Origin of the sequence: Faecalibacillus intestinalis (genome assembly GCF_003024685.1) — a bacterium.
Lineage (GTDB): Bacteria > Bacillota_I > Bacilli_A > Erysipelotrichales > Coprobacillaceae > Faecalibacillus > Faecalibacillus intestinalis.
Genome location: NZ_PYLQ01000009.1, coordinates 1 through 57,671 on the forward strand (window position 1 = coordinate 1; position 57,671 = coordinate 57,671).

Annotated in this window: 61 protein-coding genes, 8 tRNA genes, 2 pseudogenes and 1 CRISPR repeat array; of the genes and pseudogenes, 48 read left to right on the forward strand and 23 right to left on the reverse strand. The window is 28.1% G+C overall.

Features of this window, described 5'->3' with window-relative positions; all coding sequences use genetic code 11:
* Positions 1–200: pseudogene (locus tag C7U54_RS14460) on the reverse strand (ISL3 family transposase); the annotation flags it as partial.
* Positions 201–378: 178 nt separating this feature from the next.
* On the opposite strand from C7U54_RS14460, the gene C7U54_RS07495 reads away from it, so the two are divergent.
* The 14 genes from C7U54_RS07495 (at position 379) to C7U54_RS07555 (ending at position 12,214) form a co-directional block, all read left to right on the forward strand.
* A complete protein-coding gene (locus C7U54_RS07495; protein ID WP_107029869.1) occupies positions 379–834 on the forward strand; it encodes a type II secretion system protein in 456 nt (151 codons plus the stop codon).
* A 148-nt stretch (positions 835–982) separates the two neighbouring features.
* Positions 983–1,408 (forward strand): type II secretion system protein, encoded by a 426-nt coding sequence (locus C7U54_RS07500; RefSeq protein ID WP_107029870.1) that lies wholly within the window; start codon positions 983–985, stop codon positions 1,406–1,408.
* A gap of 10 nt (positions 1,409–1,418) precedes the next feature.
* Positions 1,419–1,865, forward strand: coding sequence for a type II secretion system protein (locus tag C7U54_RS07505; protein ID WP_107029871.1), 447 nt, complete (start codon positions 1,419–1,421; stop codon positions 1,863–1,865).
* Between the two features lie 11 nt (positions 1,866–1,876).
* Positions 1,877–2,638, forward strand: a complete 762-nt coding sequence (locus C7U54_RS07510) for a prepilin peptidase (protein WP_107029872.1) — start codon at positions 1,877–1,879, stop codon at positions 2,636–2,638.
* Positions 2,639–2,650: 12 nt separating this feature from the next.
* Complete coding sequence (locus tag C7U54_RS07515; protein WP_107029873.1) at positions 2,651–3,844, forward strand: type II secretion system F family protein; 1,194 nt, start codon at positions 2,651–2,653, stop codon at positions 3,842–3,844.
* Positions 3,845–3,852: 8 nt separating this feature from the next.
* Entirely contained in the window at positions 3,853–4,737 is an 885-nt protein-coding gene (gene pilM / locus C7U54_RS07520) for a type IV pilus biogenesis protein PilM (protein ID WP_107029874.1), read from the forward strand.
* 1 nt (position 4,738) lies between these two features.
* Positions 4,739–5,404: a hypothetical protein gene (locus tag C7U54_RS07525; protein ID WP_022001775.1), complete on the forward strand. Its 666-nt coding sequence runs from the start codon at positions 4,739–4,741 to the stop codon at positions 5,402–5,404.
* The gene (gene gspM, locus C7U54_RS07530) at positions 5,391–6,023 is read left to right on the forward strand and encodes a type II secretion system protein GspM (RefSeq protein WP_022001774.1); all 633 of its coding nucleotides are present in this window, start codon (positions 5,391–5,393) and stop codon (positions 6,021–6,023) included. The genes C7U54_RS07525 and gspM overlap by 14 nt, the downstream gene beginning before the upstream one ends.
* Before the next feature lie 17 nt (positions 6,024–6,040).
* Complete coding sequence (locus C7U54_RS07535) at positions 6,041–7,093, forward strand: hypothetical protein (RefSeq protein WP_107029875.1); 1,053 nt, start codon at positions 6,041–6,043, stop codon at positions 7,091–7,093.
* 11 nt (positions 7,094–7,104) lie between these two features.
* Positions 7,105–7,830 carry a type IV pilus modification PilV family protein gene (locus tag C7U54_RS07540; RefSeq protein WP_107029876.1) on the forward strand — a complete coding sequence of 242 codons (726 nt, stop codon included), beginning with the start codon at positions 7,105–7,107 and terminating at the stop codon, positions 7,828–7,830.
* A 47-nt stretch (positions 7,831–7,877) separates the two neighbouring features.
* Positions 7,878–8,030, forward strand: coding sequence for a hypothetical protein (locus tag C7U54_RS14705; RefSeq protein ID WP_158563457.1), 153 nt, complete (start codon positions 7,878–7,880; stop codon positions 8,028–8,030).
* Positions 8,031–8,047: 17 nt separating this feature from the next.
* Positions 8,048–9,466: a PilW family protein gene (locus C7U54_RS07545; protein WP_158563456.1), complete on the forward strand. Its 1,419-nt coding sequence runs from the start codon at positions 8,048–8,050 to the stop codon at positions 9,464–9,466.
* 13 nt (positions 9,467–9,479) lie between these two features.
* The gene (locus tag C7U54_RS07550; protein WP_107029878.1) at positions 9,480–11,153 is read left to right on the forward strand and encodes a GspE/PulE family protein; all 1,674 of its coding nucleotides are present in this window, start codon (positions 9,480–9,482) and stop codon (positions 11,151–11,153) included.
* A gap of 11 nt (positions 11,154–11,164) precedes the next feature.
* Entirely contained in the window at positions 11,165–12,214 is a 1,050-nt protein-coding gene (locus tag C7U54_RS07555; protein WP_107029879.1) for a type IV pilus twitching motility protein PilT, read from the forward strand.
* 204 nt (positions 12,215–12,418) lie between these two features.
* On the opposite strand, the gene C7U54_RS07560 is transcribed toward C7U54_RS07555, so the two are convergent.
* Complete coding sequence (locus C7U54_RS07560; RefSeq protein WP_107029880.1) at positions 12,419–13,444, reverse strand: PD-(D/E)XK nuclease family transposase; 1,026 nt, start codon at positions 13,442–13,444, stop codon at positions 12,419–12,421.
* Positions 13,445–13,498: 54 nt separating this feature from the next.
* On the reverse strand, positions 13,499–13,795 hold the full coding sequence (locus C7U54_RS07565; protein WP_107029881.1) for a hypothetical protein: 297 nt from the start codon (positions 13,793–13,795) through the stop codon (positions 13,499–13,501).
* A 150-nt stretch (positions 13,796–13,945) separates the two neighbouring features.
* Between C7U54_RS07565 and C7U54_RS07570 the strand changes: the two genes are divergently transcribed.
* The 7 genes from C7U54_RS07570 to C7U54_RS07600 all read left to right on the forward strand — a co-directional run bounded on the left by C7U54_RS07570 (position 13,946) and on the right by C7U54_RS07600 (position 22,598).
* Entirely contained in the window at positions 13,946–14,359 is a 414-nt protein-coding gene (locus C7U54_RS07570) for a GNAT family N-acetyltransferase (RefSeq protein WP_107029882.1), read from the forward strand.
* Entirely contained in the window at positions 14,356–15,483 is a 1,128-nt protein-coding gene (locus C7U54_RS07575; RefSeq protein ID WP_107029883.1) for an exonuclease SbcCD subunit D, read from the forward strand. The genes C7U54_RS07570 and C7U54_RS07575 overlap by 4 nt, the downstream gene beginning before the upstream one ends.
* Entirely contained in the window at positions 15,470–18,481 is a 3,012-nt protein-coding gene (locus C7U54_RS07580) for an AAA family ATPase (RefSeq protein WP_107029884.1), read from the forward strand. Before C7U54_RS07575 ends, C7U54_RS07580 begins: the two co-directional genes overlap by 14 nt.
* Positions 18,482–18,540: 59 nt before the next feature.
* On the forward strand, positions 18,541–19,980 hold the full coding sequence (gene proS, locus C7U54_RS07585; protein WP_022000864.1) for a proline--tRNA ligase: 1,440 nt from the start codon (positions 18,541–18,543) through the stop codon (positions 19,978–19,980).
* Positions 19,981–20,407: 427 nt separating this feature from the next.
* On the forward strand, positions 20,408–20,749 hold the full coding sequence (locus tag C7U54_RS07590) for a response regulator (RefSeq protein WP_107029885.1): 342 nt from the start codon (positions 20,408–20,410) through the stop codon (positions 20,747–20,749).
* A gap of 99 nt (positions 20,750–20,848) precedes the next feature.
* Entirely contained in the window at positions 20,849–21,271 is a 423-nt protein-coding gene (locus C7U54_RS07595) for a MarR family winged helix-turn-helix transcriptional regulator (protein WP_107029886.1), read from the forward strand.
* Positions 21,261–22,598, forward strand: coding sequence for an MATE family efflux transporter (locus C7U54_RS07600; protein ID WP_241522590.1), 1,338 nt, complete (start codon positions 21,261–21,263; stop codon positions 22,596–22,598). Before C7U54_RS07595 ends, C7U54_RS07600 begins: the two co-directional genes overlap by 11 nt.
* Before the next feature lie 12 nt (positions 22,599–22,610).
* Here the strand turns inward: C7U54_RS07600 and C7U54_RS07605 are convergent, their stop codons facing one another.
* Entirely contained in the window at positions 22,611–23,219 is a 609-nt protein-coding gene (locus C7U54_RS07605) for a peptidylprolyl isomerase (protein ID WP_107029887.1), read from the reverse strand.
* Positions 23,220–23,318: 99 nt separating this feature from the next.
* Between C7U54_RS07605 and C7U54_RS07610 the strand changes: the two genes are divergently transcribed.
* Genes C7U54_RS07610 through C7U54_RS07625 form a run of 4 tightly spaced genes read left to right on the forward strand, consistent with a single transcriptional unit; the run spans position 23,319 to position 25,973 of the window.
* The gene (locus tag C7U54_RS07610) at positions 23,319–24,137 is read left to right on the forward strand and encodes a pyridoxamine kinase (RefSeq protein WP_022000858.1); all 819 of its coding nucleotides are present in this window, start codon (positions 23,319–23,321) and stop codon (positions 24,135–24,137) included.
* 1 nt (position 24,138) lies between these two features.
* Positions 24,139–24,783, forward strand: a complete 645-nt coding sequence (locus C7U54_RS07615) for a TatD family nuclease-associated radical SAM protein (protein ID WP_107029888.1) — start codon at positions 24,139–24,141, stop codon at positions 24,781–24,783.
* A 14-nt stretch (positions 24,784–24,797) separates the two neighbouring features.
* Positions 24,798–25,532 (forward strand): tyrosine-protein phosphatase, encoded by a 735-nt coding sequence (locus tag C7U54_RS07620; RefSeq protein ID WP_022000856.1) that lies wholly within the window; start codon positions 24,798–24,800, stop codon positions 25,530–25,532.
* Between the two features lie 48 nt (positions 25,533–25,580).
* Positions 25,581–25,973 (forward strand): MG284/MPN403 family protein, encoded by a 393-nt coding sequence (locus C7U54_RS07625; protein WP_107029889.1) that lies wholly within the window; start codon positions 25,581–25,583, stop codon positions 25,971–25,973.
* Here the strand turns inward: C7U54_RS07625 and C7U54_RS07630 are convergent.
* Positions 25,960–26,418, reverse strand: a complete 459-nt coding sequence (locus tag C7U54_RS07630) for a TspO/MBR family protein (protein WP_022000854.1) — start codon at positions 26,416–26,418, stop codon at positions 25,960–25,962. The genes C7U54_RS07625 and C7U54_RS07630 overlap by 14 nt on opposite strands.
* Before the next feature lie 101 nt (positions 26,419–26,519).
* Here C7U54_RS07630 and C7U54_RS07635 point away from each other — a divergent pair, with 101 nt between their 5' ends.
* A complete protein-coding gene (locus C7U54_RS07635; protein ID WP_032091635.1) occupies positions 26,520–27,269 on the forward strand; it encodes an exodeoxyribonuclease III in 750 nt (249 codons plus the stop codon).
* A 155-nt stretch (positions 27,270–27,424) separates the two neighbouring features.
* On the opposite strand, the gene C7U54_RS07640 is transcribed toward C7U54_RS07635, so the two are convergent.
* Positions 27,425–28,660 (reverse strand): 6-phosphofructokinase, encoded by a 1,236-nt coding sequence (locus C7U54_RS07640; protein WP_022000852.1) that lies wholly within the window; start codon positions 28,658–28,660, stop codon positions 27,425–27,427.
* 64 nt (positions 28,661–28,724) lie between these two features.
* Entirely contained in the window at positions 28,725–29,363 is a 639-nt protein-coding gene (locus tag C7U54_RS07645) for a hypothetical protein (protein WP_022000851.1), read from the reverse strand.
* A gap of 98 nt (positions 29,364–29,461) precedes the next feature.
* Between C7U54_RS07645 and C7U54_RS07650 the strand changes: the two genes are divergently transcribed.
* The 5 genes and pseudogenes from C7U54_RS07650 to C7U54_RS07670 all read left to right on the forward strand — a co-directional run bounded on the left by C7U54_RS07650 (position 29,462) and on the right by C7U54_RS07670 (position 32,981).
* A complete protein-coding gene (locus tag C7U54_RS07650) occupies positions 29,462–29,884 on the forward strand; it encodes a hypothetical protein (protein ID WP_107029890.1) in 423 nt (140 codons plus the stop codon).
* Between the two features lie 144 nt (positions 29,885–30,028).
* Positions 30,029–30,367 (forward strand): P-II family nitrogen regulator, encoded by a 339-nt coding sequence (locus tag C7U54_RS07655; protein ID WP_022000849.1) that lies wholly within the window; start codon positions 30,029–30,031, stop codon positions 30,365–30,367.
* A 19-nt stretch (positions 30,368–30,386) separates the two neighbouring features.
* Positions 30,387–31,595 (forward strand): annotated as a pseudogene (locus C7U54_RS07660) (ammonium transporter); the annotation flags it as partial.
* A 107-nt stretch (positions 31,596–31,702) separates the two neighbouring features.
* Positions 31,703–32,560 carry a YitT family protein gene (locus C7U54_RS07665; protein WP_107029891.1) on the forward strand — a complete coding sequence of 286 codons (858 nt, stop codon included), beginning with the start codon at positions 31,703–31,705 and terminating at the stop codon, positions 32,558–32,560.
* Between the two features lie 217 nt (positions 32,561–32,777).
* The gene (locus tag C7U54_RS07670) at positions 32,778–32,981 is read left to right on the forward strand and encodes a hypothetical protein (protein WP_107029892.1); all 204 of its coding nucleotides are present in this window, start codon (positions 32,778–32,780) and stop codon (positions 32,979–32,981) included.
* A 66-nt stretch (positions 32,982–33,047) separates the two neighbouring features.
* Here C7U54_RS07670 and C7U54_RS07675 read toward each other — a convergent pair.
* The 7 genes from C7U54_RS07675 to C7U54_RS07705 form a co-directional block, all read right to left on the reverse strand.
* A tRNA-Phe gene (locus C7U54_RS07675) sits at positions 33,048–33,123 on the reverse strand.
* A 6-nt stretch (positions 33,124–33,129) separates the two neighbouring features.
* Positions 33,130–33,206: transfer RNA gene (locus C7U54_RS07680), tRNA-Asp, on the reverse strand.
* 4 nt (positions 33,207–33,210) lie between these two features.
* Positions 33,211–33,287 (reverse strand) — tRNA-Met (locus C7U54_RS07685).
* 21 nt (positions 33,288–33,308) lie between these two features.
* Positions 33,309–33,401: transfer RNA gene (locus tag C7U54_RS07690), tRNA-Ser, on the reverse strand.
* A 10-nt stretch (positions 33,402–33,411) separates the two neighbouring features.
* Positions 33,412–33,488, reverse strand: a tRNA-Met gene (locus C7U54_RS07695).
* 26 nt (positions 33,489–33,514) lie between these two features.
* Positions 33,515–33,590: transfer RNA gene (locus tag C7U54_RS07700), tRNA-Ala, on the reverse strand.
* A 12-nt stretch (positions 33,591–33,602) separates the two neighbouring features.
* Positions 33,603–33,679, reverse strand: a tRNA-Pro gene (locus tag C7U54_RS07705).
* Positions 33,680–33,826: 147 nt separating this feature from the next.
* On the opposite strand from C7U54_RS07705, the gene C7U54_RS07710 reads away from it, so the two are divergent.
* Positions 33,827–34,810: an HD domain-containing protein gene (locus C7U54_RS07710; protein WP_107029893.1), complete on the forward strand. Its 984-nt coding sequence runs from the start codon at positions 33,827–33,829 to the stop codon at positions 34,808–34,810.
* A 34-nt stretch (positions 34,811–34,844) separates the two neighbouring features.
* On the opposite strand, the gene C7U54_RS07715 is transcribed toward C7U54_RS07710, so the two are convergent.
* Genes C7U54_RS07715 through C7U54_RS07725 form a run of 3 tightly spaced genes read right to left on the reverse strand, consistent with a single transcriptional unit; the run spans position 34,845 to position 35,834 of the window.
* Positions 34,845–35,465: a manganese catalase family protein gene (locus tag C7U54_RS07715; RefSeq protein ID WP_022001062.1), complete on the reverse strand. Its 621-nt coding sequence runs from the start codon at positions 35,463–35,465 to the stop codon at positions 34,845–34,847.
* Positions 35,423–35,704, reverse strand: coding sequence for a spore coat protein CotJB (locus C7U54_RS07720; RefSeq protein ID WP_107029894.1), 282 nt, complete (start codon positions 35,702–35,704; stop codon positions 35,423–35,425). Before C7U54_RS07720 ends, C7U54_RS07715 begins: the two co-directional genes overlap by 43 nt.
* Positions 35,697–35,834 (reverse strand): spore coat associated protein CotJA, encoded by a 138-nt coding sequence (locus C7U54_RS07725; protein ID WP_107029895.1) that lies wholly within the window; start codon positions 35,832–35,834, stop codon positions 35,697–35,699. The genes C7U54_RS07720 and C7U54_RS07725 overlap by 8 nt, the downstream gene beginning before the upstream one ends.
* Before the next feature lie 107 nt (positions 35,835–35,941).
* Between C7U54_RS07725 and C7U54_RS07730 the strand changes: the two genes are divergently transcribed.
* From C7U54_RS07730 to C7U54_RS07740, 3 genes are all read left to right on the forward strand, one after another.
* Positions 35,942–36,015 (forward strand) — tRNA-Trp (locus tag C7U54_RS07730).
* Between the two features lie 150 nt (positions 36,016–36,165).
* Positions 36,166–37,044, forward strand: a complete 879-nt coding sequence (locus tag C7U54_RS07735) for a LysR family transcriptional regulator (protein ID WP_022001065.1) — start codon at positions 36,166–36,168, stop codon at positions 37,042–37,044.
* 85 nt (positions 37,045–37,129) lie between these two features.
* Positions 37,130–38,068 carry an NAD(P)H-binding protein gene (locus C7U54_RS07740; RefSeq protein WP_107029896.1) on the forward strand — a complete coding sequence of 313 codons (939 nt, stop codon included), beginning with the start codon at positions 37,130–37,132 and terminating at the stop codon, positions 38,066–38,068.
* A gap of 63 nt (positions 38,069–38,131) precedes the next feature.
* On the opposite strand, the gene C7U54_RS07745 is transcribed toward C7U54_RS07740, so the two are convergent.
* From C7U54_RS07745 to C7U54_RS07765, 5 genes are all read right to left on the reverse strand, one after another.
* Positions 38,132–38,608 carry a VanZ family protein gene (locus C7U54_RS07745; RefSeq protein ID WP_107029897.1) on the reverse strand — a complete coding sequence of 159 codons (477 nt, stop codon included), beginning with the start codon at positions 38,606–38,608 and terminating at the stop codon, positions 38,132–38,134.
* Between the two features lie 41 nt (positions 38,609–38,649).
* Positions 38,650–40,041 (reverse strand): hypothetical protein, encoded by a 1,392-nt coding sequence (locus tag C7U54_RS07750; RefSeq protein WP_107029898.1) that lies wholly within the window; start codon positions 40,039–40,041, stop codon positions 38,650–38,652.
* Entirely contained in the window at positions 40,034–40,921 is an 888-nt protein-coding gene (locus tag C7U54_RS07755; RefSeq protein ID WP_107029899.1) for an ABC transporter ATP-binding protein, read from the reverse strand. The genes C7U54_RS07750 and C7U54_RS07755 overlap by 8 nt, the downstream gene beginning before the upstream one ends.
* On the reverse strand, positions 40,918–41,286 hold the full coding sequence (locus C7U54_RS07760; protein ID WP_107029900.1) for a GntR family transcriptional regulator: 369 nt from the start codon (positions 41,284–41,286) through the stop codon (positions 40,918–40,920). The genes C7U54_RS07755 and C7U54_RS07760 overlap by 4 nt, the downstream gene beginning before the upstream one ends.
* A gap of 90 nt (positions 41,287–41,376) precedes the next feature.
* Positions 41,377–42,192: an AAA family ATPase gene (locus tag C7U54_RS07765; protein WP_107029901.1), complete on the reverse strand. Its 816-nt coding sequence runs from the start codon at positions 42,190–42,192 to the stop codon at positions 41,377–41,379.
* Between the two features lie 150 nt (positions 42,193–42,342).
* Between C7U54_RS07765 and C7U54_RS07770 the strand changes: the two genes are divergently transcribed.
* Positions 42,343–43,173, forward strand: a complete 831-nt coding sequence (locus C7U54_RS07770) for an Abi family protein (RefSeq protein WP_107029902.1) — start codon at positions 42,343–42,345, stop codon at positions 43,171–43,173.
* 305 nt (positions 43,174–43,478) lie between these two features.
* Here the strand turns inward: C7U54_RS07770 and C7U54_RS07775 are convergent, their stop codons facing one another.
* Positions 43,479–44,396 carry a calcium/sodium antiporter gene (locus C7U54_RS07775; RefSeq protein WP_107029903.1) on the reverse strand — a complete coding sequence of 306 codons (918 nt, stop codon included), beginning with the start codon at positions 44,394–44,396 and terminating at the stop codon, positions 43,479–43,481.
* A 244-nt stretch (positions 44,397–44,640) separates the two neighbouring features.
* On the opposite strand from C7U54_RS07775, the gene C7U54_RS07780 reads away from it, so the two are divergent.
* The 12 genes from C7U54_RS07780 to C7U54_RS07835 all read left to right on the forward strand — a co-directional run bounded on the left by C7U54_RS07780 (position 44,641) and on the right by C7U54_RS07835 (position 56,583).
* Positions 44,641–45,150, forward strand: coding sequence for an AAA family ATPase (locus C7U54_RS07780; protein ID WP_107029904.1), 510 nt, complete (start codon positions 44,641–44,643; stop codon positions 45,148–45,150).
* On the forward strand, positions 45,143–45,439 hold the full coding sequence (locus C7U54_RS07785) for a Dabb family protein (RefSeq protein WP_107029905.1): 297 nt from the start codon (positions 45,143–45,145) through the stop codon (positions 45,437–45,439). Before C7U54_RS07780 ends, C7U54_RS07785 begins: the two co-directional genes overlap by 8 nt.
* 7 nt (positions 45,440–45,446) lie before the next feature.
* Positions 45,447–45,845, forward strand: coding sequence for a hypothetical protein (locus C7U54_RS07790; protein ID WP_022001075.1), 399 nt, complete (start codon positions 45,447–45,449; stop codon positions 45,843–45,845).
* A 10-nt stretch (positions 45,846–45,855) separates the two neighbouring features.
* Positions 45,856–46,392, forward strand: a complete 537-nt coding sequence (locus C7U54_RS07795) for a phosphohydrolase (RefSeq protein ID WP_107029906.1) — start codon at positions 45,856–45,858, stop codon at positions 46,390–46,392.
* A 74-nt stretch (positions 46,393–46,466) separates the two neighbouring features.
* Positions 46,467–47,378, forward strand: coding sequence for a hypothetical protein (locus tag C7U54_RS07800; RefSeq protein ID WP_107029907.1), 912 nt, complete (start codon positions 46,467–46,469; stop codon positions 47,376–47,378).
* Positions 47,379–47,639: 261 nt separating this feature from the next.
* Positions 47,640–47,942 (forward strand): helix-turn-helix domain-containing protein, encoded by a 303-nt coding sequence (locus C7U54_RS07805; protein WP_107029908.1) that lies wholly within the window; start codon positions 47,640–47,642, stop codon positions 47,940–47,942.
* 70 nt (positions 47,943–48,012) lie between these two features.
* Positions 48,013–50,499, forward strand: a complete 2,487-nt coding sequence (locus tag C7U54_RS07810; protein WP_107029909.1) for a heavy metal translocating P-type ATPase — start codon at positions 48,013–48,015, stop codon at positions 50,497–50,499.
* Between the two features lie 2 nt (positions 50,500–50,501).
* Positions 50,502–50,765: a metal-sensing transcriptional repressor gene (locus C7U54_RS07815; RefSeq protein ID WP_107029910.1), complete on the forward strand. Its 264-nt coding sequence runs from the start codon at positions 50,502–50,504 to the stop codon at positions 50,763–50,765.
* A gap of 363 nt (positions 50,766–51,128) precedes the next feature.
* Positions 51,129–54,443: a type II CRISPR RNA-guided endonuclease Cas9 gene (gene cas9 / locus C7U54_RS07820; RefSeq protein ID WP_107029911.1), complete on the forward strand. Its 3,315-nt coding sequence runs from the start codon at positions 51,129–51,131 to the stop codon at positions 54,441–54,443.
* A gap of 103 nt (positions 54,444–54,546) precedes the next feature.
* Positions 54,547–55,440, forward strand: coding sequence for a type II CRISPR-associated endonuclease Cas1 (gene cas1 / locus C7U54_RS07825; RefSeq protein ID WP_107029912.1), 894 nt, complete (start codon positions 54,547–54,549; stop codon positions 55,438–55,440).
* A gap of 4 nt (positions 55,441–55,444) precedes the next feature.
* Entirely contained in the window at positions 55,445–55,753 is a 309-nt protein-coding gene (cas2, locus tag C7U54_RS07830; protein WP_032091802.1) for a CRISPR-associated endonuclease Cas2, read from the forward strand.
* Positions 55,750–56,583 carry a hypothetical protein gene (locus tag C7U54_RS07835; protein WP_107029913.1) on the forward strand — a complete coding sequence of 278 codons (834 nt, stop codon included), beginning with the start codon at positions 55,750–55,752 and terminating at the stop codon, positions 56,581–56,583. The genes cas2 and C7U54_RS07835 overlap by 4 nt, the downstream gene beginning before the upstream one ends.
* A 49-nt stretch (positions 56,584–56,632) precedes the next feature.
* Positions 56,633–57,658: direct repeats of the CRISPR family, unit length 36 nt; unit sequence GTTTTGTTACCATATGATTTTTTGCTAGAATAAGAC.
* Positions 57,659–57,671 lie beyond the last annotated feature (13 nt).

Genomic DNA, 57,671 nt, shown 5'->3' on the forward strand with positions numbered 1-57,671 from the left:
TTATCATTAACAGGTACAGATACAAGAGATCTTTTCTTATTGCCTTTACTAATGAAATGAGTGCTGCCACATGTAGGACATGAAAATCTAGATGGCTTGAATCTAATATCGATTTCATAATTAGATTCTTTATGATCTACAGTAAATGTTTCAACAACATCATCCTTGATATCAAATAGTTTTAATAATTCGTTGTTCATAATAATAATTTAATCAGGACCAGACAGTAAAATTGTATCAAAAAAGGGGATGATTCACATCCCCGCGAGAATTTAGAGGGTACTCCGCCTAATAATTTAAAGTGAACCTCTAAGCACCGGATAATTTAATATACCCAAAAAAGTAGTGGTATTTCTATATGTATTCGAGGTGATTTAAATGATTAAAAGATTTAATAAAAAAGGATTTACATTAGTAGAAATTATTGTTGTATTAGTTATTCTTGCAATACTTGCAGCAATTGCTGTTCCTTCTGTTTTAGGATATGTCGAAGAAGCTAAAAAAGAAAAATATATTGCAGAAGCTAAAGCTATTTACACTGTTATTCAGGTAGAAGAAGCTAGATTAGAAAATGAAATAGATTACACAGATAAAGGTGATTCATACCATAATATGGAAGATATCTATAAGAAACTACGTAATAATACAGCTGATAATCCAGATGGTGAAAATATTATTTCTAATAAAGTAGGTATTAAAAGTATGGACTGGATATATTCTAATGAATCTAAAGATGGTTATGTTTATCTTTTACATTGGACAAGTGATGATGGTAAAAAAATACAAGCAGAACTTTATAAGAATAAACAAGTTAAGATTACATCAATTAAATAATTTAAATTATTATAATTTTATTCTAAGAAGTTTATGACCATTCCTTATAAGAATGGTTTTTTTATGTAATAATTAAGAGAAAAATGTTGGATTATTAGAAATTTTATATATATGTGTTATAATATAGCCAAAAAAGGGGAATGGGCATATGAAGGAAAGATTGAAGAATAACAAGGGTTTTACGTTGGTAGAAATTATTGTTGTGTTAGTGATTTTAGCTATTTTAGCTGCTATTGCTGTACCTGCTGTTCTTGGATATGTAGATGAATCTAAAAAGACACGCTATATTGAAGAAGCTCATTCTATTTATACAGTTATTCAAACAGAGGAAGCAAGGTATAAAGCTTTAGGCAATGAATTAAATGATGATACTTATAATAATAATACTGAGTATAAAAAAGAATTAACAGAAACAATAACCAAAAAAACTGCTATTCAAAAAGTGACGTTTGGTACTTGTAGTCATATTGGAAAAGATAATGCAGAGTACTATGTTAATTTTACAAGTGATGATGGAAAGAATGTTTATTCTGTAATTAAAAGAAATAAAGATATAACAGTAAGTGTTAATTAGGGTGAGGAAGATGAAAAATAAGAAAGGTTTTACGTTGGTAGAGATTATTGTTGTATTAGTAATCTTAGCTATTTTAGCTGCGATTTCTGTACCTTCTGTAATTGGTTATGTAAATGAAGCTAAAGAGTCTCGCTATATTCAAGAAGCGCATTCTATTTATACGGTTGTTGAAACAGAAGTGGCTAAGTATAAGGCAACAGATAATCCTAGTGAAGTTGATATAGATAATTATATTAAAGATATATTGAGTGGTAATACAATTGCTACTGCAGATAATAATCAATTAAAAGGCATTATTGCGAAAAAGACAGAGTTAGATGATGTTGATGTAGAAAGAAATGGTAATACTTATACAATGTATTGGATTAGTGATGATGATCATCATATTGAAGCTACACTCACAAAGAATAAGGATGTAAAGATTGTAAGTACTGATAGTAATCATAATTTTGATTAGATGAGGTTTTTATGGATTCAATTATTATTTTAATTTATGTATATATGTTTTTAATAGGAATGTGTGTAGCAAGTTTTATGAATGTTGTGATTGATCGTGTTCCTAGAAATGAGAGTTTTGTAAAGGGAAGGAGTCATTGTGATCATTGTGGTGAGACTTTAAAATGGTATGATTTGATTCCTATTGTAAGTTATATTTTTTTAAGGGGTAAGTGTCGTTATTGTCATACTTCGATTCCTATTAGAGGTTTTTTGATTGAAATTTTTGGTGGATTGATTGGTATGTTTTGTTTTTATCGTTTTGGTTTTAGTATTGAAACGATTTTAATGTTTGTGATTGCGATGATTTTACTTGCGATTACAATGATTGATTTTGATACAATGATTATTCCTGATGGTTTAAATATAGCCATGTTCATTGTTTCTATTGTTTTAATGTATGTAAGACATATGTCTTTGTTAGAAAGTATTATGGGTATGTTTTGTATTTCTGTACCAATGATTTTATTAAATGTTTTAATTGCTGAATCTTTTGGTGGTGGAGATATTAAATTAATGTTTGTCTCAGGAATAGCTTTAGGATGGAAGTATAGTTTACTTGCTGCTTTTATTGGTATTTTATTTGCAGGAAGTTATAGTATTTATTTATTGGTAAGTAAAAAGATTGATAAAAAAGGACATATTGCTTTTGGTCCTTATTTATCAATTGGTATTTTTATTGCTTTATCTTATGGTAGTGAAATTATAAGTTGGTATTTAAATTTAATGATGTAAAGAGGTGATAGAATGGCTACATTTAAATATATTTCGAAAGATATGTCAGCTAAAACAATAAGAGGAACGTTAGAAGCTGATGATCGAAATGATTTAGTGAGAAAGCTTAAAGAACAAAATTTGTTTTTAGTAAGTTGCCAAGATGTCACTAAAAAGACTGTTAATCAGTATAAAATGAAATTAAATGAATTATCAGCTTATTCTAGAGAAATAGGAACAATGCTTGCTTCTGGTTTATCTTTGATTCGTATTTTTTCTATTATGGTTCGAAGAGAAGATAATAAAAAAATAAAAAAAATTTATGAAAATATTTATGTAAAGTTACAACAAGGATATACTTTATCCGCTGCTATGGAAGCTCAAGGTGTTGCTTTTCCTAATTTAATGATTCAAATGTATCGTTCAGGTGAAGCAAGTGGGGATATGGATAAAACGGCTTTAACGATGTCTGATCAGTATTCTAAGGATCATCGTATTAAAGGTAAAACTAAATCAGCAATGATGTATCCTATTATTTTAATTATAGTTACAATTGCTGTTTTGTTGATTGTTTATTTAGCGGTGTTACCTTCTTTCTTTGATATTTTTCAAAATGTTGAGTTACCATTGATTACTAAAATCAATATTAGTATTTCTAAGTTTTTACAAGATTATTGGTATTTTGTCTTATTGATTGCTGCAGGTTTGGTTGTCACTTTTATTGCTTTACTTAGAGTAGAAAAGGTACGTTTTCAAGTAGATAAATTAAAAATAAAAATTCCTAAGTTTGGTAAATTGTTGATGACAATTTATACGAGCAGATTTGCAAGAACTTTATGTTCTTTATATACAAGTGGGATGTCTATTGTTAATGCTTTAAATATTGCTAAAACAACGATTGGTAATGTTTATATTGAATCACAGTTTGACGGAGCTATTAAGAAATTAAGAAACGGGGAAAGTTTATCTCAAGCAATCAAGGACATTGATGGTTTTGATATTAAATTAACAAGTAGTATTTTTGTAGGAGAAGAAAGTGGGCGTTTGGAATCAATGCTTACTACTCTTGCAGATGATTTTGATTTTGAAGCAGAACAAGCATCAGAGAGAATGATTACCCTTATTCAACCATTAATGATTATCTTTTTAGCGGTTGTGATTTGTTTAATTATTATATCTGTATTATTACCAATTTATACATTGTATAACAATGTAGGAAATATGTAGGAGGAATTATGAGTTATATTGTATTTTTATCAACAAAAGGATTACAAATGGTTCAAGGAAATCTTTCAAAAAATAATATTCATATTTCTTCTTGCAAAGAATTTGAATTTGTTGAAGGAACAATGCTTGATGGGAATATTCTTGATGATCAACCTGTTAGAGATGTTTTACTTGATTTAAAAAAAGAAAATGTTGATAGTGTGAGACTTGTTGTCGATAGTGGACAAATTTTAGTGAAGTGTGCTGTTTTACCAAAAGTTTCTCATAAACAAATTCTTCAATTTGTAAAGGATGAATTTATTGACGTTGAAAGTCAATATACGGATTTATTATATGATTATGCAATCATAAAAGATAAAGTTGAAGGTAAAGAAGGTCAACTCGTTTTATGTGCGGCAATGGAAAGAGAGTTTTTAAAGCCGTATATTGATTTGTTTGATGAAATGGGAATTTCATTAGAATCAATTGATATTATGACAAATTCAATTATTAAATTAACAGAATCTATTCCTAAATTAACAAATCTATCTTATGTTTTAACAGTAATCAATGGACAAGATGTTATTCATTATTTATTTATTAATGGACAATATGAAATAGCTAATAGAATACGTATTTTCTCTGATCGTGGAACAGTTGCTTTTATTACTGAATTGTCCAATTCACTTACTAAATTAATGCAGTTTACTAAAGGTACTTATAAAGATGCCCAGTTAGAAAAAATCTATTTTGCGGGGCTAGAAACTTATGAAGAAGATATGTTGATGTCAACTATTTCTTCTAATTTGAGTATTGAGACATCTCGTTTTAAACCAACAAACCATACTTGTAGTAAAGATAATAATTTTCCTATTCATAAATATTTATTTGTAGGAAGTTTATGGAGGAGATAAGATGGCAAGAAACAGTAACAAAGATATTGATTTTTTATCTGTCTATAAAACAAAGAAAAAAATAAATATAAATTCTAAAACACTCTTGCTTATAGCATTACCTGTTTTACTCATTCTTATTTTTGCGACAAGTACACTTTATTTAACAATCACTAATAGAAACTTGCAAAAGGATGTTGATACATTGCAAACACAAATAGAAGAGGCTCTTGCTGCAACAGCATCTAATACAAATTCTGATCAACAAAAAGAATTAAGTAAGCTCAATGAACAACTTACAAACTTACAAACAATTACACAAACATTATCAAAATACCCTCAAATTGATAAAGGTATTTTAGAAACAATTGATAAATCATGTAAGAACTTAACAATTGATTCAATATCATTTAATCAAGAAACAGGAGCTATATCACTTACTGTAACAGCTTCTAAAGTTAATGGTTGTGAAGAAACAGTAAGAACACTTAGAGAATCAGGTACTTTTAAAACAGTTGATTACAATGGGTATACTCAAGATGGTGGTGTTAGTGAAACAACGGAAACCGTAACAGATCCTATAACAGGTGCGACAACAACACAAACAGTAACGAATACGACACCAATTACTTATAAATCATCGATTACATGTACATTAGAAGGAGGTACGACAAGTGGACAAGATTAAAGATTCATTTAAAAAACTTTCTTCTAGAGAAAAGACATTGATTTATATATTAGTGATTTTATTGATTGTTTGTTTTGGATGGTTGATTTTATTACAACCACAATTAACATCACATACATCATTAAAGTCTTCAAAAGATAGTTTAGAATTACAACTTACTGAATTAAAAGTAACAAGTTCATCTTCTTCAACAGAAGATATCAAAACACAAATTATGAATATTAATCAAGAAATTAAAGCTTTAAATGATCAATTTTACAATCTTATGTCAAAAGAAGATATTGATCAATTGATTACAAATCTAACAATAGAACATAAAATCAGTCCTACTAATTTAACAATGTCTGAAATAACACAAACAGATTTATCAAGTAAAAAGAGTGATGATAATTCATCTGATAACGCAAATGATAATACAGATGAATCTAAATCATCCAATGCTTTAGTTTATTCATGTGTTGTTACACAAACATGTAAAGGAACAAAAGCTAATTTACTCAATTTAATTGAAGATGTTAAAAATATGAGTGGTTTACATATTAATTCTGTTGCTTATGAAAATTCAACAGGTAACTTGGATTTAACAATTACATATACAGTTTATATGGTAGAAAAATAGTAAAAGAGGTGCAAACAATGAAAAATAAAAAGGGATCAACAATTGTATGGGCAATTACATTGATTATGGTTCTTGTAGTCATTGTAGGTGCCTCTTTGTCTTTTGCATATATGTCTTATAATCAATCTATTAAAAATAGAAATAAGACACAAGTTGAATTGATTGCTAATTCGGCAATTAAATCTCTAGCTGGTGCTATTGAAAATGATGAAAATAGTTCGCAGCTAATTCCAGATACAGGTAAACAAATTAATGTATCAAAGATGGAATGTTCTGTTCCTTATGGAACAATTTCAAATATTAAAATTAATCGAAAAAAAGAAAATTTAATTATTGCATCACTAAAAGCTAATTACCATGATGAAGATTATACAATTTATGCTTATTTAACGCAGTCTGATAATCAATGGAAATGTGTTCAATATGATACAAATGGAAATCGAGATATTTCTACTGATAGTAGCTCAAATGGAAATGATTCAGGAAATAATGGTAGTACAGATAATGATAATGACAATAATATTGGTTTGCCAGAAGGAAGTAATATAGCAGATACACTTGATAAAAGACTTACGGTTATGTTGAATCAATACTATGGAGATTTTAAAAATATTTATACATTTATTGATTGGTATAAAGATCAATGTAAGTATATGAATAAAACTACGGATGCTAATTATAATTGCGATTGGTGGTTTAATAATAGTGAGGGCTCTGATTATCATATTAAACAAGCATATTTAACATGTATGACACAAAATAATCAGTTTGATAAGTTGGAAGATGATATTTATAAAAAAATAAAAGATCAAAATATTATTTTTAATGATAACAAATATTGGTATCCAGATTTATATGTTAATTTTCATGTATTTCCAAATAGTAATGGAAAGTATTTTATCTATGCATCTCCTTCAAGTGGTGCAAGTAATGGAGGAGTTTATCTTATTTATTATGATCAATCTTGGTATGTTACTAAAAATAAATCATTTAGAGAAAGTGATTTTTTAAATGTAGACAGTATAAAAAATGCTGTAAGCAATACAGATCAATGGTTAAAAATTGAGTAGGAGGGATGAATATGAAAAATACAAAAGGTATGACACTTATTGAAGTAATCATCTCTCTATTAATTATTAGTACAGCATCTTTAATTATTGTGGTTGGTTTTGTTACTGCACTTAATCTTTTTACAGATTCTAATCATTATAAAGATGTAACAAATAAACAACAAAAAGCTTTAGTTGATGAAGAAAATAAAGATACAGATATTGATGTGGATGATACTTTAGCTAATTATTCTATTACTGTTAATGAGAGTGGTAATCCAATTATCGTCAATGGTACTTATAAAAAGGCGACAAGTAAAACATATAAGGATGTTAATCTTTCAAATTTTATTCCATCTATCCAAATTAGTGAAACTGTAAAAGGAAGAAATATTTATAAAAATTATTGCAAAATGATGCAAGAATTTTCGAATTATTTAAAAGAGCAAGGAGTCACGTCGGATGATAAATTATTTGAAGGAAAGACTAAAGAATATATAAAAGAGTGGATGATGCAAAAAACAGGTGAAAACAAATCAGATTTTATTACAAATTTACCTAAATTATATGCAAGTATATACTCTGATATAGAACTAGATTCATTATTAGAGGTTATTGGAACTTATAACAAAGATTTTGATAAGGAAAAGTATAAATATATTACACCATGTATGTATATATCAGATAGTACTAGAGAAAATTTAACTTATAAAGATTTTTTGAAGATGGTGGCTATAAAAAGTATGTATACATTTTAGTTGGTGATAAGGCAAAAAAAGGAGATCGTCCAACAGATATATGGGCATTGCTTGATAATACAACTGTTGAAGATGATCAAGATACTTGGTTAATTCCAAAAAGTGAAATAAGTACAAAAATACTTGAAAATAAAACATATTCAGAGTTTTATAAAATAATAAGTGATAATGAATGGATTTATTATACAACATCAAAATAGAAAAGAGGGTGACTAAGATGATAAAAAAAGTAAATAATAAAGGTATGACGTTAGTTGAAATTGTTGTTGTACTTTTAATTGCTTCTATTATTATGACAATTACTGGTGGAATCTTAGTCAACTCATTAGGTTATTTTGATACAACAACCAAGAAATCTTTAGATAAACAAACATTAGATGGTGTTCTAGATTTTATTAGTAATGAAATCACCTATGCAACAGATGTAAGAGTATCAAATACTAAACCAGATGATAGAGATTGGCATTATCTTTATGTATTAAAAAATGATAAAAATAAAGGTAGACTTTATCGTGATGGTAAAGCAGTTTTTGATGATGATTATTATATTAATAATCGAGATTTACAAATGGATGTTAGAGGTTTTACTACTAATGGATATCGTTTGGATTTAACACTTAAGTATTTAAATGGGACAGAAGAAGTATATTCAACAAAGAATACATATGAGTTGGTCAATTTTAATATTAATACAACTGATAAAACGACTTTATTTAGTAATATTTCTAGTACGACACAGTTATCAGAAAATACAAAACTTTATTATATAAAAGATGATTCGTCTAATAATAGCGATGATAATGAGAAAGAGGGCAGTGAAATCACAGTTGCTAAACAGGTTGAATGTATTAATACGAAAAATAATCGTGGTGATTATGTAGAAGGAAGACATTATAGTAAAGGTGATTTTGTTTATTGTGATGGGTCATGGTGGCAGTTAATTCAAGATAAAAGTAATGCTACTTCACCTGATAAAAGTAAAGCAAGATGGTGGAAAAAGATAGATAAAAATTATAGTCCACTAAGTGCATATACTAAAGGTGATATTGTTTTTTTTGAAAAAGAACAATGTTATTATCAATGCTTACAGGATATGTATTCTATGGGAGTTGGCAGTGATAGTTCTGATGGATATGCGCCAGATGGATTTAATGGAAAGCAGACCTATTGGAAGTATATTGGTCCTAAAAATACGGTTACAAAAGATGTACATAATTGTGATGATATTTCAATAAGAAGAACTGATACAGTTTTAAATAAATTGGATCGACTCACGGAAAGCCAAATAAATAGCATTCCTAAATATGATGTTAATAAAACGGATTATAAAATAGGTGATTATATATATAATGAAGAAAAAAACGGTATTAAACAATATTATTTGAAAGTATTGGATGGATCTGGAGGTCCCGGATCAAGTGCATCTTCTGGATGGCAAATTTTATCTCGTGACTGGAATAAAAATAGTGCATACTTAAAGGGTGATATTGTTTTATATTCTGAAGCTCAAGATTTAGGATATCTTAAAGCCATGCAAAATATAAATAAAGATAATAATCCAACAACATGGCCACATATGTTAGAAATTGTTAATGGTAATCCAAATCCAAATTATTTTTGGAGTACAGTAAATTGATGGAGGTTGACACATGAAAAGTTTACCAATAGGTGAAGTATTAAAAGAATATGGGTATATTAATGAAGAACAGTTACAGATTGCATTAGATGCCCAAAAGAAAGATAGAAGTAAAAGATTAGGGGAACATTTAATAGATTTAGGTTTTGTAAGTGAACAACAAATGTTAGAAGCTTTATCTGATAAATTAGCTGAGCCTTTAGTTTCATTGGATAATATAGATTTTGATATTAATGCTGTTAAAAAGATTCCTGAAGCAATGGCACAAAAATATAATGTCATTGGGTATGCTTTTAATGACAATGTGTTAACAGTAGCAACAAGTGATCCTTTAAATTATTATGGATTAGAAGATGTAAGACTTGTTTCAGGTTGTCGTATTAGTGTTTCACTTGCAACAAAAGCAGATATTCAAATTGCTATTGAAAGATATTATTCAGATGTTGATACTTTGAATTTAGTAGATGATATTGATGAATCGACTTTACCTGAAGTAGAAGAGGATCTAAATTTATTTGATGTGAATGAAGATGATACACCTGTTGTTAAATTATTAAATTCATTGTTAATTAGAGGATATAATACAAGTGCTTCTGATATTCATATTGAACCATTTGAAGATAAATTACATGTAAGAATGCGTATTGATGGAATGCTTGTTGATTATTTAGATTTAAATAAAAATATACAAGCGGCTTTGATTGTTAGAATTAAAATTTTATCTAACATGGATATTGCTGAAAAAAGATTACCTCAAGATGGTCATTTTATGGGAGTAATTGATGGAGTTGAATTAAATATTCGTGTCTCTGTTATTCCTACTATCTTTGGTGAAAAGATTGTTATGCGTTATTTGAATTCTAATAGTACTATTGACCGCTTAAGTACTTTTGGAATGACAGAAGAAAACTTTAATAAAATGAATCATATGATGTCTATGCCACATGGAATTATCTATGTAACGGGTCCTACTGGAAGTGGGAAAACTACAACACTTTATATGATCCTTGAAAAATTAGCTCAAGGACAAATCAATATTTCAACGATTGAAGATCCTGTGGAAAGAAAATTAAATCGTATTAATCAAATGCAAGTCAATACAATGTCTGGTCTTACATTTGATAGAGGATTGCGTGCTTTAATGAGACAAGATCCAGATGTAATCATGGTTGGAGAAACTCGTGATAAAGAAACTGCTGAAATTTCTGTTCGTGCAGCTATTACAGGACATTTGGTTGTCAGTACATTACATACGAACGATGCTATTAGTACGATTGTTAGGCTTGAAGAAATGGGTGTTGAACCTTATATGGTTGCTAACAGTTTAGTAGGTGTTGTTGCTCAACGTTTAATGCGAAAGGTTTGTCCTTATTGTAAAAAGGAAGTAGCTACTTCATTATCTGATCGTTTAGCTTTACAAGAAGGAATCAAATATATATCTAAAGGAACAGGCTGTCCTCATTGTAATCAAACAGGTTATAAGGGGAGAATTGCTATTCATGAAGTTATTGAAATAGATAGTAAAGTACGTAAAATGATTTCTAATCAAGAAGAAATAGATGATATTATGAAATATCTTGTTGAAGAACAAGGAGTAGAAACTTTAAGAGATCAAGCTTTAAAACTTGTTAAAGAAGGTAAAACAACAGTAGATGAATTCAATAAGATTATTGCTTATATTGATTAAAGGGGAATGTTATGGCAAATATTAATGATATTTTAAATGATGCAAGAATTAAAGGATGTAGTGATGTCCATATTGGTGAAAATACAGGTATAACATTGAGACAAGATGGAAAACTTATTGAATTTGAACAAACTTTTAGTAATGAAGAAATAAAAGAAATGATTTTATCAATGTGTAAAGATCGAATTTTAAAGATTGTAGAAAAACATGAAGATGCTGACTTTGTCTATGTAAATGATTTAGGAAGACATCGTGTTAATATTTATTTTCAACAAGGTTATATGACAGCCGCAATTCGTATCATCAATGAACAAATCAAGACATTAGAAGAATTAAATTTACCTGATGTTTTACATAAATTGGCTTTACTTCCTCGAGGACTTGTTCTAGTAACCGGTCCTACAGGAAGTGGAAAATCAACAACTTTAGCAGCAATGATTGATTTTATTTCTTCAATGAGAAATTGTCATATTCTTACCATTGAAGATCCAATTGAATATGTATATCAACAAAAACAAGCTCTTATTCATCAAAGGGAAGTCTATGAAGACGTTGATTCTTTTGATACAGCTTTAAAAAGTGCCATGCGTGAAGATCCAGATGTTATTCTTGTTGGAGAAATGAGAGACTATGAAACGATTCAAGCAGTTATTACTTTAGCTGAAACAGGCCATCTTGTATTTAGTACGCTTCATACTATTGGTGCTCCTAAAACAATTGATCGTATTATTGATGTTTTCCCTCCTCATAAACAAGCTCAAATTCGTGCTCAATTAGCCTCTGTTTTACAAGCGGTTGTTACTCAACAACTTTTACCACTTGCAAGTGGTAAAGGAAGAGCAGCTGCTTTAGAAATCATGATTGCTAATGACGCTATTAAAAATTTAATTAGGGAAAATAAAGGTCATCAAATAGAGACAATGATTCAAACTGGAAGAAATGAAGGAATGACAACATTAAATGCATCACTTGCTACTTTAGTAAATACTGGAAAAGTAAATCGTATGGTAGCAGAAAGATATTCTCTTGATGTTGGAGAATTAAGACAATTAATAAGATAGTTAAAAAGAATAAGCGAGTCTGCTTATTCTTTTGATTTGAGAAGGATGCAATTATTCATATATTGCATAACCTTTTATATACTCAAAAAGCAGCAGTATTAAAGATAGGTTTTAACACTGCTGTTTATTAAATACAAGTTCTTTTAGTGACACTACAAGAAATAATTACAAACTTGAATAACCTATTTTTTAGTAAGTTTTAAATTACTTACACACTTTTCTTGACAAACCCTTTGGTTTTTGAAAATAATTTTTTAATTCTTCAAATTCTTCAAAATCATATAGATGTTTTTGAAGATTACGAATTTGTTGTTTAGAAAAAGTGCTTATAAAATCACTGATATCTTCATGAAATTGCATTTTAATATACTTAATAATACTTTCCTTTGTTTCATCAAGAATACTATCTATTTCGTTATTTGCTTTTTCAGCTCTTTGGTTTGCTTCCTCCGCTTTTTTCTTCTCTTTCTCGGCTTTTTGATTCGCTTCTTCAGCTTTTTGCTTTTCTTCCTCGACTTTTTGATTCGCTTCTTTAATTTTTCTATCACGAGAACGAAGCAATATTTCATTATCTAAACGATCAAGATATTCTAGGTATGATTCTTCAGAAGATATATATTTGTCATGCATTTGTATCGCTTCCTTTATTCTATAATCTATTTCAATTTTATCATATGGTTTTTCGTTTTTAAAGAGATACATCAACTGATTAAAACTTGTCATTTCATTAATTACTTGATTGATATATTCGAGTTGAATGATTGTTATTTCCATGCGATTAAATGGATAGACAATATGATGTTCATCATCAACCATTCTAAAGTGACATTTATAAAGAGGTTCGTTATCTAAAATATGCCCATAACTAATAATTAATGATCTTACTACATGAGCACTAGTATAATCTTCTCCCTGTTTTACCTGTTGTCTTAAAAGTTCAGCATTATAAAGTTCAAAACGAACAAGTATCTCTTCATTTAAACCATAAGTTTGTAATTCGATATTGTAGAGATCACCTACATCATCAATAGCTAAAATATCTAAAATAAGTTTTTTTTCATAGAAATTTTTACCATATTGTTGTGCGTTTTTTAATTTAGTAGAAACAATCTCTCTGTCTAAAATAAGCTCTTGACAAATAAGGGTTCTAATTCTTTCATTTTCAACAAGCAAATGATGAAAATATAAATCATTTGAATATTTTTTAAAATTCTCTCTATTTTTGTTCATAAAAAGTCCTCCATTATTTATATTGACTTTTTATGAGTGTTTTTCTTTTTTTTATCAAAAAATTAAAATTTTTAAGTTTTGAAGATGTTTTTTTAATTCTTCAAATTCTTTAAAATCATATAAATGATCTAAAAGATCAAAAATTTGATATTTAGAAAGAGTATTTATAGAACTGCTTATATCTTCATGAAATTTTAGTTGAGAGTATCTGATAATGCTTTCTTTTGTTTCATTGATTAGATTTTCATATTTTTTATTTGCTTCTTCAAGCTTTCTATCACGAGAACGTAAAAGTATTTGATTATCTAACAAGTCAAAGTATTCTAGATATTCTTTATATAAATTATACATATTTACCACTTTCTACTATCTATAATAGCATATTTTAAATAAACAAAGAATATGTAAAATAAATTTTTAAAGTGGAAATAAGTGGATTTAAAAGAGATTATTATATTAATTTGTTGATAGATACATGATACAATAGGGATAGGTGATTTTATGAAATTAGAACTTTTAACATATGAAAAAGAAAATCTTCCACGTGGTTGGAAACCTTATTATATATATTTAATCATGGTCGATCATATAGAAGTAGGAAGAATTGTCTTAAGAGAAGGTAGTAATGAAGAAAGATATTATGATGGACATATTGGTTATACGATAGAAAAGGAATACCGAGGGCATCATTATAGTAAAGATGCTTGTTTATTATTGTTTGATAAAGCAAAAGAAAAAGGATTTAAAAAATTAATGATTACATGTTCTCCTGATAATATAGCAAGTCGTAAGATTATTGAGTCATTGCCATTTAAGTATCTTGAAACAAAAGAAGTACCTGCATGTTTGAAGAAAGATTTTGATCAAGGTGATTATATAAAAAGAATATATTGTTTGGATTTGGAGGAGTTATGAAATTTATACATTTAGCGGATTTACATTTAGGTAAAATTATTTATCAAAATAATCTATTAGATATTCAAATTGATTTATTAAATCAAGTGATGAATTATATGGTTCAAAAAAAAATAGATACTTTAGTAATTGCTGGAGATGTTTATGATCGTGCGATTGCTTCTAAAGAAAGTATAGTTGCTTTAAATCATTTTTTAGAAGCAATGATTTTACATTATCATAAAAAAGTATTGATCATTTCAGGAAATCATGATAGCAGTGAAAGACTTGATTTTGCAAGTTCTTTACTTCAAAGTCAAGGTTTGTATATTGTTTCTTATCCTGAAAAAGAAATAAGACCAATTGAAATAGAAGGTGTTTATTTTTATTTGGTTCCTTTTTTTAAACCTTCTTATATACGTTATTTATATGAAAAAGATGATTTAAAAACGTATCAGGATGCTTTTGCATATTATTTAAGTCAACAAACATTTGTTGAAGACCATCCTAAAGTTCTTGTAACACATCAATTTATTGCGGGAAATAAAGAAGTGATTAGAAGTGAAAGTGAAGTAATTCTTTCCGTGGGTGGTAGTGAAATTATTGATGTTGATTTATGTAAAGATTTTGATTATGTAGCTTTAGGTCATATTCATGCAAGTCAAAAAATTAAATATGATTATGTAAGATATGCAGGAAGTTTAATGAAGTATTCATTTGATGAAGTTCATCAAAAAAAAGGAATGGTTGAAGTAACTATTGATGAAACTGGGGTTTCTACGCAAATTATTCCTTTAAAGCCACAAAAAGATCTAGTGAAGGTCGTTGGAAAATATGAAGATGTTTTACATTATCCAAATAACGAAAATGATTTTGTAGCGGTAGAATTATTAGATAAACAAGTCATAGGTCATGCATATGATTTTTTAAAAGAAAAATACCCTTATTTATTACAAATTACTTATCAATCACTAGAAAAACTTAAAACAAATCAAACAGCTTCTTCCTTAGATGTTGAAAAACAATCTCCAATAGAAATATTTAAAGAATTCTATGAAAAAATGAAAGGTGAAGCAATGAGTCAAGAAAGTGAAGAAATTATTCAACAATTACTAGAGGAGGTAAGTGAAGATGATGCCCATTAGCCTTACATTATCAGCGTTTGGACCTTATCCAGATACAATCACAATCGATTTTGAATCATTTCAAGAAGATGGTCTCTTTTTAATTACAGGGCCTACAGGTAGTGGAAAAACGATGATTTTTGATGCCATGATCTTTGCCTTATATGGTAAAACAAGTGGTCAAATTAGACAAACGGACAGTTTAAGGTGTGATCATGCCTTAAATGAAATTCCTACTTTTGTTGAATTTTCATTTTCTTTGCATCAACAAAATTATACAATTAAAAGAAATCCTAAATATTATCTAGAAGGGAAAAAAACACCTAAACAACCTTCAGCGTTACTTATTTTACCAGATGGCAAAATGGTCGAAGGTATTAAAGAAGTCAATCAAAAAATGATTTCTTTATTAGGGGTCGATGATCAACAATTTAAACAGATTTGTATGATTGCTCAAGGAGAATTTACAAAATTGATTATGGCTTCAAGTGATGAAAGAGAAAAAGTATTAAGAGAGTTATTTCATAGTGAGACGTATCAAAAGTTAGAAGAAAAACTTAAAGTTCATCTAAAAACGTATCAGGATAAATATGATTTATTATTGAATAAAAGGAAAGATTTGATGCAAGAATTACAAGTTGAAGATCATCAAGAATATTTATCTAAACAAACAAAACTTATCGCAAGTCAACAAAAAGAATATGATGATTTAAAAAAAGATTTAGATCAAAAGAAACAACAATTACAACTCTATCGCTTGCAAAATCAACGATTAATACAATTAAAAGATTTAAAACAACAATTTCAAGATTTAAAGAAACAAGAAAATGATTATCAAAAATTAAATAAAACTGTAGATACTTTAAAAAAAGCACAAGAAACAAATTATTTATATATTTCTTATATTAAACAACAAAAGAAACTTCAAACCTTAAAATTAAATCAAGAAGATTTTTTAAAACAATTAAAAAAACTTGAAAAAGATTATCAAGAAAAAAAGGTACAAGCAAATTCTCTTGACTACAAACAACAAACAAAAGAAAAATTACAAAACCAAATTCAAGAAACGAAACAATTAATCAATCAAATCTATCAATATCAAAATGATTATCAAAACTTACAAACTCTAAAACAACAATATAGAATGTTAGATGAAGAACATAAACTCTTTTTAAAAAAGAAAGAAAAATTTGAAAATGGGCTGCAAAGAGATCAAGAAAGAATCCAAAGTGAACAACAAGTACAATCTAAATATGAACTGATCAAACAACAATATGTTCGTTTAAACGAACAAAAAGTAAAAGTTCATCAATTGTCGGATTATTATGATCAAATACTCAAACTTAATGAAAATAAAAGTGATTTACAAGAAGAGTATACAGTTGTTGAAAAACAAGTTGATCATGAAAAAATGCAATATAATCAAATGGAAAAATTGTATTTTAGAAAACAAGCAGGTATTTTTGCATTACAATTAAAAGAGGATCAACCATGCCCTATTTGTGGCTCTTTACATCATCCTCATCCGGCACAAATTGAAAAAGAAGATATAACAAAAGAAAAATTAGATCAACAAGCTAAAAAAGTAAAACAACAAGAACATAGGTTACAAGATATCTTACAAAAAATACTCTTATCTAATCAAAAAAAGGAAATGCTTGTTAAACAAACAAAACAACTTTCAAGTGAACTTAATATTCAAGAAGAGATATCTAAAGAAATCTTTATTAAAGAATTAGATCATTTATCAAAAGATGAAAAAAGAATGAAAAAAGAACATCTTGAATTACAAGATGAACTTAAATATATTCAAAAGCTTAAAAAGAGTGTGGCTCTTTCATTGAAAGATATGTCTACTTATGAAAGTAAAGAATTAAAACAAGCACAAAGTCTAGAGAATATTCAAGTACAAATTCATCAATTATCTGGTAAATTAGATGATTCACTGCGACAATATGAAATTGGAGAAGTTAATAAAAATTATCAACAAGTTCAAAAAGAATATCGTCAACTTTCATTAGAAATAGAAACTATTCAACAGGATTATGAAAAGGTCAAAAATAAATATCTTGAAATAAAAACAAAAATTTCGTCATTGAATCAACAAATTATTCAAGAACAAGAAATATATGATGAATTAGATAATAAATATCATACTGCTTTAGATGCATTTATAAATGAAGAAGAATTTTTAAATTTAAAAACACAAATCAATCAAATCAGTATCTTAGAAAAGAAATATCAAGATTATTTAATTTCTTTAAAGAGTTTAAATGAACAGATTATTTCATTAGAAAATGAAGTCAAAGATTCAACATATGTTGATTTATCTTCTTTAAGTGAAACAATTAAAGAAGTAAATCAACAATTGAGAGAAAAAAATGATGATTTAGAAAAATTAAAAATAGATTATTCATTAAAAGAAAAAATGATCAAAGATATTCAAAAAATCAATCAACAATTAGAAAAAGATGAAGATACTTATCAAAGATATTTAGATCTTTATAATCTAGCAAGTGGTAAAAATAATGCAAGAGTGTCGATTGAAAGATATGTACTAGCAACTTATTTTGAAAATATGTTGATTTATGCCAATGTGATCATGAAACAATTGAGTCAAGGAAGATATCAATTATTAAGGAAAGATGATGCAGGTAAAGGAAGAAGTCAGCAAGGGTTAGAATTAGATGTTTTTGATCAAGAAAGTGGAAATATTAGAAGTATTAAGACACTTTCTGGTGGGGAATCCTTTAAAGCGGCTTTATCTCTTGCTTTAGGACTTTCAAGAATGGTTCAAGATTATGCTGGAGGAATTGAATTAAATACGCTTTTTATTGATGAAGGGTTTGGTTCTCTAGATAGTCAATCATTAGATCAAGCAATGAATTGTTTAATGGAATTGCATCATGAAAATAAATTAATTGGAATCATCTCACATGTTAGTGATTTAAAAGATCGTATTGAACGACAACTTGTAGTTGAAAGAAAACAAAAACAAAGTGTGATTCAGATGATCTAATCTTGCTTGTTTATCATTTCTATAGTAAAATAGAGGAGCATTTTAGAGGAGGAAAAAAGATGGCAAATAACAAGAAAAATGAAGCTATTACTGCTAGAGATGTTGATTTTGCTAAATGGTATACAGATGTATGTCGTAAAGCTGAATTAATGGATTATAGTGGTGTGAAAGGGTTTATTATTTATCGCCCTTATGGATATGCTTTATGGGAACAAATTCAAAATCATATGGATAAAAAATTTAAAGAAACAGGACATGAAAATGTTTATATGCCGATGTTGATCCCTCAATCTTTATTACAAAAAGAAGCTGATCACGTAGAAGGTTTTGCACCAGAATGTGCCGTTGTTACAAAAGGTGGTTTAAATGAATTAGAAGAAAATTTGATTATTAGACCTACTTCTGAGACATTGTTCTGTGAACATTATGCAAAAATTGTTAATTCTTATCGTGATTTACCAAAATTATATAATCAATGGTGTTCAGTAGTACGTTGGGAAAAAACAACAAGACCATTTTTACGTGGATCTGAATTTTTATGGCAAGAAGGGCATACAATTCATGCCAGTGAAGAAGAAGCAAGAAAAGAAACTTTACAAATGTTAGAAATTTATCGCTCTACTGCACAAGATTTACTTGCAATTCCAATGGTTACTGGACGTAAAACTGAAAGTGAAAAATTTGCAGGGGCTGAAGAAACTTATACAATTGAAGCTTTAATGCATGATGGAAAAGCTTTACAATCAGGAACATCTCATTATTTTGGTCAAGGTTTTGCAAAAGCTTTCGATGTTAAATTCTTAAATAAAGATAATAAACAAGAATATGTTTATCAAACTTCTTGGGGAGTATCAACACGTTTACTTGGAGCAATCATTATGGTTCATGGAGATGATAATGGACTTGTTTTACCACCAAGAGTGGCACCAATTCAAGTGATGATCGTTCCAGTTATGCAACATAAAGAAGGTGTTTTAGATAAGGCTTATGAAATTGAAAAACAATTAAAAGCAGCTGGACTTCGTGTTAAAGTGGATGCGAGTGATAAAACACCAGGTTATAAATTTGCAGATGCTGAAATGAGAGGAATTCCATTAAGACTTGAAATTGGACCTAAAGATATTGAAAAAGGACAATGTGTCTTAGCTAAAAGATTAGATGGTACAAAAGAAACATATGCTTTAAATGAAGAATTACCAAATACAATTCATCAATTATTAGACCAAATTCATGATGAAATGTATGCAAAAGCATTGAAATTTAGAGATGAAAACATTAGAACTGCGAAAACATATGATGAATTTAAAGAAATCTTAAATACTAAAGCAGGATACATTCGTATGATGTGGTGTGGAGATGAAGCTTGCGAATCTCAAATTAAAGAAGAAACAGGGGCTACATCTAGATGTATCAAAGAAGACGAAGAAGCATTTGGTGATGTTTGTCCAATTTGTGGTAAACCAGCTAAAAAAGTTGTTTACTTTGCAAAGGCTTATTAATTTGTATAAAGGAGTAATCGTTAAGATTGCTCTTTTTTATTAAGCTTTTTATAGAGAGAATTTATATAAATGTGTATAATGAATTTGTAAATGTTTGGATAAATAGGTAGAAGTAATGAATAAAGAAGAGGCTGTTCAATTAAATAAATTAAAAAGAAAAACAGGCCTATTTTTTATTATAGTGATGGGTATCATGTTTATTTGTTTTAATTCAATTTGAAGTAAATAAAGAAAAAATAAGTGCAAGTTATACTGCAGAAGATACTGTTCGAAAAATAGAAACACAACTTGGAAGATATTTAGAAAATTCTGAAATGTTTAAAAATATTATATCTTCAAAACATACAATCAGTGATGAACAGTTTAATCAGCTTGCAAGTTATATAAAAAAATAAAAATATTATTGAAGCATATGAATTAGCACCTAATGGGATTGTTGAATGCTGAAATTACGATTACTCTTTTAGAAGATATGGGATTAATAGTTGAACGTGTTGAAGATGGGATTCAATGTGTGGCCAAAATGGAACAAATGCCTGCTAAAGGCTATGATTTGATTTTAATGGATATTCAAATGCCTCATATGGATAGTTATAAGGCAACACAAACTATTCGTCAATTGTCAAATAAAGACAAAGCCACGATTCCTATCATTGCTTTAATAGCTAATGCCTTTGAGGAAGATAGAAAAAAGGCGATTGCTCAAGGGATGAATGGACATATATCGAAACCAATAGATGAAAAAGTCCTTCTTTCAATTCTTAAATAACACAATATAAAAGAAGTATATATTCGATATATATTTCTTTTTTTATTGACAATAAATATAAAATATTCTATAGTTGATGTGTCAACTATAGGAGGAAATATGAATTTATCACGCTTAATTTCTATTCTTCATAATCAAAAAAATAGTTATATGAATGTCCAACTTAAAGCGTTTGGTTTATCCCATGGACAAGCGATTACTTTAAAAATTATTTATGAAGAAAATAATATCAAACAAGAAGATTTAAATAAAAGATTACAAATTGATAAAAGTGCAGTTACGAGAATTTTAAAAACATTAGAAGATAAGGGATTTATTATTAAAAAAACAGCAAAAGAGGATAAAAGAAATCATGTTTTGTCTTTAACTTCTAAGGGAAAAGAATTATATCCTAAAATTAAAGATGTCATTAAAGAGACAACAGAGATGATGATTAAAGATATTGATCAAAATGAGCTTATTCTTTTAGAAGAACTTTTATTAAAAATGAAAATGAATTTGGAGGATACGTATGAAAAATGATGATAAGATGGGGACTAAAAATATATTACCTTTATTAGTAGAATTTTCAATTCCAGCTATTATCGGAATGCTTGTTAATGCAATTTATAATATCGTTGATCGTATGTTTATTGGAAATGCTCCAAAATTGGGGTCAATTGGTTTAGCAGGAATTAGTATTTGTTATCCTGTAACTCTTGTTTTAATGGCCATTTCTTTAATGATTGGAATGGGTGGAGCCACTCGTTTTTCAATAGCGTTAGGACAAGGTAAAAAGGAAGAAGCTGGAAAGTATATGGGAAATGGTCTAACTTTAACAATTATTTTAGGCCTAGTCTTTATGATTTTAGGAAATGTTTTTTTAGCACCAATGTTACGTTTATTAGGTGCTTCAAAAACTGTTTTGCCTTATGCTGAAAATTATTTAAGTATTATTTTATATGGTGCTGTTTTTCAATGTATTGCAATGGCAGGAAATAATTTTTCTAGAGCTCAAGGAAATCCTAAAAATGCCATGATTTCACAATTGATCGGAGCAGGGTTTAATATTTTATTTGACTATATTTTAATTTGTATTTTCCATATGGGAATGAAAGGAGCTGCTTTTGCAACAATTGGTGGTCAATTATTAAGTGCTTTATGGCAACTTGCTTTCTTATTTGGTAAACGTACGATTATTTCTTTAAATATTTCATTACTTAAATTAAAATTAAGTGTTTCTAAACAGATTATTCAAACAGGAATACCAGCTTTTTTAATGCAAATCTCTAATAGTGTTTTAAATATTATTTTGAATGCGTCTCTTGTTAAATATGGTGGAGATTTAGCGTTAAGTGCTATTGGTATTGTTACAAGCATTCAAACACTTATTTTGATGCCAATTACTGGTTTGATGCAAGGTCAACAACCATTGATTTCATATAATTATGGTGCTTTAAAAATGGATCGTGTTAAAGAAACATTAAAATACGCAATTATAGGTGCTACAATGATTGCTTTGATTGGTTTTATCGCAGTACAATTTTTTACAAAAAGTATTGTCTATATGTTTAATGATGAAGCAGATGTTGTAAAATTATGTAGCCATGCTTTACATATTTGGTTTATGTGTTTACCGGTTATTGGTGCACAAGTAATGTGTGCAAACTATTTTCAAGCGATTGGTAAGATAAAAATATCAAGTGTTTTAAATTTATTGAGACAAATTATTATTTTAATTCCTTGTATCATAATTTTTTCATCGATTATAGGTTTAGATGGTATTTTTATAGCTGTCCCTGTTGCGGATCTATCAGCGTTTATTATTACTGTTTTATTATTAAAAAATGCCTTAAAAAAAGAAGCCTGAGCTTCTTTTTAATTATATCTTTTTACAACGAATTGATTCAATAACAGGTTGATTTTCTTTTTTTACAGTTCCATTATTATCTTCTACTTTTACATCTTTACAAATTTGATCAACAATGTCCATGCCTTCATAAACATAACCAAAAACAGCATATTGACCATCCAAATAAGTAGAATCACTTTGAACAATAAAGAATTGTGAAGAAGCACTATCATTATCTTGACTTCTTGCCATAGAAAGAGCTCCACGTGTATGACTTAAAGGATTTTTTACCCCATTATCTGAAAATTCTCCCTTAATTGTTTCTTTACTTCCACCAGTGCCATCTCCTTTAGGATCTCCACCTTGAATCATGAAACCATCAATAATACGATGAAAAGTTAAATCATCATAAAATTTTTCTTTACTTAACTTTACAAAGTTTGTTACTGTAATTGGTGCTGTATCAGCATCAATTTCAGCATAAATTGTTCCATAATCTTTAACTTTAATTTCAACTTGATAATTTCCTGATAAAGTTTTTGTTTTTTTAGTTGCTTTTTCTGTTGTTGTTTTAGAAGAACATCCAGCAATGGAAACAACAGTCATTAAAACTAAAAGTACTTTTAGCATTTTTTTCATTCATTTCACCTCTTTCAATATTATAACAAATATGAATTATGAAAAAAAGATACTCAATAAGACTTGATTGTGCTAAAATACATGAAAGAGGTTTTAAAGATGAGAGAAAAAAGAATTGTATTAGTAAATGATGTAACAGGATTATCAAGATGTTCAGTAGCCTGTCAATTGCCAATTATTTCAGCTATGGGAATTGAAACAGCTTTTGTACCAACAGCAATTTTATCTATCAATACATACCATAAAGATTTCTTTTTTGATGATTATACATCAAAGATGAATGATTATATTGAAACATATAAAAAAATGAATATTGATTTTGATGGAATATGCAGTGGCTTTTTAGGATCTGCGAAACAAATAGAAATAGTAAAAGAATTTTTTAAAGATTTTAAAACAGAAAAAAACTTTATTTTAGTAGATCCAGTCATGGGTGATCATGGAAAACTTTATCCGACTTATACGCGAGAAATGCAAGAAAAAATGAGAGAACTCATGCCTTATGCGGCAATTGTTACACCTAATTTAACAGAATTGTGTGCTTTGATTGATGAAGCTTATCATGAAACAAGCAATGAGCAAGAACTTAAACGCATGTGTGAAAAATTAAGTCAAATGGGTCCAAAAATGATTGTAGTAACGGGTATTTCTATTGGTCATCAAATTTTAAATTTTGTTTATAACCATGGAAAAGTTGAAAAAATCTATGCAAAACGTATTGGAGAAGATCGTAGTGGCACAGGAGATGTTATTTCTGCAGTAATTGCAGGAAGCTATTTGAAAGAGCAAAATTTTTTAGAAGCTGTTAAAAAATCAACAGATTTTGCTTCTAAATGCATTCAACATTCTGTAGATATTGATGCTCATCCACATATGGGATTATGTTTTGAACCATTATTAAAAGAATTGGGGGATTAAGATGATATTATATACATTATATGAAAATAGTTATATTGATATTGCACATTTAGAAAGTACTAAAGGGATTACATGTTATGTTAATTCGACAAATCGTTGTACATGTTCATGTACATTTTGTTTAAGACAAACAAAGGAAATGATTGAAAATAATTCTTTATGGTTAAAAGAAGAACCAACGGTTGATGAAATTATTCAAGAATTTGAAAAATATGATTTAAATGATTTTAAAGAAGTTGTTTTTTGTGGTTTTGGTGAACCACTTATAAGACATGATGATTTAATGAAAGTTGCTAAGTATTTAAAAGAAAGAAGACCCGATCTACCTACAAGAGTGAATACCAATGGGTTATCTTCTTTATATAATAAAAGAGATATTACGCCTGAATTTAAAGGATTGTTAGATACTGTTTCTATTAGTTTAAATACAAGTAATAAAGAAGATTATTTAAAACTTACAAGAAGCCAATATGGAATTGATTCATTTGATGAATTATTAGATTTTGCTAAAAAATGTAAAGCCTATGTGCCTCATGTTGTTTTAACGATTGTTGATACAACAATTCCTGAAAAAGATGTAGAAATTTGTAAACAGATTGCTCAAAATATTGGGGTAACTTTAAGAATAAGACCATTTGAAGATTAGTGAGGAAAGAAAAAATGATGCAATTATCTCGTGAAGAAAGATTACTTCATATAGGAAAAATGACCAATGTAAGAGATTTAGGTGGTTATGAAACACAAGAAGGATATTATACAAAATCACATAAATATGTTAGAAGTACATGTCCAAGTGGGATCAGTGATGATTTAAAAGAACAATTTTATCAATATGGTATTCGCACTGTCATTGATTTAAGAAGTGATTATGAATTAGTTCATCAACCACATAGTTTAAAAGGGTATAAAGATATAGAGTATTATCATATTAATTTACTACAAAATGAAAATATGTCAGTATTACCAAATGATATTAAAGACTATCAAGATTTAAGTGGTTTTTATATTTTTATGATTGAAGCGAATAAAAAACAATTAAAAAAAGTATTTAATATCTTTTTAAACCATCCTTATGACTGTACATTATTTAATTGTTCTGCAGGTAAAGATCGTACAGGTGTTATTGCATGTATGTTATTAGATCTAGCGGGATGTCATGAATATGATATTGTTAAAGATTATTCAGAATCTTATGAAAATAATATGGCAATGATTAAACAATTGGAAGAAATGATACCAAGTGAAGATGAAAAATTCTTAGGTTCTGATCCAAGAGTGATGATGAAATTTATTGCGTATTTAAGAGAAAATTATGGTAGTACTAAAGGATATTTATTAAATATTGGTTTTAGTGATGAAGAAATTGAAGAAATTAAAGAAAATTTCATAATTTAAAAGAAAAAAGGCCTCCTATTGTCATATATAAACATAGGAGGTTTTTTTATGAAGGCATTAACGTTTAAAGAAAAACAAGATGTTTTAGAAGATCTATTTAAAAAGTATCACCGTGCTGTTTTACAACTTAAATGTTTAGAAGAAAGGAATTTTTATCCAACGATTCAATTTGATACCGTTAAAGAAAAGAAGATGTATTATCAAGATAAAGGAAGTCAATTGAATGATCAATTGGTGTTAAAAGAAGAATTAGAGAAAGTTATTGCAACATTTGAATTTATTTTAGATTGTTTATCGATGGAGAGTAAAGTTATTATTGAAAAAGAATTTATAGAGAGAGTTGGTAAAGATTGGTGGATCGATTATTATTCTCGAAGTACATACTATCGTCTTAAAACAAGGGCCATGGAAGAAACTTTGTTCTATTTTAGTTGTTTATAAAAATCATAAAGTTTAAATATAAAGCAAAGAATAACCAAAGAATATAAGGAATATTTAGATAAAAACTTTTTGGATTAATTTTTTTAAAAATGATCAACATATAAATAACAGTAAGAATCAAAGCTATTAAAATCATTAATGAAAGAAAATAATTATGAAGATTAAAAAAGAAAAGTGGCCAACAAAAATTAATAAATAATTGAAAAGAGTAGACAATTAAGGCGTTTTCACGTTTAGGATCATGACTGATATAAATAAAATAACTAGAAATTCCCATCAAAATATAAAGAAGGGTCCAGACAATAGGAAATAACCATCCTGGAGGAGCCAATAAGGGGGTATTTAAATTGCTATATGTTTCCATTTGATTATTTGTGATAAAAGCGCTTATAGCACCTACTAATAAAGGAATAATCAAACTAATAATGAATGTTCTTTTTTTCATAATGTTCACCTAGTTTAGTATATCCCTATTTATTTAAAAATATACGTTTAAATCATGAATGAGATGTTATATAATAGAATATATTGGAGAAAGAGGTAATTATGAAATTAGTAAGTTGGAATGTAAATGGAATAAGAGCATGTTTACAAAAAGGTTTTTTAGATAGCTTTCATCAATTAGATGCAGATATTTTTTGTGTTCAAGAAACTAAAATGCAAAGTGGTCAAGCAGATTTAGAGATTGAAGGGTATCATTATTATTTAAACAGTGCTGTTAAAAAAGGGTATAGTGGAACACTTATTTATAGTAAAGAAAAACCATTGAATGTTTTTTATGGAATGAATAAAGAAGAACATGATCAAGAAGGTAGATTAATTACTTTGGAATTTGAAAATTATTATGTCATTACTTGTTACACTCCTAATAGTCAAAATGAACTCAAACGTCTATCTTATCGTATGAAATGGGAAGATGATTTTTTAACGTATCTTGAAAGTTTAGATAAACCAATTATTTTATGTGGTGATTTAAATGTTGCTCATCAAGAAATAGATTTGAAAAATCCTAAATCAAATCGTAAAAATGCAGGTTTTTCTGATGAAGAAAGAGAAAAAATGACTCAGTTATTAAATCACGGTTTTATCGATACGTATCGTTATCTTTATCCTTTACAAGAAGGTGTTTATTCTTGGTGGTCTTATCGTTTTAAAGCAAGAGAAAAAAATGCGGGATGGCGTATTGATTATTTTATTGTTAGTGATAGCTTAAAGGATAAGATTATTGATGCAACAATTGAAACAGAGATTATGGGAAGTGATCATTGTCCTGTAACTCTTACAATAGATCTTTAGCGGAGGTGTATTATGAATATAATACAAATGATTAACGTTTCACCACTAGTCACAATTTCTATTATTGCCTTGACTATTGATCTAACGATTTTTGGTTATTATTATATTAAAGCAAAGCATTAAAAAACTGCTACGTTTATTTGTAGCAGTTCTTTTTATTTTTCTAAATGTTTACAACTGTAATAAGAAGGAATACCATCTTTATAAGTAACATGTACTTCACCTTGAATAAGTGGATATAAATATTCATATAGTTCTTGAGTAATATCATTTCCTTCTTCATTGATCCATTCTACAGGAATTTTTTGTTCATAGTTAGCAACTTCTCTTACATCAGTAGAAATATAATCGATTTCATAAGGATGATTAGAAAGACGCTTAAATCCCATTACATGACCAGAAACGTTTTCTAAAGCTTTATCGATAGCTTTAGAACCAATAACAAATGATTCATTTAAATCTGTTTTACTAGCAATGTGCATAGCACATCTTTGTAAAACGTTTAATTCAATACTTCTAACTTTACATCCAAATTCTTTAAATACGAGAGATTCAAGTAATTTTCCTGTTCCAGAATGTAAGACGTGTCCAAAAGCATCTTTTTTAGCGTATTTACTATCATCATCTAAGAAGTGACCGTTTTGATCTCTGATACCTTCAGATACAGCAATGACAACACATCTTTTTCTTTTCATGACTTCATGAATATCTGCTAAAAACTTATCTTTATCAAAAACAACTTCTGGTAAATAAATAAGATCAGGAGCTACATTATATTCATTTCTCGCAAGAGCAGCAGCGGCAGTTAACCACCCTGCATTTCTTCCCATGATTTCAATGATTGTAACGGATTGTAATTGATAAATTAAACTATCATGTACAACTTCTAAGATAGAAGCAGCAACATATTTAGCGGCAGAACCAAATCCTGGTGTATGATCTGTTCCCATTAAGTCATTATCAATGGTTTTAGGAATACCAATAAAATGAATATCACTATTAATATATTTAGCGTAATCATCTAATTTCATAACAGTATCCATTGAGTCATTACCACCAATATAGAAAAAATCAGTGATTTCTAATTCTTTTAAAATTCTAAACAATTTAACATAAGTATCTTCGTCATCTTGAAAAGTAGGTAATTTATAACGGCAAGAACCTAAATACATGGCAGGTGTTTGTTTTAAAGCATTGATTTTATCACCATCATCAAATTCTTCTAATAAATCCATATATCTACCTTCGAGTAGACCTTTGATACCATTGATCATCCCATAAACATTTTCAAATTCTTGAGATGCTTTAGCACGATGAATAATCCCAGCAAGACTAGCATTAATTGCGATTGTGGGTCCTCCAGATTGTCCAATAATACAGTTTCTTTTCATATTCTTCTTGTCTCCTTTAACGCCTTTATTCTATCAAATACCCGCATTAAAGAAAAGTAATCTTCTAGTCTTTTTGTCTTTTTTTGATGAAAATAAGGATAATGATTAAAACAAGTAAAATGATGAGAGTTATAAAATAAAGTAATAAATGATTATTTTCTTTTTTTGAAATGATATGAAAAGATAAAGCTTTTTCTTCAATAAAAAGTTCAAAGAGATTAATTGTTACTACATTTTGTTGATATTTGCCAACATTGCTGGAAATAATTGTACCTGGCATAGTAATTTTAAAAGAGCAGGTAGCATTACTAGAATTTAAAAGTTGTAAAGTATTTTTATAATGATTCAATTCTGAAGTATCGAGCATATTTTTAGGAATATCAATAGATAAAATATATTTATTATTTTGTTTTGTAAGCGTAGAAATTTCTTTAATAAAAGAAGTAGGAGATTCTATCGAAAGTGAAGAATCGGTTTGTTTTTTTATTGTCCAATCTTTAAAAAAATCATAATCCAATAATTGTTTTTTTATTTGTGAAATAGACATGCTATATTTTTCTAAAATTTGAGGCTCTATTGTAAGTTCACCATAAAGAGTAGGTTTTTTTATTTTAGAATAATTTAAAGAAACTAAACAGTCTACACAGCCAGTAAGTAAAAAAGTAAAAGATAAAGTTATACAAATTTTTAGTATTTTTTTCATAGAATCCTCCAAATAAACAATAGGTTTTGTTATAATTATTAACAATTAAATACATTTTTAGTTCATATTTCTGTATTAAAATAAATTAGGTGATAGAAATGAAAATCGATATTGTTTATACAACAAAATCTAAATATATAAAGTGTGTCGCTGATGAAATGGCAAGGTGGGTCAAAACATATGCTCAAGATTTAAATCATTATCATAGTGATCATGATGTTGATTTACTTGTTATTGGGTTTGATGATACGTTATTTGAAGATAAACAGTTGCTGGAATTTATACAATCATTAAGTCGGCAAAATGTAAAAAATCTAGCATTGATCAATTGTTTTTTTATTAATAGCAAAAGATTGATGAAAGTAATTCATCTTTGTCAAAATCAACAATTACCTCTTATGAGAGAACAATATACTTTTAAAATGTCCTTTGATCAAAGAAAGGAAATCAATCCTCTTATTATTGATAATGCAAGACTTTATATAGAAGATATGGTAAATGTTATACGAAATTACTATTAGGAGCGAGGCTCCTTTTTTATTTTCTTATTGTAATAAAAAAATATTAAATCAATAAAATTATATTGACACTAATTTATCAACATGATATATTTTTGTCAAGATTTCTAAAAGGGAATGGAAATCAATAAAAAAGGGGGAAAACTTATGAAAAAACTTGAAATCATTATCAGACCAGAAAAGTTAGAAGATTTAAAAGATATTTTAACAGTTTCTGGTGTAACAGGTATGATGATTTCCAATATTATGGGGTTTGGAAATCAAATGGGTTATACACATCAATATCGAGGTGTCACATATTCTGTTAATCTTGTTTCAAAATTAAGAGTTGAAACAGTTGTTAAAGATGAAATCGTTCAAGAAATTGTTGATAAAGTTACTGAAACTTTATCAAGTGGAAATGTAGGAGATGGAAAAATCTTTATTTATCCAGTTGAAGAAGCGATTCGTATTCGTACTGGAGAAAAAGGGGAAAACGCATTATAAAAATTGAGGGGGATTTATTATGAGTGAAACATTTAGCGTATGGTTTCTAATTGGCGCCGCACTAGTATTTTGGATGCAAGCTGGATTCGCCATGGTAGAAGCAGGATTTACAAGATCAAAAAATACAGGGAACATTATTATGAAAAACTTAATGGATTTCTGTATTGGGACATGTACATTTATTTTAATTGGTTTTAGTTTATTATTAGGAGAAGATTTACTTGGTTTTATTGGTAAACCAGGATTTGATATATTTACAAGTTATGCAAACTTTGATTTTTCAAACTTTGTTTTTAACTTAGTGTTCTGTGCAACAACTGCTACTATTGTTTCAGGAGCAATGGCAGAAAGAACAAAATTCTTATCTTATTGTGTTTATTCAGGAGTTATTTCAGCACTTATTTATCCAATTGAAGCTCATTGGATTTGGGGTGGTGGATGGTTATCACAACTTGGATTCCATGATTTTGCTGGATCATGTGCAATTCATATGGTTGGTGGTATCTCTGCATTAATTGGTGCTAAAATCTTAGGACCTCGTATTGGTAAATTTGATACAGATAAAAATGGAAAAGTTGTTAAAGTTAACGCGATTCCAGGACATAACATTACTGCTGGAGCTTTAGGTGTCTTTATTCTTTGGCTTGGATGGTATGGATTCAATGGGGCAGCGGCTACAACTGTTCCACAACTTGGTTCAATTTTCGTAACAACAACAGTGGCACCAGCCATTGCAACTGTTTCTTGTTTGATCTTTACTTGGATCAAATATGGTAAACCTGATGTTGGTATGTGTTTAAATGCTTCACTTGCAGGTTTAGTAGCAATCACTGCTGGATGCGACGTCACAGATGTTTTAGGATCGATTATTATTGGTGCTGTTGCTGGATTACTTGTTTGCCTTGGAGTTTGGTTCTTAGATTATAAATTACACATTGATGATCCTGTAGGTGCTGTTGCTGTACATTGTTGCAATGGTATTTGGGGAACAATTGCTGTTGGTTTATTTGCGACAACTTCTGCACCAGAAAGTACTTTAACAGGTTTATTCTACGGTGGTGGATTTGATTTATTAATTAAACAATTAACAGGTGTTTTATCAGTAGGTATTTGGACAGCGATTACTATTACAATTACTTTCTTTATCATCAAAAAAATCTTTGGATTACGTGTATCTGAAAGAGAAGAAATCATGGGTCTTGATTTAGAAGAACATGGATGTGAAGCTTATCCAGAATATATTAAAAAATAATTTTTGAAGGGTCATTAAATTGACTCTTTTTTATTGTAGAAATAAGCAAAGTAGATTATACTTTTCATGGGTGAGGGGAGTATATGAGTAAAAGATTAGAACAATATTTTTATTTAGTTTTAGGTTCAACATTGTTGACACTAGGTATTTGGCTGTTTGTGACACCAAATCAAATCAACTTTGGGGGAATGATTGGTTTAGCTCAATTAATTGATTATTTTATACATAATTTTTTAGTTTTACCAAAATCATTGAATACATTAGGAATGATCAACTTATTAATGAATATTCCATTATTTATTTTTGGATATAAAATAATGAATAAAGAATTTTGTTTTAAAACAATTATTTCTTTAATTATCCAAACTGTATTACTATCCATTCTTCCAGCAATCAAAGAACCGATTGTTGAAGATGCTTTATTAAATGTTGCCTTTGCGGCCATTATTTGTGGAATAGGAGTAGGGCTTGCACTTCGAAGTAGTGGATGCTGTGGGGGTATTGATATTGCGACAGTTTGTTTAGTTAAAAAAAATCCAGATTTTAAAGCAGGGCAGCTTTCTATAATATTTAATGTTGTTTTGTTTGGAATATGTTTATTTATTTATGATATTAAAATTATTATGTATTCAATTGTCTTTGTCGCAATTCTTTATACAACAGCAGATAAGTTCCATCTACAAAATATCAATGTAGCGGTCTTAATATTTACAAAGAATAAAGAAATTAAAGAAGCGATTATGAAACAAATGGGTAGAGGAGTTACCTATTGGATGGGCAAAGGCGCTTATACGGAAACAGATCAAGAAATTCTTTATGTGGCAATCAATAAATATGAAATTCAACAACTTAATAAAATTGTTTCTTCATTAGATCCCAAAGCCTTTGTCACACTTGCACAAGGGCCAATGGTTCATGGAGGGTTTGAAAAAAGATTATAAAAATGTGTATTGTGTTTTAAAAAAATAGAGTTAATATAAGACTATACAATCTTATAATTGCTTGTAAGATTGTACTCCAACCTTGAGGTATAATTAAAGGCAGGAATAATTTATTATATATTAATAAATTCAGCTTAGAAGGTGACAATTTTGTCCGCTATTCAGTGCGTAATTATTGTATAATTATTTAGTGAAATCAAGGAGAAGGGAGGTTATCATGATAAGAGTATCGTCTAAAACGCATACGAAGAAACAATTGGATGATTATGCAAATCAAAATAATCCAAATAATAAAGCATATAAATCTAGAAAAATGAATGAAAAAAGAATGAAAAGTAAGAAAAAAAGTTCTCATTCATATGATGCAGGTAGCTTTGATTTGGAATGGTTTTGTTATGGCAATCCTTTTGATTTTGAGTGATTTATTAAAAAAGCATCTTATACAAAAAAAGATGCTTTTTTTATAAGTAAAATCAAATAAAAAAAATGGTGGTTCCGGGCGGAATCGAACCACCGACACGAGGATTTTCAGTCCTCTGCTCTACCGACTGAGCTACGGAACCATCATTTGGCGGTCTGGACGGGACTCGAACCCGCGACCTCCGCCGTGACAGGGCGGCATTCTAACCAACTGAACTACCAGACCATTTTGGTTGCGGGAGAAGGATTTGAACCAACGACCTTCGGGTTATGAGCCCGACGAGCTACCAGACTGCTCCATCCCGCGATATTAAGTTTTTTTAATAAATGGCGGAGATTGAGGGATTCGAACCCCCGCAGGACGTTAATCCTCTGCTGGTTTTCAAGACCAGTCCCTTCAGCCAGACTTGGGTAAATCTCCGCAATATTAATGGTAGCGGGAGGGGGATTCGAACCCTCGACACTCCGGGTATGAACCGAATGCTCTAGCCAACTGAGCTATCCCGCCATAATATTGAAATTTATTAAATTAATTGGTGGAGCCAAGCGGGATCGAACCGCTGACCCCCTGCGTGCAAGGCAGGTGCTCTCCCAGCTGAGCTATGGCCCCAATTTTTATAAATGGTCGGGAAGACAGGATTTGAACCTGCGACCCCCTGGTCCCAAACCAGGTGCACTACCAAGCTGTGCTACTTCCCGTTACTGCCCTTATAATTATACATATATTTTCACTTTAATCAAGCTTTATTTTAAAAAAATATTAAAATAAATTTTACTCTATTTTAATATACTTTAAAAAAGTGTGATAGAATGAATGTAATTTAAAATTTTAAGGAGTTGAAAAAATTGAACAATTTATGGAAAATTTATGAAAAAGAGCATTTAGAATTTATAAATGGTCTTATACATGTTCCATCAATGCAAAGACTTAAAGATATTGGGATGAATTGTGGAGTGGAATATACTGCTTTTGATTTCTTTTCAAACATTGTACCATATTCTCGTTATCAACATAGTATAGGGGTTGCATTAATTGTTTATCATTTTACACATGATCTTAGACAGACAGTTGCAGGTTTGCTTCATGATATAGCAACTCCTGTCTTTGCACATACGATAGATTTCTATCACCAAGATCATTTAAAACAAGAATCAACAGAATTAGATACGAAAAAGGTAATTGAACAAGATACCGTATTAGTTTCTTTGTTGCATAAGTATCATTTAACGATAGAAGATGTTTGTAACTATCATTTATATCCGCTGGCTGATAATGAATCTCCTAAACTTTCTGCAGATCGTTTGGAATATACATTAGGAAATATGTATAGTTATGGATTTTGTGATTTAGAGATGATACAAATGATTTATAAGGATCTCAAAGTAAATGACAAGAAAGACGAACTTATTTTTAAACATGAAGACAAAGCTGTTCTTTTTACAAGAATGATGTTAAAGTGTTCACATGTTTATATTTGTGATGAAGATCGTTATGCGATGCAATATTTATCTTATGTTATTAAAAAAGCAGTTGATAGAGGTGTAGTTAAAGAAGATGATTTTTATCTTCAAGAAAAGAGTTTTATTGATTTATTAATAAAAGATAAAGAAATTAAACAGTTATGGGATGATTTTCGACAATTAAGTTGTGTTTATAAAGGAAAAAATAAAGAATTTTTTTGTAAACAAATTCCGGCTAAAAAAAGATATATCGATGTTTATGTAGAAAATAAAGGGAGAATTTCTAAGATAAATAAGGAAATGGCTCAAGAAATACAAATGTTTTTAGTAACAAATTTAAGTGAATATTTGTGGGGAAAGTGTGAATAAGTGCATAAAAGGTGAATAACTTGAGTTATTCACCTTATTCACATGTTTGTTCACGTTTTGATGAAGTAAATGAGGGATTATAAGCGTAGTAGTTCTTCTTATTTAATTGACTCTTGACATATTCAAGTCCTTCAGCAAAACGTTGATAATGCACGATCTCTCTTTCTCTTAAAAAACGAATGACTTTATTGACGTCTTCATTTTTACTTAAAGCAAGAATGTTATCATAAGTGGTTCTAGCTTTTTGTTCAGCAGCCATATCTTCTGTTAAATCAGTAATAGGATCACCAACAGATTGGAAAGTATCTGCACTAAATGGTATACCAGCACTATTTGTTGGATAAACTCCTAGAGTATGATCTGTAAAGTAGGCGTCTAATCCACCATCTTTAATTTCTTGAGGTGTTAGACCATTGGTAAGTTGATAGAATAGAGTACTGATAATTTCAACGTGTGCAAGTTCCTCTGTGCCAATGTCTGTCAATAAGGCTTGAATTCTTGGATAAGGCATCGTATAGCGTTGACTTAAATAACGAAGGGCAGCACCTAGTTCCCCATTAGGTCCTCCTAGTTGAGAAATAACAATTTTAGCTGTTTTAGCATCAGGTTTTCTTACATTAACGGGATATTGCAAGCGCTTTTCATACAACCACATGTTGATCCTCCTTTCATCCAAGGAAATGGTTCATTAATATAGTTTTCAATATTCTTTCCGTCTCTATTTGTAAGAGCACCACCATTTTTTAAATAAGTTTCTTTCATCTTTAAAAGATGCTTCATCCCTTCTTTATAATAGTTTTTAGCTTCTTGATCATCAGGATGGGTATCTAAAAACAAAGTAACATCTTGGATACAAAAATCCAATTTACTTATTTGTAATAATGTATCATCCACGTTGCATCACCCATGGTTTATCCAATTGTTTAAAAATAGTTCCTTTATCAAAAGCAATGTTCATTTTATAAATATCTTTAAATGATTGTATTTTGATAGAAGAAATAGTTAATTCTAAGTCATTTTTCATATTTAACCTCCTCAAAATTATCATATGTTTATTTTTTTTACAATTATAGTGAAAATACCTATTGCATATTTATTTTTATTATGGTATATTAATTAGGCAAACCCAATAGGGGTATAGTTCAATGGTAGAATACCGGTCTCCAAAACCGTTGATGTGGGTTCGACTCCTACTACCCCTGCCAGGTTATTTGATTCACATCTTAGATGTGTTTTTTATTTGTACAAAAGTGAATAAATATGTGAATAAGGTGAATAACTCAAGTTATTCACTTTTTTACGCACAATTTATGAAAAAATGTGCATAAGATGATATGATAAATAGGGTGATGTAGATGTTTAAACAAGTGATTTATTATTTTATGGCTGTAGTAGAAGAAGGGAGCTTTTCTAAAGCTGCTAAGAAATACTATCTTTCACAATCAGCAATTTCTCAACAAATTACAAAATTAGAAAAAGATTTAGGATTTTCTTTGTTTAATCGAAAAACTTATTGTCCAACTCTTACAAAAGAAGGAAAGCGTTATTATGATTTGGCTAAAAGATTAATAGATGATTATAATAATGAATATGAAGATATTAAGGAAAACTTACAAAAGGATGTATTAACGATAGGGATAACAGGACCTTTTGAAAAACAACATATTCCTTTTATTGTAAGAAGTTTTAAAGAAAATCATGATGTTTCTATTGATATTAAAGCGTTTAATTTATTAACATGTATGGAAAAATTAAATGAAAGGGAAATAGACTTAGGCTTTGGATTAACCAATAACTTTAAAAAATATCCTGATTTAATTTATCAAACAATACATCATAGCCATATTTGTGTTGTCACTTCATTAGAACATCCTTTAAGTCATAAAGAATATTTAACGATAGAAGATATTAAAAATGAACCACTCATTATTTTATCTAAAAAACAAGGAGAAGAATATTATCATGATTATATGGAATCTTTTCGTTTAGATGGGATGATTCCTTACATAAAAAAAGAAGTAGATGATTTAAATGAATATATGATGGCTATTTCTTTAGGGGAAGGTATTGGTCTTACAGCAACGGAAGTAATTAATGAAAATGATCAAGTTGTGGCTATTCCTTTAAAAGAAAGTCATCACCATGCAGATTATGCAGTAGGCTATCATCGAGATAATGAAAAAAAGGCGATACAACAATTTATGAAATATGTAGAAGATTATTTTAGACTATAAGAAAAACTTATAGTCTTTATTAATTTTTAAGGTCTATTTTATAAAAATATTCATGATATAATTTTCACATGTGGAGGTATGAACGATGAGTAAAATTGTTATTAATGGTGTTGATGGAAATTTTGGTTCATTAGTGGCTAAATACGCCTTAAAATTGATGAACAAAGAAGATTTAGTATTTACAGCACCTAAAGAAGAAAGTTTAAAAGAATATAAGGATCAAGGAATTAAAACAGCAATAGCGAATTTCAATGATCCTGAAGGACTTGTTAAAGTTTTTGAAAATGCGGATAAGGTTCTATTGATTTCAATGCCTTTTGTAGGTGAAAAAAGAAGACAAGCTCATAAAAATGCAGTAGATGCATGTGTGAAAGCAAATGTTAAACAAATTATTTATACATCTGTTTTATCAGCAGCACATCCATTTAACCCAAGCATTGAAAATGTAGATCATTCTTATACAGAAGCAATTATTCAAAATACATCGCTTGATTATATCTTTTTAAGAAATTCACTCTTTGTAGAAGCTTTTACAAGTGACTACTTAAGAGCAGTTGAAGCAAAAGAAACAACAATTTCTAAAAATATGGGAGATGGACGTGTGTGGTTTATTTCACGTAAGGATTGCGCTTATGCAGCAGCTTGTGCTTTAAATAATCATTTATTACATCGAGCTGTTTTAAATATTAATGGTTTAGAACCACTATCTTATGAAGATTTCTTAGCTATTGGAAACAAAGCAACAGGAAATCATATCACTTATACAAGACTTACAGATGATGAACTTTATGCTTATTTTGATTCAATTGGTGTTCCTAGAAATACGGATGGAGATTTTTCAAAAAGTCCAATTAAAGCAACATCAGAAGGAATGGTTACTTTTGGAACAACTGTCACACAAGGCTATTTAGATGTTCCTGTTAGTGATTTTAGTTCACTTACAGGAAGAAAACCATTATCTATTCAATATATCTTTGAACATGTAGATGATTATTTATTAGGTGATCGTCATCCAACAGAATAAAAAAATGAGGGAGACCTCATTTTTTATTATGCACAATTGTGAATAACTTGTGATTTATGTGCGTTAATTGTTTATAAGAATAATAACGATCAAAGAAACAAATAAAATCGTTACAATAGCTGCTAATGCTAAAATAATTTTATTGGTCTTCTCTTTAAAAATCTTTTTTAAAAGATAATAAAGACCAACACCGACAAGTACTCCTGTTGTATTCGTAATTAAATCTGTAATATCACTTGCTCCAAGACAAAAGATATATTGAGATAATTCTAATGAAATGCTTAATAGAAAACCAAGAAATATTGTTCGATCACTATTAATATTTAATGTTTTTAAATAGAGCCCAAAAGGAATAAAAATAATCAGATTATCAAGAACTTCTCTTATTTGATAAGTTGTCTTATTTGGATAATAGAAGGGAATTAAATTAATGCTTCTAAAATGTGGTAATTGATCAATAGAAACAGATAATTTAAAAAGTATGATCCAAATGACTAAAAATATGTAAATAGTAAATAATATATGTGTAGTTTTTTTCATAAAGACTCCTTCTATAGAAATAGGTTGAGGTAATACCCAACCTATTTGTTTTTAATGATGTCATATTTAGAAAAAATATCGAGTACAGCTGCCATATTTTCATCCTTAATAATATAATTTCTGTTTGGATTGATGGTGTTTTTAGTTGTAAAACTAATCGTTAATTCATAATAGTTTTCATAACCATGATAATCAGCGGATTTAGTAATTAAATTTTTGTTCATAATTTCGTACATACTTTTCATGAAATTTTTTTTATTTTGAATTGTAATATTTTTCGTTGTTAAATTCTCTATTTCTTGATTATCGACAGTTGATGGCTTATCTTCGTCGAAAATATAACGATCAGTAGAAAAATAGATTTCTTGGATATCCTTGTTTTTTGGTAATTCATAAATTGTATTAAGACCTTTGGTATTAGAATAAATATTAGAAAAACCAATGCAACCAATAATCAATAGAATAAAGAGAGATGGAATTTTCCAGCTGAAATAAACTTTTCTTTTTGAAAAATAATACATAATTAAATAAATGATGAAAATAACAGAAAACATGAGTGTTGTCATTTTTAAATCCTCTAGATCATACACAAATAACATCATTGATAATGTACTTAAAATAATAATCAATGGATACATAAAGATAGATTTTGTGTATGTTTCACTTTTTTCGAGTGTACGTTTTAAAAATAAATGATAATTAATCAATGAAAAGATAATACTTAAAATAAACCAATAGATAATAGGTGTATTAGAAACAAATGGCGATAATAAATAGTTTCCTTGGAAAAACCCACTATAAACAATACTTATATAATTAAGTAATAATTTTAATGATTGTGAATAGTTTCCATATCCCATCATAAATGTTTGGGCTACCTTGGTTGCACAAATATTAAGAGCAAGAAAAACAACAAAGGGTATGATCATATAAGCAATCGAACAAATTAAACTATCAGTCATATTTTGAGATGAAAGTGTTACAAATGTAATGATTGTATTCATCGCAAACATATGGACGATGGTGATAATTATTGCTAGAATAAATTTGTCCAATGGAAAAGAAATCATATAGTTACCAATAAATTGGCTTATAATTTGGTAAATAACAACAGGTAGAATAGTTGCAAAGTAAGAAAATAAACTTGTTGTTAAATAAAGTGATTCTTTTTTTATTGGTAAGGAAAAGTAAAGTATATTACTTTTCTTTTTTTGTAAAAAAGAAAACAGATAAATAGGGACAATAAAAGATAACATAAATCCATAAGCTAAAGGAATTATTTGTGCAAAACGCGTTATATTTTCATCGTTTAAAGGTACATAATCAAATTTATTGATTAGTAGAAAAGGAATAATGATTCCAATTACATAAATAAGAATAAGATATTTCTTATTTTGTTTTATTAAATATTTAAAATAATCTTTATTAATCATAGACACCATACCCCTTTCTTTCCATTTCATAAATAAATATTTCTTCTAAATTTACAGGTAAAACTTCTAACATAATTGGATTGAACATTCTTAAATAATCTTTAATTTCATTGATGTCTCCTTTAACAACCATATTAATCACACGAGATTGTTTATGGAAAGATAGAACATCTAAATGACTAAATTCTTCTTTGTTTAATTCTTCTTTAAAAGCAATTTGTATTTTATGAATATGATCTTTAATATCATAGAGATCACCAGATGTTGTCATACATCCATTTTCTAAAATACCAAAACTATCACAAATATCTTCAAGCTCTCTTAAATTATGAGATGAAATAATGACTGTCATATTTTCATCAATGATTTGATTAATAGCTTTTTTAAAAGCTAAACGCATAACAGGGTCTAAACCATCAAAAGCTTCATCTAATAGTAAATATTTTGGTGCAATTGCAAGTGCTAAAGCAAACATTGCTTGTCTTTTCATTCCTTTTGAATAATCTTTTAAAGGTTTATTTTGTGGTAAACGGAATAAATCAACATAATGTTGATAGGTTTCTAAATTGAATTGTGGATAAAAAGTAAGATAGAAATCTTTCATTTCATCAATAGTAGCAAAGTGAAAATAGTAGGGATCATCACTAATGAATAAAATATCTTTTTTAACATCAGGATTTTCATAAACATCTTTTCCATCAAATAAAATACTTCCTTCATCACATTTAGAAATCCCATTTAATAAATAAAGTAAGGTTGATTTCCCAGCTCCATTAGGACCAATCAAACCAAAAATACTTCCTGAGGAAATTGTGACATTTAAATGATTTAAAACATTTTTATTTTCAAAAGATTTCATCACATCTTTAATTTCAATCATACAGTTTCCTCCTTATATACTTCTTCAATAATTTCTAATAATTTGTCTTTGGTAATTTGATGCTTTTTCATTTCATTGACACATCCTTTAAAATCATCTAATTTATCATCTTTAATCAATTGATCAGTTTGATTATCAGCAATAAAACATCCTTTTCCTTTAACGGAATAAATATAACCTTGGTTCTCTAATTCTTGATAGGCCTTAGAAACAGTATTAGGATTAACGCCAATATCTGTTGCAAGAGATCTTACCGAAGGTAATTTATCATTAGGAAGTAAAATGCCGATAGAGATAAATTCTAAAATTTGTTTTTTGAGTTGTTCAAAAATAGGAACTTTATTTTGAATATCTATTATAAACATAGAGTCCTCCTAACTGTATTAGTGTCACTAGTACACTAATACAGTATAATACATTTAATGATTTGTCAATAAGGTAAAGAAAAAAAGAGCTCATTGAGTGAACTCTTTTTCATGTTTTTTGAAAAAGTCATAAAAATAACGTACGTTTTCTAATTGATACCAAGGCGTGACTTGGCATTCTTTAGCATCAAGATTATATATTTTAGCATCTAAAGTTCCTAACATAAAAGGAGAATGAGTAGCAATAACAAATTGACATCCTAAATAATGTGCGAGTTTATTAATTTCATGGGCTAATGCAACCTGGTTGGCAGGGGATAAAGAAACTTCAGGTTCATCTAATAAATAAAGCGCTTCAGGTATGAGGTATTCTTGAAAAAACTGTAAAGAGGTTTCTCCATTGGAATACTTTTCTTGAGAAAAAATAATATTTTCTATTCTTTGTTCTTTTTTATGATCCAAAATACTTTGAGCTTTTTCTAAAGATAAACCATCTTGCATATAATCATAAGTTAATCCATGTTCTAAAATTGCTTTTTGTTGTATTTTTTTAATTTCATAGAGAATATCTTCACTTTTGATATAACGACTATTTTCAGGAAGATGATAAAAAGGAACACCGTATTCATTACTTCCCAAACTATAGGCACATTCATTTTCAAATCTTTGACAATAATTTTCTGAACCATAATTATTGCTTGCAGGGCTTTCTTTTCCTTTTATCTTTAGTTTTCCAGCAATAATATTTAAAAGAGTAGATTTTCCACAACCATTATTTCCATAGAAAATAGTAATAGGTGCAAAAGAAAAGGGTTCAATGTATTTATCTTTAAAGACACTATAAGGATAAATATTAGGGTTTTTAAGTTTTTTGTTACTTAATTTAAAGCTACTTAAATAAATCATAGAATGACCTCCTCGTATAATTTAATCTTAATTGATGAGAGTTAAAAAGACAATAAATTTATAGAGTATTATTTTTATTGAATATTGCAGGTTTACTTGGAAGAAAGTATATGATTCGATATAATATATTTTAATAAAAGGGGAAATAATATGAATGAAAATCGTGTTCAAAAATATAAATTAGCGAAAAAAATTTCAAATCAAATTGAGTATTTAGAAAATAAAAAGCATGTTCAATTTAATATAATGTCTAAAAAAATAGCGGGTGAGAAATTATTAGAATATAACTATATAAATTTAATAACTCCGTATAAACATAACTTTGCAAAAACAAATGAAAAAAAAGAAGTGATTAAAGTAAATGGAGAACATATTTACGAAAGAAATGTTGAATTTAGTGAATATTATGATTTGTTTATGAATGAAAGAAAATTATATCCGATGATTATTGAAAACATACTAGATTTTGAAATTCATTTCAAGTCAATAACAGCTTATCATATTTTAACTTGGAATCAATTAACAGATTCTAATCAATTGAGGATGTTTTTTGATGGCTTAAAAATAAGAGCTGCAATTTTAGAAAATAGATATAATGAACAAAGAATAAAACATATGAATGCACATTTAGAAAAACTAAAAGAACAAATTTTTAATTATGCAGATATTTATTGTTTCTTTAATAGAATGAGTTTAGGAAATATGTTAACTGTTTTCACGTGTCTTGATAAAAAACAACAAGATGTAATTTTTGAAGATTTAAAGCGATTTAATATGAATTTCAATGTACAAAAGATACCAGATTTTATTAATAAAATTTTTTGTTTGGTTTCTATTCGTAATTGTGTAATGCATAGTAATAGTTTAGAAATATTAATTAGATTTTATAATCCTAAGACCCATGAACTACGAAAAGTATCTGATAGGAAAAAATATTTAAATATGATTAAAGAATTATGTAAAGAAAAAACTCATGAATAATCATGAGTTTTCTTCCGCACCAAGTGCCATTTACATTATTATTATATGCAAATACAGAAAAAAGACAACACAAAATTAAAAATGAAACAACAAAAAGTAATAATACCTATAAAATAGTTCAAATTTTTAAAAAGTATTGTATTGAATCTTATAAGTTGTGTGGTAATCCACCGAAAAAAGCGGTGTTCCCAACCATTAAGAGGGAGTAAAAAAAGCGGTGTACGCCACCAAATCAAGTTATATAATTTGAAAAAGAGCGAGTTAAAAAAGGAGAGAGTATTCCTATTTGGAATGCTCTCTTTGATTTATCTAATGAATAAATAAGCTGTATAAATGATATAGAGTAAAATACAAAGAAGACCTTCTTTTCTGTTCATTGATTTATTTGTTTTTGCAAATAGATAAAGTAGAATGCTACTTACTAGTAAGATAATACAATCAATAATAGATTCATTTATAACAGTAAGTGGTGAAAGTGTAGCAGAACATCCTAAAATAAATAAGATATTAAAGATATTAGAGCCAATAGCGTTACCTAAAGCTAAACCACTTTCTCCCTTTTTTGTAGCAACAATAGAAGTTACAAGTTCAGGAAGAGAAGTACCAATAGCAACAATCGTAAGTCCGATGAAATTTTCGCTTACACCTAAATTTCTAGCAATAATACAAGCTTGATCAACGACTTGTTGTCCACCCAAAATAACGAAAGCTAATCCTAAAACAATAAATAGAATACTCGTTAATAGAGAACGTGTTTTTGTGTTATCTTCATTTTGTTGGTGACAAATCGCTTCATAAATCATTCTTCCAAGATAGATAATCATTAATAAAATAAGAAATATTCCTTCTAATCTTGAAAGTTTTCCATCAAATAACATGATAAGTAAAATGAAAGTAACGATGATATTAAAAGGAAGATCCTTTTTTAAAATCGTTCTATCTGTTTTAAATGAAGCTAAAAAAGCACAGATACCAACAACAATTAAACCATTAAAAATATTAGAACCAATAATATTGCTTAAAGCTATTTCGTTATTTCCTGTAAATGCAGCACGTATACTTACCGATGCTTCTGGTGCGCTCGTTCCCATTGCTACAATCGTTAAACCAATGATTACACTGGGTACTTTTAGAAATCTTGCCAGATTACAGCTTCCCTCAACAAATAAATCAGCACCTTTAATTAGAAAAATAAAACCAATCATTAATAAAATATATTCCATGTTTTCCCCTTTCTTGCGAAAAAAGTCAACAAAAAGACTTTTATCGCATCAAAAAAATTGATTGATAAAAGTCTCGTTATTTACTCATAATAACCGGCTATAAGCGTGATGACGATTATTAGAACATCGAAGATGCTAACTACTCCCTTTTATATAAAAATAATAATTGATAATCATAAATAAATCAATTCTATTTTAATATATGTTAAAATATTTAATGTAGAATTAAATTTGAGGTATTTGTATGAAAAAATTATATTTAATAGGTGGAACAATGGGTGTTGGCAAAACTACCACATGCCAAGTTTTAAAAACAAAATTAGATAAAAGTGTATTTTTAGATGGTGATTGGTGTTGGGATATGCATCCTTTTGTTGTAAATAAAGAAACAAAGAAGCTTGTTTTAAACAATATCTGTACTTTATTGAACAATGATATAAAATGTAATACTTTTGAAAATATTATTTTTTGTTGGGTAATGCATGAACAAAGTATAATTGATGATATACTTTCACGTCTTGATTTAAATGACGTAAAAGTAATAGCGATTTCTTTAGTTTGTCAAAAAGAAGCTTTAGAAAAACGTATTCAAAAAGATATTGATCAAGGAATTAGAAAGAGCGATGTTTTAAAAAGAAGTATCGAAAGAATGGAAATGTATCAAAAATTAGATACTTATAAAATAGATGTTTCTTATAAAACAGTAGAGGAAGTTGTTAATGAAATTATGAAAGTAGGGGTGAAAAATGATTAGACATATTTTATTTTGGAATTATACAGACGAAGTTAAAGAAAAGCATCAAGAAAAAGAAACGTTAATAAAGCTAAAAGAATCTGTTGAAACATTAAAAGATATAGAAGGTTTATTATGTGTGGAAATGGAAGAAAACTTATCATCAGGTTATGATCTTGTTTTTTATAGTGAATTTGAAAATCAAGAAGCTTTAAAGGATTTTCAAAATCACCCATTGCATGAAGCTCATAAAAAACGTTGTAAAGATTTAGTTTGTAAGCGTTTATGTGGGGATATTGAAAGGAAATAGGTTTAAAATGAAAAAAAGCTATAAGGGGTACATTGTTTGGATGATTTTATTTTGTGTTGGCATGGTATTGATGATGATTGTTGATTTGAAAAATCTTAAACTATTTAGCTTGATTTTAGGTAATTATATGCTTATGATGATAACCTTGCTTACAGGAATGATTTATAAAAATGAATGTATTTATTGGTATTCAGGAGTTTCTTATCAAGAAGCAATTGAGGCAACAAGCATGTCAAGAAAAAAGTATGCTTATAAACATTTTATACGTTTTTTTATAACATGTTTATTGTATTTATTTTATTCAATAATAGCTTATTTTTTATCATTTTCATTTGGAATGAATATGACAATTTGTTGTTTGTTAATTATGGTGTGTGCCCTAAGCACGACATCTATTAAGTTATAAAGGAGTTTTTATGAGTTTTATTACAACGTATACAAAAAAATATTTTGATCCATTAAATGTAGATGAAAGTTTATTAGATATTAAAGATATTGCTCATGCACTTTCTTTAATATGTCGAGGAAATGGGCATGTTCAACATTTTTATTCCGTAGCTCAACATAGTCTTGCTTGTGCTAAAGAAGCAAAGACAAGAGGATATAGTAAAGAAGTTATTTTAGGATGTTTGTTGCATGATGGAAGTGAAGTTTATTTAAGTGATGTTACAAGACCGATAAAAAAAGAACTTACTTATTATTTAGAAGTGGAAGATGTTTTACAAAATACGATTTGGAAACATTTTATTCAAAGAGATTTAACAAAAGATGAAACTAAATTAGTTTTTGAAATTGATGATGAAATGTTATCTTTGGAACTAAAAGAATTATTAAATGATGAAATCAATTGGGATTATTTAAAGTTGCAAAGAAAAGTTGATTTAAGTTTTGTAGCTTTTGAAACAATTGAAAATGAATTTATAGAATTTTATAAAGAGACGATGGAAATTTAAAATTGTCTTTTTCTTTACCCTTTCCTTATTTCTGTGCTAAAATTTGAGTATATATTTTTAAGGGGGACTCTTATATGGAACATGTTACATTTGATGAATTTTTTGATTTTGTAAAGAATGAAGATGCTAATTGGTATATTCCTGGCCTAAAAGAATATTTTGAAGGTTTGAATCAAGATGAAATCTATATACAAGACAATTTTTTGGGAAAGCTTGTTTATCAATTTAATAAATTTGAAAATAATTTAAAGGAAGCTGTTTTTGATAAGTTTATCTGTTATAGAAAAATGACAGATGAAAAAGAAATAAGCATGCTTAAAAACAGTGCCAATGAAATAGCTAATATTGATTTAAAAAGTGCTTATTCTTACAATGAACTTTTTGACAATGTTTCTCATAACAAATTATTAGAGGATATCAATAAATATAATAATTGTGGGGATGTTGATTTTGATCTTGGAATAGAATTAAGATTTAATGAAATATATGATGAAGAAACTTTTAACCAAGGTTCTTTAGATATTATAGGAAGTGTTTCATTTAACTCACATAAAAGTGGAAAAGTCTTTGATTTTCCATTTACTATGACCATTGGTTTAGATTCATATTATTTTGAAAAAGATGGGGATATCTATAAGATATATAAATTTAGGGAGTTCTATGCTTTTTCTAAAATTTATGGTACAGAAGATACAATTCATTATAGATATAGAAAAAATGATTTTCCATTAGAAAAATATGGTACATATGGTGTACATGTTGATAGTGATATTCCTTTTGCTGGTGATAAGTATTCGATTTATATGTTTAGAAATGACTATGCCCCATTTAAATATGCTTTCCAATATGACTGTCTAACTCATTTAGTTAAATCTGAACTTGGGAAAGAGCTTTTAGAAAATGTTGCTAAAGAAGATCTATTAAAAATTCTATACAATAGAATAGCCTATGTTGTTGATGAAAGCCTTATGCCAGAATATGATTAAGATACCGATTTTTGGTATCTTTTTTTTACCAGTATTTTTTCAATAATAGTTTTATTCTTTGCTTTTATGATAAGTTTTATCTACAAGTTGGCAAAAGAAATGAATGATAAAATGTTATCTTTGAGATTAAATCAATCATTTTTTAAGGTTACAAAGAAAAGGTGATTTAAGTTTAGAATGTCTGAAAAAAGGGAAGACTAGTGAACTATAAGTTCAATGACAGCTTTCTTTTTTTGTTTTACAATAATGTTGGTGATAAAAATGGATAAAAAATTAATAGACCCTTTAAAACTAGGAATGAATTTAAAAAAATATATTAAGAAAATAGGATATAAAGTCAAAGATATCCAAAATTATTTATGTTTAGAATGTCCTCAACCAATTTATCGTTGGTTTAAAGGAAGTACATATCCCTCAATTCATCATTTATATGCATTAAGTTGTTTGTTTGGGGTAAGTATGAATGAATTGGTTGAAGAAAGTGATGAAAGAAAAGAATGGGGAAATCGTATTTATCAAATAAAAGAGGGAAAACTAATCTTAGAAAAGCAAGAAATTTTGTAAGCATATTTCTTGCTTATTTTCTAGTATTCAAGTACGATATAGATACCCCATAGGGGTGGGAGGTATAGTGATGAAAAAGAAATATGATGTCATTGGCATGACATGTAGTGCTTGTTCAGCCCATGTAGATAAAGCAGTAAGAGGGTTGGATGGTGTTGATGATGTTAATGTCAATTTATTACAGAACTCAATGACTGTTGAATTTAATGAAAATAAAATAAATGAAAATCAGATTTTTGAAGCGGTTGATAAAGCGGGTTATAAAGCTCAAAATATTGGTGAAAAACAGGTTTCAAATGTTCAAGAAGATGAAAATGAACATAAAAAGAAGAATTTGATTTTATCATTTATTTTCTTGATTCCTTTATTTTATATCAGTATGGGACATATGATGAATTGGCCTTTACCAAGTATTCTCTTAGGTCATGAAAATATGATGTTCTTTGTTTTAGTTCAATTATGTTTAGTTGTTCCTATTATGTTTATTAATAGAGGTTATTATATTAGAGGATTTAAGACTTTATGGAATAGAAGTCCAAATATGGATTCTTTGATTGCCTTAGGTTCTTCAGCTGCTTTTATTTATAGTTTATATGCTACTTTTATGATGGCTTATTATTTAGGTAGAATGGACATGGATATGACCCATCATTATATGATGCAACTTTACTTTGAATCTGCAGGTATGATTTTAACATTAATTTCTTTAGGTAAATATTTAGAATCACGTTCTAAACAAAAGACTTCAGAAGCGATTGAAAAATTGATGAAGCTGATGCCTTCAACAGCTATCGTGTTAAAAGATGGCAAAGAAGTTGAAGTGGCCATTGAAGATGTTCAAATGGGTGATGTTGTGATTGTTAAACCAGGTAACAATATTCCTTTGGATGGAAAAATCATTCAAGGACATGGTTCAATCAATGAAGCGATGATTACTGGAGAAAGCTTACCAGTTGATAAAACAGTTGGAGATCAAGTTATTGGTTCAACCAATAACTTAGATGGTTATATGCAAGTAGAAGTCAGTCATACTTCAAATGATACAACTCTTTCTAAAATCATTCGTTTAGTAGAAGAAGCAGGGGCTTCTAAAGCACCAATTGCGAAACTTGCCGATAAGATCAGTGGTGTCTTTGTGCCAACCGTTATTACGATTGCAATCATTACTTTCATTTTATGGTTGACACTTGGAAATAAAGATTTCCATTTTGCTTTAAACTGTGCAATTTCTGTTCTTGTTATTTCTTGTCCATGTGCTTTAGGGCTTGCCACTCCTACAGCAATTATGGTTGGAACAGGAAAAGGGGCTAATTTAGGTATTTTAGTAAAATCAGCCCAACATTTAGAACAGCTTTCTAAATGTGATACAATTGTTTTAGATAAAACAGGGACACTTACAGAAGGTAAACCTCAAGTGACTGAAGTTTATCCAATAAATATAGGTGAAAATGATTTATTGAAATATGCAGGTTCAATTGAACAATATTCTAAGCATCCTTTAGCTAAAGCAATTTATACTTATGTAAGTGATCAAGGTTTATCAATTAATACTTTAGATCATTTTGAAATGAAACAAGGATTAGGTCTTGTAGGTTCTTTCAGTGGAGAAGTTCTTTTATCGGGAAATAAAAGATTGATGGAAGAATATGATGTTGATTTATCTTCGATTGATGATTTATATAAAGAATTATCGTCGAAAGGAAAGACACCATTATTTTATAGTTATGCTGGTAAACTGATCGGTTTAATTGTTGTAAGTGATGTCTTAAAACAAACAAGTAAACATGCAATTGATTGTTTAAAAGATATGCATATGAATATCTATATGTTAACTGGGGATAATCAATTAACTGCCAATGCAATAGCAAGCGAATTAGGAATTGAAGCGATTGGTGAAGTCTTACCACAAGATAAAGAAAAACATGTCAGAGAATTACAAGAAAAAGGACATCGTGTAATCATGGTGGGTGATGGAATCAATGATGCACCTGCTCTTGTTAGAAGTGATGTTGGTATTGCAATGACTTCTGGTATTGATATTGCGATTGAATCAGCAGATATTGTATTAATGAAAAATGATTTACAAGATGTTGTTGTTGCTTATGAACTTTCAAAAGCAACGATTAAAAATATTAAAGAAAACTTATTCTGGGCATTTTTCTATAATGTGATAGGAATTCCTATCGCTGCCGGTGTTTTCTATCCATTCTTTGGTTTATTATTAGATCCAATGTTTGGGGCAGCAGCGATGTCGTTAAGTTCTGTCTTTGTAGTTTCAAATGCTTTAAGACTTAGATTCTTTAAACCACAACATCAAATAATTCAAATAAAGGAAAATAGGAAAAAGGAAGAAAAGAAAATGAAAAAGGTATTAGTAGAAGGAATGATGTGTCAACATTGTAAGGCACACGTAGAAAAAGCGTTAAATGAAATTGATGGTGTTCATGCAACAGTTGATTTAGAAAACAATTGTGCTTTTGTAGAAGGTGAAGTTGATGAAGCAATCCTAAAACAAGCCATTGAAGAAGCAGGATATACTTATAAAGGAATTGAATAAGTATGATGGCCGATAAAAAACAGGTCACAAGACTTTTAAAAACCGCAAGAGGACAAATTGATGGTATCTTAAAAATGGTGGAAGAAGATCGTTATTGTATTGATATTTCACATCAAATCATGGCCAGTGAAGCGATTTTAAAAAGAGCCAACAAAGAAGTCTTAAAAGCCCACATGACCCATTGTGTTCATGATGCGGTAAATAGTGAAGATTGTGATCAAAAAATAGAAGAAATGATTAAAGTCTTAGATAATTTATTGAAATAAGAAATCTTTTAAAAAGGTTTCTTATTTTTTTGCGTAAATAAGTATAATACCAGCTTATATAAGACGGTATTATATCTTTTGATATTGTAAACTACAAGTATAAAGTAATGGGGTTGCTATTAAAGGAAGTAATTTTAAAGATAATAAAAGTTGTATTAAATATTTTAATGCTTGTTTGTTTGATAAAATCAATTAAAGTGAAAGAGAGTCTAAATAAAACAATCACTTAAAATAACACAACTGTTTTGTTACCTTATAAATAATGTTAGAAAATGTAAGAATTATTAAAAATATCCATTGTTTGTATCGAATAGAAAAATAAAAGTGTATAATTAAACTAATAAGTAGTTAGGAGGAAAAATCATGAGTAGATATGTATTAGGATTAGATATTGGAATTACTTCTGTAGGGTATGGTGTAATAGATGTTGATAATGATTTATTTGTGGATTATGGGGTAAGACTTTTTAAAGAAGGAACTGCTGCAGAAAATGAAACACGAAGAACTAAAAGAGGATCTAGACGTCTAAAAAGAAGAAAATCAAATCGTTTAAATGATATGAAAAATCTTTTAAAGAAAAATGATCTTTATTTTGATAATTATCGAAACTACAATCCATATGAAATGAGAGTTAAAGGGTTAAACGAAAAACTATCTTCTAAAGAACTGTGTACTGCCATTATGCACATAACAAAATCAAGAGGAACAACTTTAGAAGTACTTGCTGATGAAAGTCAAGATGATGAAGGAACAAAAGCAATGCTTTCAAAAAATGCAAAAGAATTAAGCAATGGAAAATATATTTGTGAAGTTCAATTGGATAGATTAAATAAGGATCATAAAGTAAGAGGAACGGAAAATAATTTTAAAACAGAAGATTATGTAAAAGAACTCAAAGAAATATTAAAACATCAAGATTTAAATGAAGAATTATGTAATCAAATTATTGAAATAGTTTCAAGAAGAAGACGTTATGATCAAGGTCCAGGTAGTGAAAAATCACCTACTCCTTATGGAAGTTATCGTCTGGTAGATGGTGTTTTAAAACATGTTAATTTAATTGATGAAATGCGGGGAAGATGCAGTGTTTATCCAAATGAATTTAGAGCACCAAAACAATCCTATACAGCTGAGTTATTTAATTTATTGAATGATTTAAATAATCTAACGATTAAAGGTGAAAAAATAACAGTTGAAGAAAAGAAAAAGGTTATCGCAGTTGTTAATGAAAAAGGAAATATTACAGTTAAACAATTACTTAAATTATTAGATGCTCAAGAAGATGAAGTTACAGGATTTAGAATTGATAAAAATGATAAACCATTAATTACAGAATTTAAGGGTTATAGTAAAGTTTTAAAAGTCTTTAAAAAATATAACCAACAAGAATTACTAGAAGATAAATTGATTGTTGATCAAGTTATTGACATATGTACAAAATCAAAAGGTATTGATGAAAGAAAAAAAGATATTAAAGAATTATATCCTGAATTTGATAATGAGTTAATTGAAGAATTAGCTTCAATTAAAGGTGTTTCTGCTTATCATTCATTATCTTTTAAAGCAATGCATATAATCAATAAAGAAATGCTTACAACAGAAATGAATCAAATACAAGTTCTTCATGAAATAGAAATGTTTGATAAAAATAGAAAATCATTAAAGGGTAAGAAAAATATTGAACCTGATGAAGAAGCTATTCTATCTCCAGTTGCTAAAAGAGCACATCGAGAAACATTTAAAGTTATTAATGCGTTAAGAAAAAAATATGGTGAATTTGATAGTATTGTCATTGAAATGACTAGAGATAAAAATACCAGGGAACAAACAAAACGTATAAATGATAATCAAAAAAGATTTGAAAATATTAATAAAGAAGTAGACGATATTATTAAAAATGCAGGCATTGATCCAGAAGAAGTTAATGGAAAAACTAAAACTAAGGTACGTCTTTATTTACAACAAGATTGTAAGACAGCCTATACGCAACAAGATATTGATTTACATACATTGATTTTTGATGATAAAGCATATGAAATCGATCATATTATTCCAATATCTGTTTCATTAGACGATTCACTTTCAAATAAGATACTAGCATCTCGTTTAGAAAACCAACAAAAAGGTAATCTAACACCAATGATGGCTTATTTAAAGGGAAAATTTACGGGTGGTAATTTAGAAAAATATAAATTATTTGTAAGTAGTAATAAAAATTTTAATGGCAAAAAAAGAAATAATTTACTTACTGAACAAGATATTACCAAGGAAGATGTAGCAAGAAAGTTTATTAATCGTAATTTAGTAGATACAAGCTATGCTTGTCGTACAGTATTAAATACTTTGCAACGCTATTTTAAAGATAATGAAATAGATACAAAAGTTCATACTATTAGAGGACAATCAACCAATATTTTTAGAAAACGAATAAATTTACAAAAAGATAGAGAGCAAGATTATTTTCATCATGCAATCGATGCATTGATTGTTGCTTCGTTAAAGAAAATGAATATTGTCAATTCATATTTAATGCATTACAACTATAGTGATTTATATGATGAGGAAACAGGGGAAGTGTTTGATGTTTTACCTGATAAACAATTTATTGATCAAAGATATATTTCATTTATCTCTGATTTAAAAAATATTTATCAAGAATCGAATCAATATAACTTAGGTTATATTACCCAAGAACAAATGCATTATCCACTTATCAAGGTATCTCATAAAATAGATACAAAACCAAATAGGCAAATTGCGGATGAAACAATATATAGTACAAGAAATATTGAAGGACAAGATATGCTAGTTGAAAAAATAAAAAATATCTATGATCCTAAAGAAAAGAAAGCAATTGAACTTGTTAATAATATTATTAATGATGATACTGATAAGTATATTATGAAACATAAAGATCCTCAAACTTTTGAAAAAATAAAAGAAGTGGTATTAAATCATTTTAATGATTATAAAGATTCAAAAGAATATTATGTAATTGACAAAAAAGGTAAGTATTCTTTAAAAGAAGAAAGTCCTTTAACATCATATTATAATGAAAATGGAGCTATTACTAAATATTCTAAGAAAAATAATGGACCAGCAATTACATCAATGAAATTCTACTCTGAAAAACTAGGAAATCATTTAGCAATTACAGGTAATTATAATACAAATAATAAAAAGGTAATTTTAAAACAAATAAGCCCATATAGAACAGACTTTTATGTATCTCCTGAAGGAAAATATAAATTTGTTACAGTTAGATATAAAGATGTTTTTTATAAAGAAACAATTCATAAATTTGTCATAGATGAAAATTGGTATCATGAAGAAAAAATTAAAAAAGGAATTCTAGAAGATTGGAAATTTGTATGTTCAATGCATCGAGATGAACTTATTGGACTTATCAAACCTGAAGGTAAAAAGTTTGTTTATGATGCTTCAATTGATGGTGGTCAAACACAATATCATGATGGTAAACATTATGAAATCTTGAAGTTTACAGCAACGAATGATGAAAAGAAAGGAACTTTTGAAGTAAAACCGATTAACACTAACTGCTCAAAACGATTAATGCCATCTGTAGGACCTTTTATTAAAATTCAAAAATTTGCTACGGATGTTTTAGGAAATATATATGAAGTTAAAGATAATAGATTGAAATTAGAGTTCGATTAGTCTATAATATAGGTGGTTGTATTCTAGCAAAAATTTATATGACCTAACAAAACAAGGGTTTATCCCGGACTCGGCTCTTCGGAGCCTTTTTCTTTTATAAAAAATGAGTCATAGGATCATATATATTGAAAAATGTGAATGTTTGAAATTATATTTAGATAATATTAAGATTATTTACAATGATAATGATATTCTACTACCAATTTCAGACATTCAAATATTAGTTATAGATAATTACAAATCAAGTTTAAGTATACCCTTAATTAATAAATTAACAGAAAATAATGTATGTACAGTTATATGTGGAATAGATCATATTCCTAAAAGTTACATACTTCCAATGAATGGTCATTTTTCACAAAGTGGAAATATTAATAAACAAATAGAATGGGATAATAATAGAAAACAAATCATGCATCAAAAAATAGCAAGGGCTAAAATACATAATCAAGCAGAAATATTAAAAGTAAATAATAAAAGTCAAGATGTAATAAATAAACTATATCAATTTGAAAATGAGGTTCAAATTGATGATGTTACAAATAGAGAAGGTCTAGCTGCAAAAATGTATTTTAGAGAATTATTTGGTGATGATTTTATACGATTTGATGAAGATGTAATCAATGCTGGATTAAATTATGGATATAGTATCTTTAGATCATTAATATCTTCTATTATTGTAGCTAAAGGTTATTTACCTAATTTAGGTATTTTTCATCGAGGCAAACAAAATATGTTTAATTTAAGTGATGATGTAATAGAAGTATTCAGACCAATTGTAGATCATTATGTTTATAATAATATGATGGAAGATATTTTATTTAAACAAGAACATAGAGAAGCGTTAATACAACTTACAGCTAAGAAAATAGAAATCGATGGAAGAAAACAAACGGTTAATAATGCTATTTATGTTTATTTAGAAAGTATTTTAAAAGAATTAGAAACAAGTAAAGATGTCTATTTATTTCCTAAACCAATTTTATATGATTTATGAATTTATGAGATTGGTATTATTTTTTGACCTCCCCATGAAAACAAAAAAAGAAGTAAAAATATATACACATTTTAGAAAATATCTTATAAAGAATGGATATATGATGATGCAGTTTTCTGTTTATTGTAAGATTTTTCCAAATAGAGAAGCTGCAGTTAAACATGTAAATATATTAAAAAAGAATGTTCCTAAAGAAGGACAAATTAGATTATTGTTGGTTACAGAAAAGCAATATTCTAAAATAGAAATTATTGTTGGTGGGGTCTCGAATCAAGAAAAAACAGTAAATGCGGATTCTTTTATAAAATTATGAATCTATTAACATTAAAAAAAGGAAATAAAAGATATGACTTACAAATAAATAATATAAAATATTGTATAGGAAATGATTTTGAAGAAAAATATAATTTTGTAAATATTTTAAAAGAAGTATTTTTATTATCTAAAGAAAGCGAATATTCGATAAATAATAGTGGACAAGCACAAGTTTTGATAAATGATAAAGAAATAAAAGTAAAAGAAATAAGTTTCTATCAAATAAACCATCATTATTCAATCACAAATGATCTAAAACTAACAGCACATTCTCTAATTGCTAGATATATAGAATTACTTATAGCACAAGATGATAACATAGACACAATCAATACAATAAATCTTCTATTAGAATCTTTTACAAATGAATTAGATAATGAATTAATATATCCAAAATTTATAACATATACACCTAAACAATTCTTAAAAATATTGTTACCAATATTTTTAAAAGAAGAAGATCAAGCAAATGAATATGATCTATCCTATGATGAAATCATTTTATTTCAACTTAAAATGATAGATTATATATCTAAACATCAAGCAACTAAAATAATTTGTCTTATAGAATTACCATATCTATCAAAAGAAATAAATGACTATCTCATAAATATGAAAAATTGCTTTATTGTTGTTATGTTTTATAAAACAAACAGTGTTTTAAATATAAAAGATACTTATATATTTGATGATTTAATAGTAGATTTAAATAATGATGAACAAATATATAATATCTATTTAAATAAAGGTGTATGCACACTACAGGAGGCAAAAGAAATGATAATAAATAATATAAAAGCTAAACTTGATATATCTATAACTCTATAAAATATTCAATATTTTATTATTTTTAAATATATGGTAACATGTATTTGAGGTTTTGTTACCATATGATTTTTTGCTAGAATAAGACAACAACTGCTTATCAGTCGGCTTTCTTGCCGTTTTGTTACCATATGATTTTTTGCTAGAATAAGACTAAATAAACAAATCAGGAGGACACTATTTTGTTTTGTTACCATATGATTTTTTGCTAGAATAAGACGGGAATTAAAAAGGAGATTAAGAAATGGCTGTTTTGTTACCATATGATTTTTTGCTAGAAGAAGACTAGCTGTTGACGGTATTTCTTATTTACATGGTTTTGTTACCATATGATTTTTTGCTAGAATAAGACTATTTAAAAATGTAGACGTCCAACGGAACAGTTTTGTTACCATATGATTTTTTGCTAGAATAAGACTTGGGGACTTTTTACAGTTTAGGGTTTACAGTTTTGTTACCATATGATTTTTTGCTAGAATAAGACTCATGGGTTCAATATTCTATGCTATTTTCTGTTTTGTTACCATATGATTTTTTGCTAGAATAAGACGTGGAAAAGGAAGAACTGACGATTGTTTGTGTTTTGTTACCATATGATTTTTTGCTAGAATAAGACTCTTGATAATATGGTATTGGGCTGAAGGACGTTTTGTTACCATATGATTTTTTGCTAGAATAAGACAAAGATACACACCAGTATTTTATGGCGACGGTTTTGTTACCATATGATTTTTTGCTAGAATAAGACTAGGCGGTCGCAAGTCCGCGTAAATAGTGAGTTTTGTTACCATATGATTTTTTGCTAGAATAAGACATGACGATGCAAGGTTCGAAAAATCGTTCAGTTTTGTTACCATATGATTTTTTGCTAGAATAAGACTGTCATATTGATATTAATACTTGATTTACCGTTTTGTTACCATATGATTTTTTGCTAGAATAAGACAAGAAAAGAATGCTTCTCAACAGGCAGTAAGTTTTGTTACCATATGATTTTTTGCTAGAATAAGACGAAGTAGTGCCCAAGAAGAATCGTTATGTCGTTTTGTTACCATATGATTTTTTGCTAGAATAAGACTAAATATTAAAGA

What these genes read in the sequence shown, in the direction of transcription:
- C7U54_RS07495 (WP_107029869.1), top strand. Translation starts at nt 379, where the DNA reads ATGATTAAAAGATTTAATAAAAAAGGATTTACATTAGTAGAAATTATT.
- C7U54_RS07500 (WP_107029870.1), top strand. Translation starts at nt 983, where the DNA reads ATGAAGGAAAGATTGAAGAATAACAAGGGTTTTACGTTGGTAGAAATT.
- C7U54_RS07505 (WP_107029871.1), top strand. Translation starts at nt 1,419, where the DNA reads ATGAAAAATAAGAAAGGTTTTACGTTGGTAGAGATTATTGTTGTATTA.
- C7U54_RS07510 (WP_107029872.1), top strand. Translation starts at nt 1,877, where the DNA reads ATGGATTCAATTATTATTTTAATTTATGTATATATGTTTTTAATAGGA.
- C7U54_RS07515 (WP_107029873.1), top strand. Translation starts at nt 2,651, where the DNA reads ATGGCTACATTTAAATATATTTCGAAAGATATGTCAGCTAAAACAATA.
- pilM (WP_107029874.1), top strand. Translation starts at nt 3,853, where the DNA reads ATGAGTTATATTGTATTTTTATCAACAAAAGGATTACAAATGGTTCAA.
- C7U54_RS07525 (WP_022001775.1), top strand. Translation starts at nt 4,739, where the DNA reads ATGGCAAGAAACAGTAACAAAGATATTGATTTTTTATCTGTCTATAAA.
- C7U54_RS07535 (WP_107029875.1), top strand. Translation starts at nt 6,041, where the DNA reads ATGAAAAATAAAAAGGGATCAACAATTGTATGGGCAATTACATTGATT.
- C7U54_RS07540 (WP_107029876.1), top strand. Translation starts at nt 7,105, where the DNA reads ATGAAAAATACAAAAGGTATGACACTTATTGAAGTAATCATCTCTCTA.
- C7U54_RS07545 (WP_158563456.1), top strand. Translation starts at nt 8,048, where the DNA reads ATGATAAAAAAAGTAAATAATAAAGGTATGACGTTAGTTGAAATTGTT.
- C7U54_RS07550 (WP_107029878.1), top strand. Translation starts at nt 9,480, where the DNA reads ATGAAAAGTTTACCAATAGGTGAAGTATTAAAAGAATATGGGTATATT.
- C7U54_RS07555 (WP_107029879.1), top strand. Translation starts at nt 11,165, where the DNA reads ATGGCAAATATTAATGATATTTTAAATGATGCAAGAATTAAAGGATGT.
- C7U54_RS07560 (WP_107029880.1), bottom strand. Translation starts at nt 13,444, where the DNA reads ATGAACAAAAATAGAGAGAATTTTAAAAAATATTCAAATGATTTATAT.
- C7U54_RS07565 (WP_107029881.1), bottom strand. Translation starts at nt 13,795, where the DNA reads ATGTATAATTTATATAAAGAATATCTAGAATACTTTGACTTGTTAGAT.
- C7U54_RS07570 (WP_107029882.1), top strand. Translation starts at nt 13,946, where the DNA reads ATGAAATTAGAACTTTTAACATATGAAAAAGAAAATCTTCCACGTGGT.
- C7U54_RS07575 (WP_107029883.1), top strand. Translation starts at nt 14,356, where the DNA reads ATGAAATTTATACATTTAGCGGATTTACATTTAGGTAAAATTATTTAT.
- C7U54_RS07580 (WP_107029884.1), top strand. Translation starts at nt 15,470, where the DNA reads ATGATGCCCATTAGCCTTACATTATCAGCGTTTGGACCTTATCCAGAT.
- proS (WP_022000864.1), top strand. Translation starts at nt 18,541, where the DNA reads ATGGCAAATAACAAGAAAAATGAAGCTATTACTGCTAGAGATGTTGAT.
- C7U54_RS07590 (WP_107029885.1), top strand. Translation starts at nt 20,408, where the DNA reads ATGGGATTGTTGAATGCTGAAATTACGATTACTCTTTTAGAAGATATG.
- C7U54_RS07595 (WP_107029886.1), top strand. Translation starts at nt 20,849, where the DNA reads ATGAATTTATCACGCTTAATTTCTATTCTTCATAATCAAAAAAATAGT.
- C7U54_RS07600 (WP_241522590.1), top strand. Translation starts at nt 21,261, where the DNA reads ATGAAAAATGATGATAAGATGGGGACTAAAAATATATTACCTTTATTA.
- C7U54_RS07605 (WP_107029887.1), bottom strand. Translation starts at nt 23,219, where the DNA reads ATGAAAAAAATGCTAAAAGTACTTTTAGTTTTAATGACTGTTGTTTCC.
- C7U54_RS07610 (WP_022000858.1), top strand. Translation starts at nt 23,319, where the DNA reads ATGAGAGAAAAAAGAATTGTATTAGTAAATGATGTAACAGGATTATCA.
- C7U54_RS07615 (WP_107029888.1), top strand. Translation starts at nt 24,139, where the DNA reads ATGATATTATATACATTATATGAAAATAGTTATATTGATATTGCACAT.
- C7U54_RS07620 (WP_022000856.1), top strand. Translation starts at nt 24,798, where the DNA reads ATGATGCAATTATCTCGTGAAGAAAGATTACTTCATATAGGAAAAATG.
- C7U54_RS07625 (WP_107029889.1), top strand. Translation starts at nt 25,581, where the DNA reads ATGAAGGCATTAACGTTTAAAGAAAAACAAGATGTTTTAGAAGATCTA.
- C7U54_RS07630 (WP_022000854.1), bottom strand. Translation starts at nt 26,418, where the DNA reads ATGAAAAAAAGAACATTCATTATTAGTTTGATTATTCCTTTATTAGTA.
- C7U54_RS07635 (WP_032091635.1), top strand. Translation starts at nt 26,520, where the DNA reads ATGAAATTAGTAAGTTGGAATGTAAATGGAATAAGAGCATGTTTACAA.
- C7U54_RS07640 (WP_022000852.1), bottom strand. Translation starts at nt 28,660, where the DNA reads ATGAAAAGAAACTGTATTATTGGACAATCTGGAGGACCCACAATCGCA.
- C7U54_RS07645 (WP_022000851.1), bottom strand. Translation starts at nt 29,363, where the DNA reads ATGAAAAAAATACTAAAAATTTGTATAACTTTATCTTTTACTTTTTTA.
- C7U54_RS07650 (WP_107029890.1), top strand. Translation starts at nt 29,462, where the DNA reads ATGAAAATCGATATTGTTTATACAACAAAATCTAAATATATAAAGTGT.
- C7U54_RS07655 (WP_022000849.1), top strand. Translation starts at nt 30,029, where the DNA reads ATGAAAAAACTTGAAATCATTATCAGACCAGAAAAGTTAGAAGATTTA.
- C7U54_RS07665 (WP_107029891.1), top strand. Translation starts at nt 31,703, where the DNA reads ATGAGTAAAAGATTAGAACAATATTTTTATTTAGTTTTAGGTTCAACA.
- C7U54_RS07670 (WP_107029892.1), top strand. Translation starts at nt 32,778, where the DNA reads ATGATAAGAGTATCGTCTAAAACGCATACGAAGAAACAATTGGATGAT.
- C7U54_RS07715 (WP_022001062.1), bottom strand. Translation starts at nt 35,465, where the DNA reads ATGTGGTTGTATGAAAAGCGCTTGCAATATCCCGTTAATGTAAGAAAA.
- C7U54_RS07725 (WP_107029895.1), bottom strand. Translation starts at nt 35,834, where the DNA reads ATGAAAAATGACTTAGAATTAACTATTTCTTCTATCAAAATACAATCA.
- C7U54_RS07735 (WP_022001065.1), top strand. Translation starts at nt 36,166, where the DNA reads ATGTTTAAACAAGTGATTTATTATTTTATGGCTGTAGTAGAAGAAGGG.
- C7U54_RS07740 (WP_107029896.1), top strand. Translation starts at nt 37,130, where the DNA reads ATGAGTAAAATTGTTATTAATGGTGTTGATGGAAATTTTGGTTCATTA.
- C7U54_RS07745 (WP_107029897.1), bottom strand. Translation starts at nt 38,608, where the DNA reads ATGAAAAAAACTACACATATATTATTTACTATTTACATATTTTTAGTC.
- C7U54_RS07750 (WP_107029898.1), bottom strand. Translation starts at nt 40,041, where the DNA reads ATGATTAATAAAGATTATTTTAAATATTTAATAAAACAAAATAAGAAA.
- C7U54_RS07755 (WP_107029899.1), bottom strand. Translation starts at nt 40,921, where the DNA reads ATGATTGAAATTAAAGATGTGATGAAATCTTTTGAAAATAAAAATGTT.
- C7U54_RS07760 (WP_107029900.1), bottom strand. Translation starts at nt 41,286, where the DNA reads ATGTTTATAATAGATATTCAAAATAAAGTTCCTATTTTTGAACAACTC.
- C7U54_RS07765 (WP_107029901.1), bottom strand. Translation starts at nt 42,192, where the DNA reads ATGATTTATTTAAGTAGCTTTAAATTAAGTAACAAAAAACTTAAAAAC.
- C7U54_RS07770 (WP_107029902.1), top strand. Translation starts at nt 42,343, where the DNA reads ATGAATGAAAATCGTGTTCAAAAATATAAATTAGCGAAAAAAATTTCA.
- C7U54_RS07775 (WP_107029903.1), bottom strand. Translation starts at nt 44,396, where the DNA reads ATGGAATATATTTTATTAATGATTGGTTTTATTTTTCTAATTAAAGGT.
- C7U54_RS07780 (WP_107029904.1), top strand. Translation starts at nt 44,641, where the DNA reads ATGAAAAAATTATATTTAATAGGTGGAACAATGGGTGTTGGCAAAACT.
- C7U54_RS07785 (WP_107029905.1), top strand. Translation starts at nt 45,143, where the DNA reads ATGATTAGACATATTTTATTTTGGAATTATACAGACGAAGTTAAAGAA.
- C7U54_RS07790 (WP_022001075.1), top strand. Translation starts at nt 45,447, where the DNA reads ATGAAAAAAAGCTATAAGGGGTACATTGTTTGGATGATTTTATTTTGT.
- C7U54_RS07795 (WP_107029906.1), top strand. Translation starts at nt 45,856, where the DNA reads ATGAGTTTTATTACAACGTATACAAAAAAATATTTTGATCCATTAAAT.
- C7U54_RS07800 (WP_107029907.1), top strand. Translation starts at nt 46,467, where the DNA reads ATGGAACATGTTACATTTGATGAATTTTTTGATTTTGTAAAGAATGAA.
- C7U54_RS07805 (WP_107029908.1), top strand. Translation starts at nt 47,640, where the DNA reads ATGGATAAAAAATTAATAGACCCTTTAAAACTAGGAATGAATTTAAAA.
- C7U54_RS07810 (WP_107029909.1), top strand. Translation starts at nt 48,013, where the DNA reads ATGAAAAAGAAATATGATGTCATTGGCATGACATGTAGTGCTTGTTCA.
- C7U54_RS07815 (WP_107029910.1), top strand. Translation starts at nt 50,502, where the DNA reads ATGATGGCCGATAAAAAACAGGTCACAAGACTTTTAAAAACCGCAAGA.
- cas9 (WP_107029911.1), top strand. Translation starts at nt 51,129, where the DNA reads ATGAGTAGATATGTATTAGGATTAGATATTGGAATTACTTCTGTAGGG.
- cas1 (WP_107029912.1), top strand. Translation starts at nt 54,547, where the DNA reads ATGAGTCATAGGATCATATATATTGAAAAATGTGAATGTTTGAAATTA.
- cas2 (WP_032091802.1), top strand. Translation starts at nt 55,445, where the DNA reads ATGAGATTGGTATTATTTTTTGACCTCCCCATGAAAACAAAAAAAGAA.
- C7U54_RS07835 (WP_107029913.1), top strand. Translation starts at nt 55,750, where the DNA reads ATGAATCTATTAACATTAAAAAAAGGAAATAAAAGATATGACTTACAA.